This window comes from Streptomyces flavovariabilis, from assembly GCF_000725785.1.
In the GTDB taxonomy this organism is placed as follows: Bacteria; Actinomycetota; Actinomycetes; order Streptomycetales; family Streptomycetaceae; genus Streptomyces; species Streptomyces hawaiiensis.
In genome coordinates this window covers 172,148-222,502 of the sequence record NZ_JNXD01000015.1, presented here as the reverse complement: position 1 = coordinate 222,502, position 50,355 = coordinate 172,148, and the positions used below count along the sequence as shown (strand labels likewise).

The window sequence follows — 50,355 nt, the reverse complement described above, 5'->3', positions numbered from 1 at the left end:
GGCACCAACCAGAAGTGGACCGGCCTGTCCGGGACGGGCAACTCGTGTGCCCTTCCGTCGACCTACCGCTGGACCTCGACCGGCCCGCTGGCGCAGCCGAAGGCGGGGTGGGCCTCGCTCAAGGACTTCACCAGCGTCGTCCACAACGGCAAGCACGTCGTCTATGCCACGACGCACGACACTGTCGCCGGTGAGGATGGGCGCTGGGGATTGACGACCTTCAGCCCCTTCACGAACTGGTCCGACATGGCCACCGCCACCCAGAACAAGATTCCCTTCGATGGCATCGCGCCGACGCTCTTCTACTTCGCCCCGAAGAACATCTGGGTGCTCGCCTACAACGGGGGTTGGCCATACAGCTTCTCCTACCGCACCTCGAGCGACCCCACCGACCCCAACGGCTGGTCCGCGCAGCAGGAGCTGTGGACGGGCACCCTCCCGAAGGGGGGCCCCCTCGACGTGACCCTCATCGGCGACGACACGAACATGTACATGTTCTTCGCCAACGACAAGGGCGACATCTACCGGTCCAGCATGCCCATCGGCAACTTCCCGGGCACCTTCGGTTCGGTCACGACGGTCATGAGCGACACGGAGCTCAACCTGTTCGAGGCGCCGGAGGTCTACAAGATCCAGGGTCAGAACCAGTACCTCATGATCGTCGAGGCCCAGAATTACACAGGGTATGGTCGCTACTTCCGCTCGTTCACGGCCACCAGCCTCGGCGGCACGTGGACACCGCAGCCGCAGGCCGAGACCGTGACCAGCCCCTTCGCCGGCAGTGCCAACAGCGGCGCGACCTGGACCAGGGACATCAGCCACGGCGACGTGGTTCGCACCAACCCCGACCAGACCAAGACCGTTGACCCCTGCAATCTGCAGTTCCTCTACCAGGGGCGCGACCCCAGCACCGACGGCGGGGACTACGGCACCCTGCCGTACCGGCCGGGGCTACTGACACTGCAGCGCTAGCCAGTGGCGTGACACAGGTCCTGGTGTTCCTGACATTCGCGGGCAACGGCGTACGCCGAACCGGGTGGGCGTCACAGCGAGCGATCAGGAACGGGTGGAGTGGGAGCGGCGGGCTCGGTGCAAGGCCGAGCCCGCCCGTGCACGCGGAGAATCCGGATGGTGGCGGCCTCGTCCTGGTCGACCACGAGACGCGGAACGTGTCAAGCCTGGTGAGTCGGTCGGTTTCAGGGTTTGTCGAGTGAGCCGGGGTCGCCGGCGTCCGAGGTGATCACTGGGCGGCGGCGAGGTCGTCCGGCTGGTTGATCCACACGTTGGTGGGGATGATCGGAGAGGTGGGTGGCTTGTTGACGAACCGTTCGGGGTCGCGCTGGTAGACGGCGGTCAGGACGTCGGCACGGACGGCGACCATCCAGACGACGGTGTAGCGGCTGTACATGTCGATGATCGAGTACAGGTGACAGAAGACCCGTTTGCCGTCGTGCTCGCGCAGGATGCGGTACATGGTGGACACACAGTCCTCGGCGGTGACGCGTGAGAGGCTGGCGACCGCCGTCTCCGGCAATGCCGCGGCGGGCGCTCCCATGCTGCAGACATCTCCAAAGGCGTTGAGATTTGGAGGGCTGAAGGATACGGCCTGGTTGGTCGAGAAAGTTCCCGGGCCGCATGCTGCGCATCGGCCATAGCACGCGCGTCTCCGTGGCCTTGCTTCAGGTGCTCGAGAGAGGAGGACCCGAGTGCAACGGTGCTCACGGCGGACACGGAAACCCACCTACTCAGAAGCCCCGCCGGGCCGCACCTGCGGGGCTTCCCGTCGCGCACTCCGCTCTCACACGCCTATCACCGACTGGGTCGACTCCACCGGACCGGAATGCCCTGACCTGGCATTACGCGCTCATCTTGGACTGGCCTGGACGCCCACCGGACGGTCTCTACAACCTGTGCCATGTGGTACCGCGGCCCACTCGCTAGCACCACGTACCACTCATCAAGATCCGGACCAGGTGCGGACCGAATCAGCCTGGCACTCGACGTTTCCACTCTTTGTCGCAGGTCAGGAGCGAGGTCAGGCGTGTACCACCAGCAGACGAAGAATCTGCTGGGACGAACGCGTACCACACCGCAGCGCTTTGTCCGTGCCCGCAGAGCCGAGCGGCAAAGCCGGGTCGGCCTATCAGTCAGGTCGCCTACCGCGCGACGGCCCTGAGCCGATCAGCCCCAAGATGTCCGAGTTCAACGGAGCGTAGTCAGCACCAAGTCAGCACGGGACAGGTGAAGGCGGGTGATGACGTGGGCTTTTAGTCAGCACCAAACCAGCACGGGAGTCAGCACCGCACCGTCAAATCACCCTGAACTACGCGTCCCGGACGACACTCGTTTCGACCGCCACCGATCCCCTGAACCGCCTTTCCACGAGCCGGCATGGTGGCCGCACGCATAGCCAACCCTCGAACTATGTTGCCCCGCCACATGTGCGCCTGACCTGCGGATTCCTACGGTGTGGCGACACCAAACGTCCCCGTCACACCCCAGGAAGTGGTGCCGATGTCCTCCCCCGCGACCGCTCCCCCACCCCCCGCCAGCCTCAAGCGCATCGTCGCCGCCAGCCTCATCGGCACCACCATCGAGTGGTACGACTTCTTCCTCTACGGCTCTGCCGCCGCGCTCGTGTTCAACAAGCTGTTCTTCCCGGACTCCGACCCGCTCATGGGCACCCTGCTGTCGTTCCTGACGTACGCGGTCGGGTTCGCCGCCCGGCCACTGGGCGCCCTGGTGTTCGGGCACTACGGCGACCGGCTCGGGCGCAAGAAACTGCTGGTGCTGAGTCTGCTGCTGATGGGCGGGGCGACCTTCGCCATCGGGCTGCTGCCGACGCACGCCTCCATCGGCACGGCCGCGCCGGTGCTGCTCACCGTGCTGCGCCTGGTCCAGGGGTTCGCGCTCGGCGGTGAGTGGGGCGGCGCCGTGCTGCTGGTGTCGGAGCACGGGGACGCGCGGCGGCGGGGGTTCTGGGCGTCGTGGCCGCAGACCGGAGCGCCGGCGGGGCAACTCCTGGCCACCGGCGTGCTGTCGCTGCTCACGGCCCTGCTGTCGGACGCCGCGTTCGGCAGCTGGGGCTGGCGGGTGCCGTTCCTGCTTTCCGGGGTGCTGGTGATCGTCGGTTTGTGGATTCGTCTGTCTGTCGATGAATCCCCGGTCTTCAAGCAGGCGTTGGCGCAGGCCGAGGCCCGCCAGGCGGACGTCGCGGCGGAGGCCGAGAAACTGCCGCTCGTCTCCGTCCTGCGGCACCACTGGCGTGACGTCCTGGTCGCCATGGGGGCCCGCATGGCGGAGAACATCAGCTACTACGTCATCACCGCGTTCATCCTCGTCTACGCCACCACCTCGGCCGGGGTCTCCAAGCAGACCGCGCTCAACGCGGTACTCATCGCCTCGGCGGTGCACTTCGCCGTCATCCCGGCGTGGGGCGCGCTGTCCGACCGGATCGGTCGCCGGCCCGTGTATCTGATGGGTGCGGTCGGTGTAGGGCTGTGGATGTTCCCGTTCTTCTCGCTGATCGACACCGGCGGCTTCGGCAACCTGATCCTCGCCGTCACCGTCGGGCTGGTCCTGCACGGGGCGATGTACGCGCCCCAGGCCGCGTTCTTCTCCGAGATGTTCGCGACACGTATGCGCTACTCCGGGGCGTCGATCGGCGCCCAGTTCGCCTCGGTCGCGGCGGGCGCGCCCGCTCCGCTGATCGCCACCGCGCTGCTGTCCGACTACGGCAGCTCCACACCGATCGCGCTGTACGTCATCGCCGCCGCCGTGCTCACCGTCATCGCGGTGGCGGCGGCCAAGGAAACGCGCCACCGGGACCTGGCCGACGTCGCTCTTCCCTCCAGCCCGGGAGCGGACCGGACGACCGCCGCCGCGGAGGACGCCCGCACCGTCTGACCCGCCAAGGACGCGTGACCCCTGGCCCCCGTACCTGCCCGCGTACGGGGGTCAGCGCTGTGCCGGAGCCGACAACTGATGCAGGCGCAGAGCGAGTTGGATCTCCAGCGCCCGCGCCGGGCTCTGCCAGTCGTCGCCGAGGAGGCGGCCGACGCGCTCCAGGCGCTGGGCGACGGTGTTGACATGGACGTGCAGTCGGTCCTTGGTGCGGGCGGGGCTCATGCCGCAGGCGAAGTACGCGTCGAGGGTGCGCAGCAGTTCCGTGCCACGTCGCCGGTCGTAGGCGACGACCTGGCCGATGGTGCGGTCGACGAAACCCGGGATGTCCCGGTCGCCGGCCAGCAGCAGTCCCAGGAAGCCGAAGTCCTCGGCGGCTGCCCCGTCCCCACAGCGGCCGAGGACGCGCAGGGCCTCCAGGCAGCGGCGGGCCTCCGCGTAGGCCGTGGCCACGGTCTCGGGACGGGTGGCAAGGTCCTCGGCGGGTGCGGAAGCGCCGACCGTGACCGGTGCGTGGACCGCGGTGCCCAGGTGCCGGGCGGCGCGGCGGGCCAGGCCGGTGGCCGTGTCGCCGGGGCGGAGGGGCAGCAGCAGGACGGTGCCGCCATCGCGCGCGGCGGCCAAACCGTGTCGGGTCGCCGCCAGGTGGGACGCCGCCGCTGCCAGGCGTCTGCGGGCGTCCGCCTCCTGGTCGGCGTCGGCCGCGGCGCCCTCCAGCCGCGCGGCCAGTACCACATGGAGAGCGTCGAGGTCGGCGTGCAGCCGGGTCGCGCGCTCCCTCAGCAGGCGCGGGTCGCGGTCGCGGGCGTCCAGCAGGTCGTCCAGCAGCTCACCGCGTACGCGCTGTTCGGCCTCGGCGGCGGATCTGCGGGCCAGGAGCAGCAGGGAGGTGACCATGGCGGCGCGCTCCAGGGTGCGCTGGTCGACGGGGTCGAGCCCGGGGTGCCCGCGCAGCACCAGCGCGCCGAGCAGTTCGCCGCCGGCGGCGACGGCGGCGATCCAGTCGTCCTCGTGCAGCACCGCATGCCCCTCCGCGCCGGACTTCTCCAGGGCCCCGGCGGGTGCGGCGCCGGCCTCGGCGAACTCGACGGTGCCGTCGAGGATCTCGGAGACGGCGGCGGCCACGTCGTGCACCCCGCCGCCGCGCAGGACGAGCTCGGCGAGCCGGTCGTGCACGTCGGAGGCGCGCTCGATGACGCCGCTGCGGTCTCGGATGATCTCGTTCGCCCGCTCCAGGCCGGCGAGGGCCGACCGGGTCTCGGCGAGCAGGTTGGCCGTGTCGATGGCGGCCGCGGCGAGGGCGGCGAAGGAGCCGAGCAAGGCGATCTGCTCCCGCTCGAAGACCCGGGCACGGCGGTCCGCGGCGAACAGCACGCCGATGACATGGTGCCCGAGTGTCAGCGGCACCCCGAGGATGGCCACCAGCCCCTCGTCCCGCACGCCCGCGTCGATGGTGAGGGTGTGCTGGAAACGGTCGTCCTTGAAGTAGTCGTCGGTGACATAGGGGCGCGCGGTCTGCGCGACGAGGCCGCCGAGCCCCTCCCCCATGCCGAGCCGCAGCTGCTGGAACCGGGCCGCGACCGAGCCCTCGGTGACCCGCATGTAGGTGTCGCCGCGCTCCGTGTCGTTCAGGCTGAGATAGGCGACGTCCGTGCCCAGCAGCGAGCGGGCACGCTGCACGATCGCCTGGAGTACCGCGTCGAGGTCGCGCAGTCCGGCGAGGTCGTGGGCGGTCTCGAACAGTGCGGACAACTCGGCCTCGCGCCGCCGTCGTCCCTCCAGCTCGGCGCGCACGCGCAGGGCGAGCGGCTTGGCCTGCCGGAGCGCGGCGATCCACTGCGCCGAGCGCCCTTCGGCACGCGCGAGCAGCTCCGGCTGCTCATAGGCGTCGGCCGACGCGCCCCGGGCCAGGAGCTCGAGGAACGGCATCTCGGTGGACTGCACGTGATCGCTGGACATGCTCACAGGATTCACCATGACCGGCCCGTCCCGTCAGGCCTGTGGACAACTGCCCCGGCCGGCGGGACCGGCTGTTCAGTGGGCGGTCCAGCCACCGTCGAGCACCAGCGAGGTACCGGTCACGAAGGACGCCGGCGGACTGCAGAGGTACGCCACCGCCTCGGCGACCTCCTCCGGTTCGATCAGCCGCTTGACAGCGCTGTCCTTGAGCAGCACCTCCGTCAGGACGCGCTCCTCGGGGATGCCGTGCGCCTGCGCCTGGTCGGCGAGCTGCTTCTCGACCAGTGGGGTGCGCACATAGGCGGGGTTCACACAGTTCGAGGTGACACCGTGGGACGCGCCTTCGAGGGCGGTGGTCTTGGACAGTCCCTCCAGACCGTGTTTGGCGGCCACATAGGCCGACTTGTAGGCCGAGGCTCGCAACCCATGGACGGAGGACACGTTCACGACGCGGCCCCATCCCTGCCCGTACATGTGGGGCAGGGCCCCGCGGATGAGCCGGAACGGTGCCTCCAGCATGACGGTGAGCACCGTGTGGAACACGTCGGGCGGGAACTCCTCGATGGGGCGCACGAGTTGGATCCCGGCGTTGTTGACGAGGACGTCGGTGCCCGCAGCGGCGAGTTCGGCGGCGTCGAGGTCGGTGAGGTCGAGGAGGTGCGGCTCCACCGTGCCGGCGAGGCCGCGCGCCTGGTCGGCCAGTTCCTCCAGGCCCGCGGCGTCCCGGTCGACGGCTCTCACCTTGGCCCCGGCGGCCGCGAGCCGCAGCGCGCAGGCACGGCCGATGCCGCCGGCGGCGCCGGTGACGAGCGCGGTGCGGCCGCCCAGGTCGGGCGGGGAGGCGTGGGGGGCCGGGAGGGCACGGGACGCGGTCATGCTTCGACCCTAGGCAGCGCCGCTACCCCACCCCATGTGTTCACACCCCATAGTTCAGCCGGAGGCAGTGGGGTCGAACCATGTGGGGGCTTCCGACAGGGCCTGCTTGATCCGGAACAGGCCGAACTCGTCCAGCTCGGGCAGCGCGTCGACATCGAACCAGGCCACGTCCAGCGACTCGTCGTCGTTGACCCGCGCCTCGCCGCCGACGGCCCGGCAGCGGAAGGTGATGTCCATGTACTGGCAGATGTCGCCGTTCCCGTACGTGACGGGCTCCAGGGCCTGGACGACGACGACCCGTTCGACGACGCAGCGCACGGCCGTCTCCTCGTGGACCTCCCGCACCGCGCAGGCCGCGGGTTGCTCCCCCGGGTCCGGGATGCCGCCGATCACGGACCACTTGCGGGTGTCGGCCCGGCGATTGAGCAGCACTCTGCCCTCGTCGTCGAAGACGAGGGCGGTCACCCCGGGAAGCCAGAGCAGCTGATGACCGGCCGAGGCACGGAGTGTGCGGATGAAGTCGGGAGTAGCCATGCCGTCGACCCTAAGGGGCCGATTCCGGCGCCCCGGCACGATTCAGGCCGCGGGCGACCGGCGTACGGCTACACGTCACCGGCGCGTCGCCCGCGCAGCCCGGCGCCGACGGCCCAGCCGAGTCCTCCGGCCGCGACCAGCACGAGGGCGATCTCCGGCAGGATGCCGAGGCGGGTCGCGGGGGTCTGCGAGGACCGCAGCGGCACCTTCTGCACCAGCGAGTCGGCCACGAACATGCCGGTCTTCTGCGTGATCCTGCCGTCCGGCATGATGATCGCGCTGACGCCGCTGGTCACCGGCACCGTCACCGTCCGGCTGTGCTCGACCGCCCGCACCCGGGACATGGCGAGCTGCTGGTAGGTCATCTCGCTGCGGTCGAAGGTGGCGTTGTTGCTGGGCACGGAGATCATCTGAGCCCCGTCGGTGACCTCGGAGCGCACCGTCCAGTCGAAGGCGGCCTCGTAGCAGGTCACGAGGCCGACCTTGGCGCCGTCCATGGTGAACACGCCCGGCTCGGTGCCCCGGCTGAAGTCCTGGCGCACCATGGCCGTCCAGTTCTCGTTGATCGCGCCGATGAGCGAACGCAGCGGCAGGTACTCGCCGAACGGCTGGATCTGGCGCTTGTCGTAGGTGTCGACGGGGCCCTTCGCCGGGTCCCACAGGATCTGCTCGTTGTACAGCTTGCCGTCCCGCTCGACGACGCCGCCGACCGAGATGGGCACGCCGATGGACGTCGCCGCCGCGTCGATGACGGCGCGGGCGTCGGGGTTGGCGAAGGGATCGATGTCGGAGGAGTTCTCCGGCCACAGCACGAAGTCGGGCCGCGCGACCTTGCCCGCCTTGACCTCGGCGGCCAGGCGTTCCGTCTCGCGCGCGTGGTAGTCGAGCACGGCCCGCCGCTGGGAGTTGAAGTCGAGGCCGGCGCGGGGCACGTTCCCCTGGACCACCGCGACGGTCACGCTGCTGTCCTCGGCCTTGTCGCTGACCAGCGCCCGGGCGGCGACCGCCCCCAGGACCGGGACGCCCATGCTCAACACGGCGACGGCCGCCGCCGTATGCCGCACGACCCCGGTGGCCCGCCGCTCCAGGCCGAGACGGACGACCTCGTACAGTCCGAAGCCGCACAGGACCACGGCGAAGCCGAGCAGCGGGGTGCCGCCCACCGCGGCGAGCGGCAGGAACACACCGTCCGCCTGACCGAACGCGACCTTCCCCCAGGGGAAGCCGTTGAAGGGCGCACGCGCGCGTGCCGCCTCGCCGGCGATCCACACGGCGGCGGCCCACACCGGCCAGCCGGGCAGCTTGGACACGGCCGCGACCCCCGCGCCGACCAGGGCGACGAAGAGCGCCTCGATCGCCACCAGGGCGAGCCAGGGGCCCGGCCCCACCTCCACTCCGGTCCACACCAGCAGCGGCAGCAGGAAGCCGAGGCCGAAGAGGTAGCCGAGGCCGAGGGCCGCCCTCCAGCCGCGGCCGCGCAGCACCCAGCCGAAGACGGCGAAGGCCGGCAGGGCCAGCCACCACAGGGTGCGGGGCGGGAAGGAGACATACAGGAGCAGCCCGGAGAGCGCGGCTGCGGCGGCCGGAACGAGACGTACGAGCCGCCGGGCCCACGTCCGCGCCCCGGGCGCGATCCGCGGCTCCAGCTGGTCCGATTCGCCGACGGAGGTTGCGGTGACGGTCACTCCCGGAGTCTAAGGCGCGTGCCCTTCAGGCCGACAGCGCGGTCGGTGTGACGGAGCCCCTGTTCATTTCGTCACGACACATCCCCAAACCCTCCACCAGCCGTTACGGTGTGCCAAGCCTCAGTCGTACGGCCCGTGGCGGCCCGTGGCGGCCGGGGTCTTCACAAGTCGGGGGCGATGGTGCGCCGGGGGGCGGGCGGGGTGGGTTCCAGTGGGGTGACGTCTGCGTCCGGGCCGGACGCGGACGGTGAGAGACGAATCGTTTCTGACGCGGCGGGTGTCGTGGTGCTGGGCGCCTGCGCCGTCTGGTCCCTGATCACGGCGGCCGTGCAGGCCGGCAGGCCCGAGGGGGTTCTCCTGGCAGTGCTGGCCGTGGCCGCCGGGTACGCCGCCGGCCGGATCAGCGGGGCTCTGCTGCCGGTCGGCGCGCCCTTCGCCGGTGCGCTGGCCGGCATCGCGCTGACGGTGGCCGTTCCCCACCTCGCTCCGGGCCCGCAGATCGCCGCGCCGCTGGGGCATGCCGGGGCCACCGCCGCCGTGCTGACGCTGTCGGCCGGTGCCGCGTGCTGTGCGGCCTGGGCCGCGCGGGTGCCGGCCGTTCGGTTCGCCCTGCGTCTGCTGGCCGCGGGCACCGCGGTGCTGGCGGCCGTGCTCGGCTCGACCAGCGGCTTCGTGACCTGCCTCGCGGTGCTGGTGTGCTCTCTGGCCGCCGGCCGCATCCGTCACCGCGGCGCCGGCATGGTGGTACTGGCCGCGGTCGCCGCTGTGGTGACCGGCCTGGTCTGGGCGGTCGCCGCACGGGCCGTGCCGGGCGGGTTCGTGGCCGCTCTGGAGGGCCGGCTGACGCCGCACCGCGTGCGGCTGTGGCAGGACGCATGGCATCTGCTGGGCGACGACGCCGCGCTGGGGGCCGGCCCGGGCCGGTTCGGGGAGCTGAGCCCGACGTCCGCCCAGTCCCTGCTGTCCGACGGCAAGCCCCACTCGGCGCCTCTGCAGCAGGCGGCGGAACAGGGGATCGTCGGCCTGGTCCTGCTGGCGGCGGCGTTCGGCTGGGTCCTGTACGCACTGTGGCGCGGCCCGCGACCGACGCCGGTGGCGCTCACCGCCGGCGCTGCCCTGACGGCGCTCGCCGCCATCGCCGCGGTCGGCAACGCGTTGAGCTTCACGGCGGTGTCGGTGGGGGCGGGTCTGCTGGCGGGCATGGCCACGGCGCGTCCCCTGGAACCGTCGAGCCGTACTCCGGATGCGCAGGTGCGGGGAGCGGGACGCACTCCTGCGTGGTGACAGCCGGTGATCACTGCCGTCGCTCATGACCGGTGACGAGCGCCCGGCGGCTCAGTGCGCGGGAGCGCCCGGTTTGGTGGGCCGCAGCCGTGCCTCGATCACCCGTACGGCCGCCTCCGCGTCGTCCACGGTGATCGTGAAGGTGTGACCGTCCCACAGTTGCAGCTCGACGCCCTCACCGCGTCGTACGACCACCGCGGTGCCCTTCTCGGGCCGCCATCGGTAACCCCAGCCGCCCCAGTGGCGGGGGGTGACGTGGGAGATGTACGTGGCGCCGACCACGTCGGAGAGCGGGATCCGGCGGCGGGGCACGCCGATGTGGCCGCAGCGGACTTCGAGGTGCTCCTCGTCGACCCGCAGGGCGACGTGCACGAAGGCGAGGGTGCCGAAGAGGACCAGGAGCCCGGCGGCGATGCACCCGACGACGGCCATGACCAGCGGGGCGATGCCGGACTTCCATGCCGAGTCGACGGCCAGCTCGATGCCGAGCGCCATGCAGGCGGCGCCCACGAGCGCCAGCAGCCACTGCACCCGGTTGGTGGCTCGGCCGGTCCAGACGTCCGGGTGCGGGCTGGGGGCGTTCTCGCCGTGGCGGTGGTCCCTCATGTCTATGAGGGTACTCAGGTTTCGCTCCGCTGGTACCTCGTGGCGGAGCGTGACTGCGCCGGGCGGGCGTCGCCCTGATCCGGCTCGCCGATGGGCCCGGTGGCCGGTTGCGGTCAGCCGGCGGGCGTGACCGCCTGCAGCAGACGTCCTTCGGCGTACGCCAGGGCGGCGGCGGGCAGCGTGCCCTCGCGCCCGCTGAGCAGCACGGTGAGCGTGCCGTGCGGGGTGGCTCCCGGCGCGGGCTGTTCGCCGAGCCGGCGCAAGGCCTGGGCGGCCACGGCGCCGGCGGAGCCGTGCAGCACGAGGGGCGGGCGGCCGGGGCGCTGGACGGCGGTCCGGATGCGCTCGGCGACCAGTTCGTAGTGGGTGCAGCCCAGGACGACGGTGGTCACGTCGTCCGGGGTGAGGGCGGCGGCCGCGGACACGGCCGCGTCGATCGCCGTCTCGTCCGCGTGTTCCACGGCCTCGGCGAGGCCCCAGCAGGGCACCTCGGTGACGGGCACGCCGCCGGCGAAGTCCCGGATCAGGGCTTGCTGGTAGGGGCTGCCGGTGGTGGCCGGGGTGGCCCAGATGGCGAGGTGCCCGCCGCCGGCCGCGGCCGGCTTGATCGCGGGGACGGTGCCGATGACCGGCAGTGCCGGTTCGAGGCGGGCGCGCAGGGCGGTGAGCGCGTGCACGGTCGCGGTGTTGCAGCCGACGATGAGGGCGTCGGGGCGGCGCGCTGCGGCCGCCTCGGCGACGGCCAGGGCACGCTCGGTGAGGTCCTGGGTGGTGCGCGGGCCCCACGGCATGCCCTCGGGGTCCAGGGAGAGCACGAGATCGGCATCGGGGCGCAGCCGCCGTACCGCCGCGGTGGCCGCCAGCAGACCGATTCCGGAGTCCATGAGCGCGATCTTCACCCGATCACGATAGACGATGAGCCGTCTCGGGCAGCCGCGGTGGGGCAGACTGCGCGCGTGAGCGCCGTTGTGTGGACTGCCGCTGGATCACTGCTCGCCTGGCTGTGGCTGCTGCTCTGCCAGGGCTTCTTCTGGCGCACCGATGTGCGACTCCCGCCGCGCGCGGAGCCGGACGCCTGGCCGTCCGTGTGCGTCGTCGTCCCCGCCCGCGACGAGGCGGCCGTACTGCCGTCCGCACTGCCGTCGCTGCTCACGCAGGACTATCCGGGGCGGGCGGAGGTCTTCCTCGTCGACGACGGCAGCGTGGACGGCACCGGCGATGTGGCGCGTGAGCTGGCGCTCCGGCACGGCGGGCTGCCGCTGACCGTGGGCTCGCCCGGTGAGCCGCCGAAGGGCTGGACCGGCAAGCTGTGGGCGGTGCGCCACGGCATCGGGCTGGCACGCGCGCGTGAGCCCGAGTACCTCCTCCTGACGGACGCCGACATCGCGCACGCGCCGGACAGCCTGCGGGAGCTGGTGGCGGCGGCCCGATCCGGTGGCTTCGACGTGGTCTCCCAGATGGCCCGGCTGCGGGTGGAGAGCGTGTGGGAACGGCTCGTCGTGCCGGCGTTCGTCTACTTCTTCGCGCAGCTCTACCCCTTCCGAAGGATCACCGGGAAGGGCCGGACGGCGGCCGCGGCCGGGGGTTGCGTCCTGCTGCGGGCGGAGGCGGCCGAGCGGGCGCGGATCCCGGACGCGATCCGGCAGGCGGTGATCGACGACGTGGCGCTCGCCCGGGCCGTCAAGCGCGGCGGCGGCCGCGTCTGGCTGGGGCTCGCCGAGCGGGTGGACAGCGTGCGGCCGTATCCGCGGCTGCACGACCTGTGGCGCATGGTGTCGCGCAGCGCGTACGCCCAGCTGCGGCACAACCCTGTGCTGCTGGCCGGGACGGTCGCCGGGCTGGCTCTGGTGTATCTGGTCCCGCCCCTGGCGGTCCTGGCCGGCCTCGCCGCCGGCCGTACGCCGGCGGTGGTCGCCGGCGGTCTCGCGTGGCTCGTCATGGCGGGGACGTACGTTCCGATGCTCCGCTACTACCGGCAGCCGCTGTGGCTCGCTCCCCTGCTGCCGTTCACCGCGTTCCTCTATCTCCTCATGACGGTCGATTCGGCGGTGCAGCACTACCGGGGGCGGGGTGCGGCCTGGAAGGGCCGCACCTACGCCCGTCCGGACGTCGTGCCCGACGAGGGCTGACGCCGCCGGGAGGAGTCACTTGCGGCCGGGGGTCCAGTTCATGCCCCACCCGTAGGCGTGGTCGACGGTCCGCTGCGGGCTGACTCCGCGCTCGGGGACCAGGTAGCGCGCCTCGCGCTGGACGATCAGATCGCCGCCGGTGTTGGTGATCAGGGCGAGCGCGCACACGCGTGAGGGGACGGTGCACTCGTCGAGCGAGAAATCGATCGGTGCCCCGTGCTGCGGCTGGAGCGTGACCGAGGCGTGCAGGTCGGCGAAGGAGCGGGCGCCTTCGTAGATGGTGACGAAGACGAGGATGCGCCGGAAGGCGTTCTTGTGGTCGAGGTTGACGGTGAGGTTCTCACCCGTCGACACGGCGCCGGTGCGGTCGTCGCCGTCGAGGTGGATGTACGGCGGCTGGTGCAGCGCCCCGAAGCTGTTGCCGAGGGCCTGTACGACGCCCTTGCTGCCGTCGTCGAGTTCGTACAGCGCGCACAGGTCGAGGTCGAGGTCGGAGTGCATCGCGGCCGGGCGCCCGAACTTGCCGCTCCACCCCGAGAACTGCTTGCGGACCTCCCAGTTGAGGTTCACGTGCAGCGCGCCGGAGGTGCCGCCCTGCTTGGTGAGGGAGACGGAGGGTGCCGCCTTGGTGAGCGTCACCTTGGTGAGGCGGACGGGCGCGGGCGGCGCGGCCGCGGGGGGCGCGGGTGCGACGGACGGGGCCGGTGCGGCCTGCTGGGGCTCGTCCACCGTGATGCCGTAGTCCGTGGCGAGCCCCTCGAGTCCGCTGCTGTAGCCCTGGCCGACGGCGCGGAACTTCCAGGCGCCCTGGCGGCGGTAGAACTCGCCCAGCACGAAAGCGGTTTCGGTGGTGGCGCCCGGGTTGTCGAAGCGGGCCAGCGGCGTGCCCTGGGCCGCATCCTGGACCTCGATGTACAGGCCGGGGACCTGGCCGAATTGGCCGCCGTCGGAGGAGGCGGCGAGGACGACCGTCTCGATCGCGGGTTCCACGCGCGCGAGGTCGACGAGGAGCGCGTCGGTGACTCGGCCGTCGGTGGTGCGCTTTCCCTCGTGCCGGATCGCGCCGGAGGAGTGCGCGGGCTGGTTGTAGAAGACGAAGTCCGCGTCCGAGCGGACCTTTCCGCCGACCAGCAGCAAGGCGGAGGCGTCGGCGTCGGGCACGCCCGCTCCGGCCCGCCACCCCAATTCCACCCGCAACGCCGCGGTGGGCACCGGAGTATTTGAACCTTTCAGCATTTGCATGCCCGCCCCCATTGCGTGTCACCGCGTCCGGGCCCGTCCCGGCCGTCCGTCGAGTTCTGTGCGCACAACCTATTCCTTGCCGGGGCGAAGTCCCATGCGCTGCCGCGCGGAAGACCGGCGGCCAACCCCTGGTAACCCGCCCGGAGCTTGGCCTTTACACGATCAGGTCCCCGTTTGGCGCCCCATTTTGCCGAGTTCGCTCGCATTGGGGATCCCGGGTCACCGCGGACACGGAAAACAACCCTCTTATCGGTCTCCCCAACCAGCACATCGTGGGCTTAACTTATGTGCCATGACCTCCCCCCGCTCCACCTATGGCGGCGGCTACTACTCCGCCTCCTTCCCGGACACCCCGATCTACGACAGGCTCGTCGCCGAGCGGGGCACCCCGCAGATCGCCCCGATCCGGGTCCCCGCTCAGTACGACATGCCGGGCGGCAACCTGCCCGCCCTCCCGTCGGCGCTGCCCGCCCTGCCGGCAGCCCCCTCCCAGCCCGCCTACGGCTATCCGCAGGCGCAGCAACCCGCCCCGCTGCAGCAAGCGCCCGCGGCGTACATCCCGCAGCAGGCGACCGCTCCGCGCGGCTACCCCGGACCCCAGCCGCAGCAGCCGCGTCCGGCGGCCCCCGCGGGCTACGAGGCGATGCGCCCCGCGGCTCCCCGGCCGGCCCCGGCTCCCTATCAGGACCCGTACAACAACCAGCAGTACCGCGGGTACTGAGTCGGCCTCCGGGGGCTGTCGGTGCCGGCTGGCACGATGGCCCCATGGGGAACGCTCACCTGCACTCGATTCACGTATATCCGGTCAAGGCGGTCCGGGGCCTCGCGCCCCGGGAGGCCGTCGTGGAGCCCTGGGGGCTGGCCGGAGACCGGCGCTGGGTGCTGATCGACGACGGGGGAAAGGTCGTCACGCAACGCCGGCAGCCCCGCCTCGCACTCGCCGCCGCCGAGCTTCAGCCCGGTGGCGACGTCCGTCTGTCCGCGCCCGGCATGCCGCCGTTGACGGTGCCCGTTCCCCGGCCCCTCGGCACCGTGCCGGTGGAGATCTTCCGCGACAAGGTCGAGGCGGTCCCGGCCGAGGACGAGGCCGCGCACGCCTGGTTCAGCTCCTACCTCGGCATCGATGCGCGCCTGGCGTACCTGGACGCCCCGGCCACGCGCCGGCCTCTCGCCCCGGAGTACGCGCTGCCCGGTGAGACCGTCTCCTTCGCCGACGGCTTTCCGCTGCTGCTCACCACGACCGCCTCGCTGGATGCCCTCAACTCCCTTGTCGCGCAGGGCGAGCACGCCGGTGAGGGCCCCCTGCCCATGAACCGCTTCCGGCCGAACGTGGTCGTGGCGGGCACCCCCGCCTGGGCCGAGGACGACTGGTCGCGCCTCGCCGTCGGGGAGGTGCTCTTCCGCGTGGCCAAGACCTGCGGCCGGTGTGTGGTGACCACCACCGACCAGGGCACCGGCGAGCGCGGCCACGAACCCCTGTCCAGCCTGGGGCGGCATCGCCGGCTCGGCGGCAAGCTGGTCTTCGGGCAGAACCTGGTGCCGCTGTCCCGCGGCACGATCCGCGTCGGGGACCCGGTCAGGATCCTCGGACAGCTCTCCGACCACCGCGGGAACCGCGCCGCCGGCCACGGCGTTGGGCTTGTATGAGAAATTCGTGAGAGGCCCTGGGGAGAGGTGATGTCGCTCTCTCTTCGACGGGTCCGTGCGGGGACGGCTCCGCCGGGGGAGTATCACGGAGCGGGAAGGGGGTGCAGGCGGTGCGAGCGATCAGCGGACTGTGGCGCTGGCGGCGCAATCCACTGTGCCGCGCGACCGACCTGGCCGAGGCCTGGGTGGCACTGGCCGCCCTGATGCTGATCCTGCTGGCCGCCCCGCTGACCGGCTCGCTTGTCGGGGGTACGGCCGAGGACGCGCTGCAGCGCTCCGTCCGGGCGCAGCACGAGGCGCGGCATCGGGTGACGGCCACCGTGGTCCGCAAGCTGGACCGCTCCCCGCTGGACGCCGACCCGGAGACCTCGTCGGGCAGGGATCTGCGCAACCGCGTCCTCGCCGACTGGACCGCACCGGACGGCACCCCGCACCGGGGCCCCGTGCTGGCGAGCCTCAAGGACCCGCGGCAGGGCGACGAGTTCCGGATATGGACCGACCGGCACGGCCGGATGGTGGCCCGCCCGCTCGACTCCGCGACGGCCTCGACGCACGCGGTCCTCGCCGGTTTCGGCGCGGCCCTGGCGACGGGCGGTCTCATAGAGGGCGGCAGGCGGCTGATCGTCTGGCGCATGGTCCGCCGCCGGTACGCCCGTTGGGACCAGGCATGGGACAAGGCGGGCCCGGACTGGGGCAGGACGGGCGCCGGCAGCTGACGGCCTTCCGGCTCTGGTCAACCCACCCCCCGCGCGCACGCTACGGTGGTCCGGCCGAACCGTTCGGCACAACCCGCGCGCGAGCGAGCCTCAGGGACGCGCCCCGAGGGTGGACGAGCCATCAGTACGACCGAGGTGGGGGCACAGCTACACCATGGCACAGGGCACGGTCCAGGTGACGCACACCGGCACGTCGCGGTGGCGGCGCCGCACGGGTGAGTATGCATCGCTCGCCGCCGCCCTGGAGGCCGCGGCCGACGGAGACGTCCTCACCGTCGCGCCCGGCACCTACCGGGAGAACCTCGTCCTGCAGCGCGCCGTGACCCTGCGCGGTCCCGAGAACTCCCCCGGCTCGGTGCGGATCGCCCCCGTGGACGGGGTGCCGCTGACCGTGCGTGCCTCGGCGGTGGTGCAGGACCTGCACGTGGAGGGCCAGGACGCGGCCGCCCCGGCCGTCCTGGTGGAGGAGGGCACCCCGGAGCTGCGCGACCTGCGGGTCGTGACGCGGTCGGCGGCCGGGATCGAGGTGCGCGGCAGCGCCCGGCCCACCGTGCGGCGCTGCGCGGTCGACAACCCGGCGGGCATCGGCATCGCCGTACTCGACGGCGCGGGCGGGGTGTTCGAGGAGTGCGAGGTCGTCGCGGCCGGCCAGGCGGGCGTGGCGGTGCGCGGCGGCGCCCACCCCCGCCTGGAGCGCTGCCGTATCCACCACACCTCGGGCTCGGGCCTGTCGGCGACCGGGGAGAACTCGGCGCTGGAGGCGGTGGGCTGCGAGATCTACGAAGTCCGGGGCAGCGGTGTGCAGATCACCGGCCGGGCCACCGCGCACCTCACCGACTGCGATGTGCACCGCACCACGGCCGACGGGGTCACCCTCGACACGGACGCGGTGCTGACCCTCGCCGACTGCCGTATCCACGACATCCCGGAGAACGCGGTCGACCTGCGTTCCCGTTCCGTTCTCACGCTGACCCGCACCAGCGTGCGGCAGTTCGGGCGCAACGGCCTGTCGGTGTGGGACCCGGGCACCCGCGTGGACGCCAACCAGTGCGAGATCTTCGACAGCACGGGCGACTACCCGGCGGTCTGGGTGAGCGACGGCGCCACCGCCGTACTGGACTCCTGCCGGGTGCACGACGTGCCGGACGCGCTGTTCGTCCTCGACCGCGGCTCGCGCGCGGACGTCGTCGACAGCGACCTGTCGCAGGTGCGCAACACGGCCGTGTCGGTGAGCGACGGCGCGACCGCGCAGCTCGACGACTGCCGGATCCGGGACGCGGCGACGGGCGCCTGGTTCCGCGACCACGGCAGCGGCGGCACGCTCGCCAACTGCACGGTGGACGGCACCCAGACCGGCGTGATCGTCACCAAGGGCGCCGACCCCACCGTGGAGCGCTGCACGATCGACTCCCCTGCGGAGGCCGGCGTCTACGTCTCGGCCGGCGGCCGGGGCAGCTTCCTGAACTGCCGGGTCACGGGCAGCGGCGGCTACGGCTTCCATGTGATCGACGGCAGCCGTACGACGCTGCGGAAGTGCCGCACGGAGCGGTGCGCGCGCGGGGGCTACGAGTTCGCGGACAGCGGCGCGGACCCGGCGTCCGGAACGGGCCCGCTCGTCGAGGACTGCACGAGCGACGAGAGCGGCGGTCTGCGCGCGCCCGCGGCGCCGGCGACGGCCGTGCAGACGGTGAGCCACTCCCCCGGCGTGCTGGGCGCGGTGCCGGGACAGCGCACCGAGACGGAGCCCCCGGTGCCGGTCGCGGAGCCCGAGCGGTCGGCCCGCACCTCCAAGGACGTCCTCGGTGAACTCGACGCGCTGGTGGGCCTGGAGAGCGTCAAGCGCGAGGTGCGCGCCCTCACCGACATGATCGAGGTCGGCCGGCGCCGGCAGCAGGCGGGCCTGAAGGCGGCGTCGGTCAAGCGGCACCTGGTCTTCACCGGCTCCCCCGGCACCGGCAAGACGACGGTCGCGCGGCTCTACGGCGAGATCCTCGCCTCCCTCGGCGTACTGGAGAAGGGCCACCTGGTCGAGGTGTCCCGGGTCGACCTGGTCGGCGAGCACATCGGCTCGACCGCGATCCGCACTCAGGAGGCCTTCGAGAAGGCGCGCGGCGGCGTGCTGTTCATCGACGAGGCGTACGCGCTGTCCCCGGAGGACGCGGGCCGCGACTTCGGCAAGGAGGCCATCGACACGCTGGTGAAGCTGATGGAGGACCACCGGGACGCTGTCGTGGTGATCGTCGCGGGCTACACGGCCGAGATGGAGCGCTTCCTGTCGGTCAACCCGGGTGTGGCGTCCCGCTTCTCGCGGACCATCACCTTCAGCGACTACGGCCCCGAGGACCTGCTGCGGATCGTGGAGCAGCAGGCCGAGGAGCACGAGTACCGGCTGGCGGCGGGCGCGGCGGAGGCCCTGGGAAAGTACTTCACGGTGCTCCCCAAAGGACCGGCGTTCGGCAACGGCCGCACCGCGCGGCAGACCTTCGAGGCGATGGTGGAGCGGCACGCGAGCCGGGTCGCCCAGCTCCCGGAGCCCAGCAAGGACGACCTCACGCTGCTCTACGCCGAGGATCTGCCCGAGCTGCTCTGAGGACCCCCTCAAGCGGCGGGCGGCTCGGGCTGGTGGCGCGGCGAGGGCACCTCCGGCGTCTCCGGCCGCAGCCGGGCCAGCAGCTTGCGGCGCTCCTCGGCGAAGGCCGGGTCGGCCTGGTAGTCGGAGTGGCCGAGGATCGGCGCGGGCAGCGGCAGGAGATCGGTGCGGCCGTAGGCGAGCGGGTCCGTCAGAGGGGTGTGGTCGACCTGCGGGCCGCGGTCGCCGGGCAGGCGCACCGGGCCGCCGATGGGGTCGGTGAGCCGGTAGAGGTTGCGCCAGCAGTCGACGTCACGGTGCAGGGAGCTGAGCGCGGCGGGTCCGAAGTGCGCCGGGAACCAGCGGCCGTAGAGGCGCTCCAGCGGCGAGCCGTAGGTCAGCAGGGCGACCCGTTTGCGGGCGGACGGGGCGAGTTGCCAGGCCGCGGCGGCGGCGAGCACGCTGCCCTGCGAGTGCCCGGAGATGACCAGCCGGCCACCGGTGGCACGGGTCCAGGTGGCCATCCGCCAGGTCAGGTCGGGCACCGCGCGCTCGGCGTAGCAGGGCGGGGCGAACGGGTGGGAGGCGCGCGGCCAGAAGGTGCCGACGTCCCACAGGATGCCGATGGTGCGGCGGGCCGCGGCGTCCTTGTAGGCGCGTCGGCCCCAGGTGACGAAGAGTATGAACCCCAGGCCGATCAGCCAGGAGCCGAGGGCCTGGGCGGTCTCGGCGGCGCCGTGGACGACGGGGTAGGCACCCTGCGCGGCCTCGCCCGGCGTCTCGTCGGTGGCGAGGGCCCCCACGAGGGCTCCGGCGCCCAGCAGCAGGGTGACGCCGGAGGTGACGGCGACGACGCGGGGTCCCCGGTCGGTGAGCGCGGCCATCGCCCGGGTGTAGGCGATACGGCGGGTGCGGGCGCGGTCGAGGTCCTCGTCCGGGTAGTCGAGTGCCACGGCGGCGCGCTCGGCGCGGGCGAGCTGCAAGGCACGACGGGCCAGCCAGCCGATGAGCCCCAGCAGTACGACGAGCAGCGGCGGGATCACGGACGCCTGCCAGGTCAGCAGGACCGGCGGGCCCTCGATCGACGCCCCGGTGCCGTCCAGCCAGTCGGACACGCGCTGCGACACGCCGCCGGACATCACCCCGCCCAGCGCGCAGGCCAGCATCGCCACGGCCGGTCCGCCCAGGCCTCGCAGCACCGCCCGCCGGTCGGGGTCGGTGCGGTGCAGGACGTGGGCGACGACACCGAGGACGATCACGAGCAGGCCCTGGACCAGGGCGATCCCGCCGAAGGTCGTGTCACCGGGCAGCCGGCCTTGCGACGTCCACCCCGGGCGCTCCCAACCGGCGTACAGCAGGGTGAGGGCGAGCAGGACGAGCGCGGCCGGCGGCAGGCGTCGTACGAAACGCTCGTCGAGTTTCCGGTCCAGCCGTCTCTCGCTGCGGCCGCGGCGGCACACCACCCACACCACGGCGACCGCGCAGGCCGCGAGGGCCGCCTCCAGGATCAGGCCCAGGGTGTCGAGTACGGCCGGGCCGCCGGGGCGGCGGTCGTGGCGGGCGGCGGCACTGCCGACCGCGGCGGCGACCGTGATCAGGCCGGCGGCGGTGTGCGCGGCGCGCAGCCTGGCCACCAGCCGGCGCCCGTACCAGAAACCGGGCCGGCCGAGTGCGGTCGGGCCGCCGTTCCCTTCGGGCTCGGGGGGCCGTTCGACGGGCTGCTGGGACTCGTAGTCGCTCCACGTGCGCCGGGACAGGTACCACAGCAGGACGGTCAGGGCGGTGGGCACGACGGCGGCGAGGGCGAGTCTGCGGCCGGGTGCGCTCCACCAGCCGCCGTCCGAGACGGTGGGTGAGAGGAAACCCAGCCAGGAGTGGCGGTCGGCGCACGCGGCGGTGCCCGCGCACTGCCAGGCCGCCAGATCGAGGGCGACCTCGCAGGCCGCCGCGACGAGCAGCACCGTCAGCGTGAGTGCCGCGAGCCGCACCAGGAGGCCGTACAGGCGCACGGTGCGGCGGCGGCCGTGGGCCGTGGGGCGCATCCAGTGGGCGAGGTTGACGACCATGAACGGCAGCAGCAACAGCCACAGTGCGCGGGTGCCGTTGCCGGAGGTGAGGTTGCACCAGACGTAGGCCTCGGGCACCGGGCCGTCGCGGCGCCGGTCGTCGGCACTGTGCTCGGCGCCGACGTCGTCGGCGCGCCGGAAGACGGCCGCCGTGTCGTCGCCGGTGACGCGCACCGTCCGCGGATCGTTGAGCATCTCCTGCGGCGTGGTACCGCCCACGCCGTGGACCAGGAGTTCCAGGGCGGCGGTTCCGGTCTCGCCGGGCCGCGTGGCGGGGCCGTCCGGTCCGCCGGTCGACGCATGTTCCTGCGCGCGTTCCACTGATTCGCACTTCCCCCGTGACACGCCGTCGGCTCTGTCCGTGCGGGCACAAGGATCTCCACTTCCGCGGCGCCGCACACCTCCTGTCACGGAATCTCCCCGATCCGTGATGAACCACGGCGCGTCGGTCGGGTCACCGGTGGCCCGCGCGCGACGGGTGGGCGTGGTGGCGCTCTCCGCTCCGCGACATGCGAGGATGGGACGTCCTCGCACCGGAGCCAGGAAGAATGTCCTAGTCGGAGCCGGTGCAAGGGGTGTCGGACGGCATTGAGGCGAAAGGACCGGAGCGTACGTGAGCGAGAATCAGAACCTCCTCGCGGAGCAGCGGCGATCCCTGATCCTCGACGAGGTTCGCCGCCGGGGCGGTGTCCGGGTCAACGAGCTGACCCGCAAGCTCGGCGTGTCGGACATGACGGTCCGCCGCGACCTCGACGCGCTCGCCCGCCAGGGCGTGCTGGAGAAGGTGCACGGCGGCGCGGTCCCGGTGGTCGAGGCGAGTACGCACGAACCGGGCTTCGAGGCCAAGTCGGGCCTGGAGCTGACCGCCAAGGAGGACATCGCACGCGCCGCGGCCAAGCTGGTCACGCCGGGCGCTGCGATCGCCCTGTCGGGTGGTACGACGACCTTCGCGCTGGCGCACCAGCTGCTGGACGTGCCGGACCTCACGGTGGTCACCAACTCGGTGCGGGTCGCCGACGTGTTCCACGCGGCGCAGCGCACCTCGGGTCCGCGGCAGGGCGCGGCCACGGTCGTCCTGACGGGCGGGGTGCGCACGCCCTCCGACTCGCTGGTGGGGCCGGTGGCCGACCAGGCGATCGCCGCCCTCCACTTCGACCTGCTGTTCCTCGGGGTGCACGGCATATCGGTCGAGGCCGGCCTGTCGACGCCGAACCTCGCGGAGGCCGAGACGAACCGGCGGCTCGTCCAGTCGGCCCGCCGCGTGGTCGTGGTCGCGGACCACACCAAGTGGGGCAAGGTGGGGCTGAGTTCATTCGCCTCGCTGGAGCGCATCGACACACTCGTGACGGACGCCGGCCTGCCGGACGAGGCGCGCGGGGTGGTCGCGGAGCATCTGCGGCGGCTGGTGGTGGCCGGAGAGCCCGAGGACGACGCTGACATCTGACGGGTCGCCAGCTAGGGTGGCGCTTCCGGTCACCGCCCGCTCCCTTCCAGGAGGGCTCCGTCCATGGCTCGTCGACTGCGCCCGGTGGGGCTCGACTTCGTCGGGACCGCGCCCGTTCGGCACGTCTTCGTACGGGAGGTCGCCGCTCCGGTGGCGGCGGTCTACGGCGCGCTCGAGGACGTGCCCGGCTGGGCCGAGTGGTTCCCGCAGGTGACGGCCGCCCGCCCGGTGGACGCCGGCGCGGGGCGCGATGTCACGCTCACCGGCGGCATCCGGTTCCGCGAGTCGATCATCGCGGCGGACGAACCCGGGGTGTACGCCTATCGCGTCGACGTCACCAATCTGCCGGGCGTGCGGGCGATGGCCGAGGAGTGGTGGCTATCGCCGGCCGGCACCGGCACCCGGGTGCGGTGGACCTTCGCCACCGACGGGACGGCTGCCTACCGGCTGGCCATGAAGGTGGCGCGCGGGGGCCAGGCGCGCGCGTTCCGCGACGCCCTGACGGCGCTGGACCGGCGGCTGAGGGCCTGAGGTCCCGTACTCAGCCGGGCCAGACGCCCGTCTTCAGGAGCGAGTCGATCGCGGCCGTGTACGGCTCGATGTCCAGCCCCTGGGCGGCCAGCCAGGCGTCCGAGTAGTACTTGTCGAGATACCGGTCCCCCGGGTCGCACAGCAGGGTCACGACGCTGCCCTGCCGGCCCTCGGTCACCATCTCGGCGACGATCTTCAGTGCGCTCCACAGCCCCGTGCCGGTCGAGCCGCCCGCCTTGCGGCCGATGGCGCGTTCCAGCGCGCGTACGGCGGCGACGCTGGCCGCGTCGGGCACCTTCATCATCCGGTCGATCGCGCCGGGCACGAAGCTCGGTTCCATCCGGGGCCGCCCGATGCCCTCGATACGGGAGCCGCAGTCGCAGGTGACGTCCGGATCACCGGTGGTCCAGCCCTCGAAGAAGCACGAGTTCTCGGGGTCGGCCACGCAGACGCGGGTGTCGTACTGCATGTAGTGGACGTAGCGCGCGAGGGTCGCGGAGGTGCCGCCGGTGCCCGCCGTGGCGACGATCCACGCCGGCTCGGGAAAGCGCTCCAGGCGCAGCTGGCGGAAGATGGACTCGGCGATGTTGTTGTTTCCGCGCCAGTCCGTGGCCCGTTCGGCGTAGGTGAACTGGTCCATGTAGTGGCCGCCGGTCTCGGCCGCGAGGCGGGCGGACTCCTGGTACATCGTGCGGGGGTCGTCCACGAAGTGGCATCGGCCGGAGTGGAACTCGATGAGGCGGATCTTCTCGGCGCTCGTCGTGCGCGGCATGACGGCGATGAAGGGCACGCCGATCAGCTTCGCGAAGTACGCCTCGGAGACGGCCGTCGAGCCGCTGGAGGCCTCGATGACGGGTCGGTCGGGCCGGATCCATCCGTTGCACAGGCCGTACAGGAAGAGGGAGCGGGCGAGGCGGTGCTTGAGGCTTCCGGTGGGGTGGGTCGACTCGTCCTTCAGATACAGGTCGATGCCCCACCGCTCCGGCAGGGGGAACTGCAGCAGATGGGTGTCGGCCGAGCGGTTGGCATCCGCCTGGACTCTGCGGACGGCTTCTTTGAGCCACGCCCGGTAGGCGGCGTCGCTGTGGTCGACGTCGAGTGTCACGCCGGTCCGGGTCTGCTGGGGGGTACTCACGGGGGGCTCCTAACGCTGTGCGCCGGCGAGGGGGCGCACGGCCGACACCCCGATCATAGGCACCTTCTGCACGCTTCTCACCTGCATAAACGCAGCTTTGAGCCCCCCAAAGCGCCCCCAGGGGCAGAGCCCGGGGCAAGGGGGCGCGCGGTCCCGGGGGCGCATGGGCGAGTGTGCTGCGGGCGCCCCCCGGCGAGGGGGTCGCGGGCACTGGTGCTCGACGCCGGGCAGGGGCAGACTTCACGGCGGGACCAAGGCCCCGGACGGGGTGACCGCAGGGTACGACCGCCTTCCGGGGCAGGCTTGCGGGCACGGGCGGCACGCCCCGGTGACGGCCGGCGGGGCACACCGCACGGCCGGACCGGGCGGGACGCACCAACCCGGAGGGGACCGTGCGTCCGGACGGGGCACACTGGATCAGGACACGAGCCCGAACCGGGCCTCGCGCGGAGCGGGCCGGTACACACCGAGGCGCACTAGGGGGCGGGTGGCATGGGAGAGCCGGAGTTCAGGGCCACGGGCGTGCGGATCGGGAAGCGGCTGCGTTCGCTCACCCGGGCCGGGCAGGTCAGGATCAGCGACGGCCGGCTCGAGTTGCTGACCAGCTACGGCAGTGAGATCGACAGTGCGCCGGTGCAGGCCGTGCGCGCCTCCAAGCCCTGGTTCGGCCCCGATGACCGGGCCACGGCGGATCTCAACGGCAAGCGGTACCTGCTCACCCTGGGCGATCACGACCCCGCCCCGGGGGAGCCGGGGCCGCCGGCCGCGCGGCGCTTCATCGAAGCCGTGCGCAGGGCAGCGGGGCGTGGCGACTGAGATGTCCGCGAGTTGCGGTACCTCATCCCCTGCGCCACCCTGGTCTCACGTCACTCTGGGTTTACCGGCGATAACGCTGCGAACCAGCCCGCCGGCCACGACAGCAGGCGGCAGTGTCATGCAGGCGCCCTGCTGGATCCGAACTCCGTGTTCTTCCGGACCTCACGTCGGGGAGTCGCAGCCGTGATCAGCTACCCAAGCAGGCACTGCACGGTGGAGCTCCAAGCCCTGCCGTCGCGGATCGGCCAGGTCCGCAGAATCGTCTCTGCGCAGTTGCGCTACTGGCATCTGGATCCCCTGATCGACCGGGCCTCGCTCGGCGTGACGGAGCTGTTGTCCAACGTCCACCGGCACGCCCAGCCGGACAAGACGTGCACGGTGGAGATAGAGCTGCTGCTCGACCGGCTCACGGTCTCGGTGCGCGACGGCGACCCGCGGATGCCCGTGGTCGACGACGCCGAGCCGCTGGCGACCTGCGGGCGCGGGCTCGCGATGGTGGCCGCCATGAGCGAGAGCTGGGGCGTCCGGCCGGACGGCGAGTCCGGCAAGGTCGTGTGGTTCACCCTGCCGACGTCCGCCCCCGCGGTGACGGCGCCCTCGCTCCGGTCGCGGCACACGATCCAGGAGAAGCCCGCGCGCAGGTTCGCCGAGGTCGGGGCCTCCACCGACGGGCTCCGGCCCGGCCATGCTCCCGCCCGGTCCGCCGTTGCCGGTTGACCGGGCGGTGACCACCGTCCCCTCGGGGGCGTACGCCGCCGGGTGCACCCCGGGGGCGTACGCCACTCCGTGGTGATGACGGCCTCGCAGCGCCGGTGTGGCGGTTACCGTCATGCCGCTCCGGACCTGCGGCCGAACTCCTCGTTCAGTACGGACAGTCGGCGCCAGTACTCGTCCTCGTCGATCTCGCCGGAGGCGAAACGGTGACCTAGTACGGTGATGGGTGAGTCGTTCCCGGCGGCGGGCTGCCGCCAGGGGGCGCCGCGACGTCCACGCCACACGGTGCGGCGCAGCAGCGCGATGCCGCCGCCGACCGCCAGCACCCAGAGCACCGGGAAGAGCAGGATCCACGGGCCGGGCCCGCCGCCGTCGCCGAAGTTCGCCAGGGTCTGCATGTCGTCCACTCCTTGATGGTTCGGTGTCCTGTGTCGCTTTCGAGAGTCGTCGCGCGAGGGGCCCCCGTCGTCGTACGGCCGGCGGCACCGCCGGTACCTCTTGGGGAGTAGAGGAGTCGGTCGGTCCGCTCCGCGCGGGCCTCGACTTCTGTAACTACTGGTATGTACAGTGAGGGGGTGAGCACCCCGGAACGACTGATCGAGTCCACCCGCGAGCTGCTGTGGGAGCGCGGCTACGTGGGCACCAGCCCCAAAGCGATCCTGGAACGCGCGGACGCCGGCCAGGGCAGCATGTATCACCACTTCAAGGGCAAGCCCGATCTCGCGCTGGCCGCGATCCGGCGGACCGCCGAGGAGACGCGCGCCGCCGCCGCGGCGGTACTCGACGGCCCGGGCTCGCCGTACGAGCGGATCGAGGCGTATCTGCGGCGCGAGCGGGACGTGCTGCGGGGCTGCCCGGTCGGCCGCCTGACGATGGATCCGGACGTGATCGCGAGCGCCGAGCTGCGCGCGCCGGTCGACGAGACGCTCGAATGGCTGCGTGGGCGAATCGCCGGGATCGTCGAAGAGGGCACGGCCCAGGGCCAGTTCGCGCCCGGCCTGGACGGCGGGGAGATCGCGGCGGCGGTCGTCGCGACCGTCCAGGGCGGATACGTCCTGGCCCGCGCCTCCGGCTCCCCCGCCGCGTTCGACGCGGGGGTCCGGGGACTGCTCTCCCTGCTGGCGCCCCGGACCTCCTGAGGAGACTTCCATGCACGCCATGCAGTACGAGCTCACCTTGCCCGCCGACTACCCCATGGGCGTCATCCGCGACCGCGTCGCCCGCCGCGGGCACCTGCTCGACGACTGGGACGGGCTCGGCCTCAAGGCCTACCTGATCCGCGAGCGCGGCCTGCGCGGCTCTCCGGTCAACCAGTACGCGCCGTTCTACCTCTGGAACACCGTGGACGGCATGAACGCCTTCCTGTGGGGCGGTGGGTTCCAGGGGGTCGGTGACGACTTCGGGCGGCCGTCGGCGCGGCAGTGGACGGGGCTCACGTACGAAGAGGGGAAGGGTTCGCACGCGCGGTTCGCCCTGCGGCGGCGCCAACCGATGCCGGACGGCGGGCCGTTGGCCGACGCCGTGGAGGACGCGGTGGGCGAGGCCCGGCGGCTGGCGGTGGCGGACGGGGCGCTGCTCGCCGCCGCGGCCGTCGACACCAGCCGCTGGGAGCTGGTGCACTTCTCCCTCTGGGAGCAGGACCCGCCTCGGGCCGGCGGTGAGGTGTTCGAGGTGCTGCACCTGTCCGCGCCGGGCCGGGACCTGCTGCCGCGGGGACGCCAGTGGTGAGCGCGGTCCGCACGGTGCTGGGGGACGTGCCTCCCGGAGACCTGGGTGTGTGCGACGCCCACGACCATCTGTTCTTCGGCAGTCCCCGGCTGCCCGGCCAGGAGCTGCGCAGCGTGGCGGACGCGCGGGCGGAGCTGGTCGCGTTCCGGGAGCAGGGCGGTGGGGCCGTCGTGCAGTGGACGCCGTACGGGCTCGGACGGCGGGCTGCCGATCTGCCGCCGCTGTCCCGGGAGACCGGTGTGCACGTGGTGGCCGCGACGGGTCTGCACCAGGCCGTGCACTACGACGACGACACACTCGCCGGGCTGCGCAGCCGGCTCGCCGGACTCTTCGTCTCCGAACTCACCGAGGGCATCGGGACGTCGGGGGTGCGGGCGGGGCTCGTCAAGGTCGCGGGCGGCTTCCACGCCCTGGACGCGCACGCCCGCTGGGCCATGACGGCGGCGGCCGAGGCGCAGCACGCCACGGGCGCGACGATCGCCGTACACCTGGAGCGGGGGACCGGTGCGCTGGACGTACTGGACCTGCTGTGCGGGGAGTTGGGGGTGCCGCCGCACCGGGTGGTGCTGGGGCACCTCAACCGCTCCCCCGACCTCGTGGTGCACCGGCAGGCGGCGCGGTCCGGCTGCTATCTGGCCTTCGACGGGCCGTCACTCGCCCACCACGCCACGGACTGGCGGATGCCGGACGCCGTACGGGCCCTCGCCGACGCCGGGTTCGGCGACCGGCTGCTGCTGGGCGCGGACACCACGACGGCCGCCGCCCGCTCGGTGAGCGGCGGCCCCGGGATGCCGTATCTGCTGCGCCGGGTGCGGCCCCGGCTCGTGCACGCCGTGGGCGAGGAGCTGGTGGCGCGCGTCCTCACGGAGAACCCGGGCCGGGCGTTCGGGACCGAGTGGCGCTGACCGGCCCGGGTCACCCGCCTCAGCCGCCTGCCTGGTCGCTGTCCTTCATCGACCCCCAGCCGTGCCAGCGGTCGACCTCGATCCAGGCGCTGACGCGGGGGCGGACGCGGTCCGGGTAGGGCTTGCCGGTGTAGTGCCGGGCGAGGAGGTCGATGTCGGCCAGGTCCTCGTCGTCGTACATCTCGGTGACGCGGCCGATGAGGGTGACGTGGGTGTACCAGTCGTCGCCGGCGAGGACGGTGAGGGTGACCCGCGGGTCGCGGCGCAGATGCTTCAGGCGGATCCGGCCCTCGTCGAGGTTGATCAGCACACGGCCGTCCTTCCACACGTACCAGGTGGCGGTGGAGACGGGTGTGCCGTCCGAGCGCAGCGTCGCCATGACGCACGGGTTGGGCCGGCTCAGCAGGGCGTCGGCCTCGGGCGGCAGGGGCGGCTTGGACATGGGGGGCCTCCTAGGAGTCGGGCTTGTCGTCGAAGCTGGCGAAGTAGGCGGCGACCATGTCCTCGTCGGCGTGGCCCTGTGCGGCGGCGCGCTCCATGCGGGCGGCGGCCGCTTCGGCGACGTCCAGCCGGACGCCGTTGTCCGCGCCGGCCCGGACGATCAGGCGGGCGTCCTTGGCGGCGGTGCTCACCGCGAACTGGGGCGGCGTGAGCCTGCCTTCGAGAACGAGATCGGACTTGGCTCGCAGGTAGCCCATGTCGAGCGGGCCGCCGGCGACGAGGTCGAAGAAGCCGTGCGGGTCGACACCGAGGGCCTTGGACAGGGCGAGGGCCTCGCCGGCGGCGGCCGTGACGGCGAGGACCCAGCTGTTGGCGACGAGCTTGAGGCGGGTGGCCCCGCCCTCCGCTCCGTCCTCGCCGGACCAGACGGTACGGGCACCGACCGCCTCGAAGACCGGCGTCACCTTCTCGCGCCCCTCGGTGGGGCCGGCCGCGAGCACGGTCAGCTTCCCGGCCTCTGCGGGCTGGCGGGTGCCCAGGACGGGGGCGTCGTAGAAGACCAGGCCGTGCTCGCGGGCGAAGGCGGCCAGCTCGGCGACGCCCTCGAGGCCCGCGGTGGTGGACTGCACCCAGGCGGTTCCGGGGCGCAGGGCGGGGACGGCCTCGCGCATCGTGTCCAGCGCCGCGGGACCGTCGTAGAGCATGGTCAGGACGACGTCGGCGTCCCGCACGGCCTGCGCTGGGGTGTCGGCGATCCGCACGCCGTCGGCGGCCAGCGGCTCGGCCTTGGCCCGCGTGCGGTTCCAGGCGTGGACCGTGTGACCGGCCCGGGCGAGGTTGCGGGCCATCGCGGCGCCCATGATGCCGGTGCCCAGGACGCTCACGGTGAGCTTGTCGGTCATTGCGTCAACTTCCTCGGTGGTGCGGTGCGGGGTGGTGCGGTGCGGGCGGACTGCCCGCGACCCAGCCTGCCCGCTCAGCGGCGCGCCTTCCCGGAAGCGGCGCGGACACGCCTGCCCGGGCTCACCTGACGCCGGCCGCGCCGGGGTGTGGCGCGGGTGTGGTGCCCCACGATCGGGCTGTGCGTACGCCGGGCCGACCTGCGGCGGCCGCTGGTGGCGGCGCTGCGGAGCCGGGCGCAGGGGTGAGCGGGCCCGGGCCCGCTCACCCCTGTGCGGACAGCGCTCCCAGCGGATCGTCCAGGACCGGCTGCCAGGCCAGTTCCGCCGCGCCGACCAGGCTGTTGTGGTCGAGGGTGCAGGGCAGGATGGGGACGCCGCCGCTCTGGCCCCACAGGCTGCGGTCGGCCACGACCGCGCGGAGGCGGCCGGGGTCGGCGTCAAGGAGGGTGCGGTGCAGGCCGCCGAGGATGATCCGGTCAGGGTTGAGGATGTTGACGAGGCCCGCGAGGCCGAGGCCGAGGCGGTCGATGAGGGCCTCGGTGGCGGTGCGGACGCCCGGGTCGTCGTACTGGTGGCGGATCAGGTCGATGGACTGCTGGAGCAGGGACACCTCGGGGCCCGGTTCGCGTCCGGCCTCCGTGAGGAAGGCGAGCGGGTCGGTCTCCACGTCGAGGCAGCCGCGGCTGCCGCAGTGGCAGGGGCGGCCCTCGGGGTGCACGGTGAGGTGTCCGACCTCCAGTGCGAGGCCCGAACTGCCCCGGTGCAGGCGGCCGTCGAGGACGAGCGCGCCGCCGACGCCGCGGTGGCCGGTGGCCACGCACAGCAGGTCGCGGGCGCCGCGGCCGGCGCCGTGCCGGTGCTCGGCCAGCGCGGCGAGGTTGACGTCGTTGGCGGCGAACGCGGGTCCGTCGAGGCCGGCCGCGCGTACCTGCTCGGCGAAGATGTCCCGCACGGGCGCGCCCGCGGGCCAGGCCAGGTGCAGGGGGTTGAGGGCCAGGCCCTCGGGTTCGGCGACGGCGGAGGGGACGGCGAGGCCCGCGCCCACACAGCGCAGTCCGGTCTCGCGCAGCAGCTCGGCGCCGGCGGTGACGACGGAGGCGAGCACCTTGGCCGGGTCGGCTTCGACGACCTCGCAGCCGGGCGCGGTGGCGACGATCCGGCCGCCCAGTCCGACCAGCGCCGCCCGGAAGCCGTCGGCGTGCACCTGCGCGGCGAGCGCGACGGGCCCGTCGTCGGCGACGGCCAGTCGGTGGGAGGGCCTGCCCTGCGAGCCGGCCGCCGCGCCGGGCCGGGCGTCGACCCGGATCAGCCCGAGCGCTTCCAGCTCGGCGGCGACCGCGCCGGCCGTCGCCCGCGTCACCCCGAGCTCGGCGGTGAGCACGGCCCGGGTCGGCGCGCGTCCGGTGTGCACGAGCTCCAGCGCGGGTCCGAGCGCTCCGCGCCCCCGGTCCAGCCGCGTTCTCGTCGAGGTGGTCCCATCCCCCGCCGGCCGGGGGTCCGCCTTCCCGCTCATGAGGGCGAGTCTCCCATGATCCGTAGGGCCCGCGGTCTTACAGGCCGCTGACCCGGAGCGTGATGTTGAGCCGGCCGGTCAGGCCCAGCCCGGGCGGTGCCGTGCCCGCGTGGACCCGGGGGACGCCGTGGTAGGCGAGCCGGGACGGGCCGCCGAAGACGAACAGGTCGCCGCTGCGCAGCTCGATGTCGGTGTGGGGCCGGGTGCGGGTCTCGGTGTTGCCGAAGCGGAAGACGCAGGTGTCGCCGAGGCTCAGCGACACCACCGGCGCGTCGGACTTCTCGTCACTGTCGCGGTGCATGCCCATGCGGGCGTCGGCGTCGTAGAAGTTGATCAGCGCGATGTCGTAGTCCGCCGCGGGCCCTGCGAGGGTGTCGCGGACCGCCCGGCGGCCCAGTTCGCCGAGCCATCGCGGGAAGGGCTTCACCGGGGCGCCGTCCCCGTCGGCGACCGTGCGGGCGTAGGCATAGGGGTACCAGTGCCAGCCGAGGCAGACCTGGCGGGCGGTCATGGTGCCGCCGCCCGGGGTGCGGACCGCGCGCAGGCCGGCGGGCGGGCGGGCCCACTCGCGGCAGGCGTCGAGCAGAGCCCGCTGGCGGTCCTCGTCCAGCCAGCCGGGCAGGTGCACGGCACCGGGCGCGACCTGCGTACGGGGTCTGGGGAACAGCTCGGCGTCCATGCCTTCCATGGTGCCCGACACTCCCTGAGCTGCGGCTCGGCTAGCCTGGTCGCACGATGAACGACCGTATGACGACGCCGTGGGGCGAGCCGGCGCTGACCCGTTTCCCCGAGGATCCGCGCGACAGGCTGCGCGCGTGGGACGCCTCGGACGAGTACCTGCTGAGGCATCTGGCCCAGGAGCGGGTGCCGCTGGACGGCACGGTCGTGGTCCTCGGGGACCGCTGGGGTGCCCTGGCCACGGTGCTCGCGGCGCACCGGCCGGTGCAGATCACCGACTCCCACCTCGCGCAGGAGGCGACCCGCGCCAACCTCGCGCGGGCCGGTGCCGAGCCGGGCGCGGTGCGGCTGCTCACCACGCAGGATCCGCCGCCGGAGCGGATCGACGTGCTGCTGGTACGGGTGCCGAAGAGCCTGGCGCTCCTGGAGGACCAGTTGCTGCGGCTGGCGCCGGCCGTGCACGCCGGGACGGTCGTCGTCGGTGCGGGCATGGTGAAGGAGATCCACACCTCGACGCTCCGGCTGTTCGAGCGGATCCTCGGCCCGACCCGCACCTCGCTCGCCGAGAAGAAGGCCCGGCTGATCTTCTGCACGCCGGATCCCGCGCTGGAGCGGCCCGCCAACCCGTGGCCGTACGTCTACACGCTGCCGGACGGGATCGGCCCCGCCGCGCGAGGCACCGTCGTCAACCACGCGGGGGTCTTCTGCGCCGACCGGCTCGACATCGGGACGCGGTTCCTGCTCCGGCATCTGCCGGAGGGCCGGGGCGGCCGGGTGGTGGATCTGGGGTGCGGCAACGGCGTGGTGGGTACGTCGGTGGCACTGGCCGACCCGGACGCCGAGGTGCTGTTCGTGGACGAGTCGTTCCAGGCAGTGGCCTCGGCGGAGGCGACGTTCAAGGCCAACGGCGTGCCGGGGCATGCCGAGTTCCGGGTCGGGGACGGGCTGGCGGGCGTGCCGTCCGGCAGTGTCGATCTGGTGCTCAACAACCCGCCGTTCCACTCCCATCAGGCGATGACGGACGCCACGGCCTGGCGGATGTTCACCGGGGCGCGGCGCACGCTGCGGCCGGGCGGGGAGCTCTGGGTGGTCGGCAACCGGCATCTGGGCTACCACGTCAAGCTGCGGAAGCTGTTCGGCAACTGCCGACTCGTCGCGAGCGACCCGAAGTTCGTGGTGCTGAAGGCCGTCAAGCGGTAGCGGAACCCAGGGTCCGGAGGGCCCTCACCACCGCCCGTGTCATCGCCTCCCGCGCGAGGGTCAGGTAGCTGCGCGGGTCGACCGCCTCGGGCCGGTCGGTGAGGAAGTCCCGGATCGCTCCGGTCAGCGCGATGTTCAGGGCCGTGCCGATGTTGACCTTCGTGATGCCTTCCGCGACGGCCTTCGTGAGTTCGTCGTCCGGGACGCCGGAGGAGCCGTGCAGGACGAGCGGGACGTCCAGTGCGGCCGACAGGCGGGTGAGCAGGGCGTGGTCGAGGGCGGCGGTGCGGGTGGTCATGGCGTGGGAGCTGCCGATGGCGACGGCCAGGGCGTCCACGCCCGAGTCGGTGACGAAGGCCCGCGCTTCGTCGGGGTCGGTGCGGGCGCCGGGGGCGTGCGCGTCCAGCGGGGGTCTGCCGTTCTTGCCGCCGATCTGGCCCAGCTCGGCCTCGATCCACAGTCCCTGGGCGTGTGCGCGGTCGACCGCCGCCCGGGTCGCGGCGAGGTTCTCCGCGTAGGGCAGCCGGGCGGCGTCGTACATCACGGAGCTGAAGCCGGCGTCCGCGGCCTGGTGGAGCAGGGCGTCGCTCTGCACGTGGTCGAGGTGCAACGCGACGGGTACGGAGGCATGTTCGGCCGCGGCGACGGCCGCCCGGGCCAGCGGGAGCAGCCGTCCGCCCCGGAACCTGACCGCGTTCTCGCTGACCTGGAGGACAACGGGGGCGGGTACGGACTCGGCGCCCGCGATGACGGCCTCGACATGTTCCAGGGTGATGACGTTGAAGGAGGCGACGGCCGAGCGGGTCGTGGCGGCGCGGGTGACGAGGTCACCGGTGGTGGTGAGGGGCACGGGGTCTCCACATCGTCAGTGCTGGTCTGCGGGGAGGATCACGGAGCGCGTCAGGTGGCGCGGACGGTCGGGGTCCAGCCCGCGGGATGCGGCGACGGCGACCGCGAGCCGGTGGACGCGGACCAGTTCGGCGAGCGGGTCGAGGCGCCCGGCGATCCACAGGGCGCCCGTGTCGCGCACCTGTCCGGCGAGGCCGTCCGGCGCGTCGCCCAGCATCCAGGTCGCCGTGGACCGGGCGCTGACGCTGATGGGGCCGTGCCGGTACTCCATCGCCGGGTAGGCCTCCGCCCAGGCCAGCGCCGCCTCGCGCATCTTCAGCCCGGCCTCGTTGGCCACACCGACCGTCCAGCCGCGTCCCAGGAAGGTGAACTGCCCGCATTCCACCAGCCCTTCGGGCAGCGGCTCCGTCAGGGCGGTGCGCGCGTCGGTGACGGCGGCGTCGGGGTGCAGGCCGAGGTGGGCGCGGAGCAGGGTGAGGGCCGTGGTCGCGAACCGGGTCTGGACGACGGAGCGTTCGTCCGCGAAGTCCAGGACCGCGAGTTCGTCGGCGGCCGTCGTCACGGGCGTGTCCGGGTCGGCGGTGATCGCGGTGGTACGGGTGCCGCCCCTCAACCGGCTGAGCAGCTCCCGCACTTCGGTCGTGGTGCCGGAGCGGGTGAGGGCGACGACGTGGTCGTAGCGCCGGCCGTAGGGGAACTCCGAGGCGGCGAAGGCGTCGGTCTCGCCCCGGCCCGCGCCCTCGCGCAGGGCCGCCGCGGCCTGCGCCATGAAGTACGAGGTGCCGCAGCCGACGATCGCGACCCGCTCCCCCGGCGCCGGCAGCACGCCGGCGAACCGGGGCGCCTCGGCCGCGGCGCGGGCCCAGCACTCGGGCTGGCTGGTCAGCTCGTCCTCGACATGCGTCATGCCGCACCCTCCACTCTGATTGTTCCTGCAAGATATAGCCATCTTTCGAGCATCATCAAGCATGCGGCCGGAAGCGGGTGCGCTAGGGTCGCCCGGAGATCGAGGACGTGGAGGTGCGGATGTCGCGCGACGCCCGCTGGAAGGCGCTGCTGGAACTGCTCGTGGAGCGCGGCCGGCTGGACGTCGAGGACGCGGCGGCGGAGCTCGGGGTGTCGGCGGCGACGATCCGCCGTGACTTCGACGGACTCGCCGAGCAGCAGATGCTGGTGCGCACCCGCGGTGGCGCTGTCGTGCACGGCGTGTCGTACGAGCTGCCGCTGCGCTACAAGACGGCCCGCCACGCCTCCGAGAAGCAGCGCATCGCCAAGGCGGTGGCGGATCTGGTGGCTCCGGGTGAGGCGGTCGGGCTGACCGGGGGAACCACCACGACCGAGGTGGCGCGGGCCCTGGCCGTGCGCGAGGATCTGGCGTCCGGGTCGCCCGCGCTGACCGTGGTGACGAACGCGCTGAACATCGCGGGCGAGCTGGTGGTGCGGCCCCAGTTCAAGATCGTGCTGACCGGCGGGGTGGCGCGCGCCCAGTCGTACGAGCTGGTCGGGCCGCTCGCGGACGGGGTGCTCGGGCAGATCACCGTCGATGTGGCGGTGCTCGGTGTCGTCGCGTTCGACGTGACGCACGGCGCGGCGGCCCACGACGAGGCGGAGGCCGCGATCAACCGGCTGCTGTGCGAGCGGGCGGAGCGGGTGGTGGTCGCCGCCGACTCCAGCAAACTCGGGCAGCGGGCGTTCGCCTGGATCTGTGCGGCCGAGGCGGTGGACACACTGGTCACGGACACCGCGGCCGACGTGGAGACGGTGCAGCGCTTCGAGGAGGCCGGGCTGCGGGTTCTCACGGTCTGACGCCGGTGGGCTGACAACGGCCGGCCGCCGGCGGTTCTAGGCTGGAGCTGAGGCGCCTACCGGGCAGGGAGGCTGTCATGGGCGGAACGGCACAGGACCGGAGCGGGCCGGGCGGCCGGCGGTACGTGCCGATCGCCGAGCACGGGCTGATCGGCGATCTGCGCAGTGTGGCCCTGGTGGGGACCGACGGCACCATCGACTGGTACTGCTGCCCGGCCTTCGACGCGCCGAGCGTGTTCGCCTCGATCCTGGACGCGGAGCGCGGCGGCTGCTTCGAACTGGCGGCCACGGTGCCGGCGCGGACCAAGCAGTTCTACTTCCCCGACACCAACGTCCTGATCACCCGGTTCTTCACCGAGGACGGGGTCGGCGAGGTGCAGGACTTCATGCCGGTCGGCGGCGGGTCGGCCGAGGCCGAGCGGCACCGGCTGATCCGGCGGGTGGTGTGCGTGCGCGGCTCGATCCCGTTCCGCACGCGGGTGGCACCCCGGTTCGACTACGGCTCCCTGCCGCACACCGTCCGGCTGACCGGTGACACCGCGGTGTTCGAGGCGGAGGGGCTGGCGCTGGCGCTGACCGCGACCGTGCCGCTGGAGGCCGACGGGCCGGACGTGCGCGGCGATTTCAAGCTCTCCGAGGGCGAGTCGGCGGTGTTCGCGCTGGACAAGGTCGGCGGCGATGTGACGCCCCGCCGGTGTGCGCGCACCGAGGCGGAGGAGCAGTTCGCGGCGACGGTGGCGTACTGGCGGCACTGGCTGTCGGCGTCCCGCTACAAGGGCCGCTGGCGGGAGATGGTGCACCGCTCGGCCCTGACGCTGAAGCTGCTCACCTACGCGCCCACCGGGGCGATCGTGGCCGCACCCACGACGAGTCTGCCCGAGGAGCTCGGCGGCGAGCGCAACTGGGACTACCGGTACGTGTGGGTGCGCGACGCGGCGTTCTGCGTCTACGCCCTGCTGCGGCTGGGCTTCACCGGCGAGGCCGAGGCGTTCATGGACTTCGTGACCCGGCACGTCAGCCCGGGTGACGGCAAGACCTCCGGTCCGCTGCAGATCATGTACGGCATCGACGGACGCACCGAGTTGCCCGAGCACACCCTGGACCATCTGGAGGGCCACCACGGCTCGGCACCGGTACGGGTCGGCAACGCGGCGGCCGACCAGCTCCAGCTCGACATCTACGGCGCGCTGATCGACTCCATCTACCTCTACGACAAGTGGGCCAAGCCCATCTCCAGCGGCCACTGGGACGACGTGTGCGCCCTGGTGGACTGGGTGTGCACGCACTGGGACCAGCCCGACGAGGGGATCTGGGAGACCCGGGGCGGGCGCAAGAACTTCCTGTACTCGCGGCTGATGTGCTGGGTGGCGATCGAGCGGGCCATCCGGATGGCCAACCGGCGCGGCCTGCCCGCCGAGCTGCCGCGCTGGCGGGAGTGCCGCGACACGATCTACCGGCGGATCATGAGCCGGGGCTGGTGCGCGGAGCGCGGGGCCTTCGTCCAGCACGAGGACGGTGACGTGCTGGACGCCGCCGTGCTGATGATGCCGCTGACGAAGTTCATCGCCCCCACCGATCCGAAGTGGCTGTCGACGCTGGACGTCCTCACCGAGGAGCTGGTGTCCGACTCGCTGGTCTACCGCTACGACTCCCGGTCGAGCCCCGACGGGCTGCGCGGCGACGAGGGCACGTTCTCCATCTGCTCGTTCTGGTACGTCGAGGCGATGGTGCACGCCGGCCGGATCGACGAGGCGCGCCTGGCGTTCGAGAAAATGCTGACGTACGCCAACCATCTCGGTCTGTACGCCGAGGAGATCAGCCACACCGGCGAGCAGCAGGGCAACTTCCCGCAGGCGTTCACGCACCTCGCGCTGATCAGCGCGGCGTTCAACCTGGACCGGGCGCTCGGCTGACGCTCAGTGCCCGTGACCGTCCTCCGCATGCCCCTCGGGGGTATCGGACCCTGCCGCCGCTCCCCCGGCGCGGACGGTGAACGCCGCCGTGTGGACCTTCCCGTCGTGCTTGAAGTCGAGGAACAGGCGGTAGGAGCCGGAGCTGGGCGCCGTGGCCGTGAACGAGATGCCCGGGCCGGGCCTGGTCGTGCCGTCACCGGGTTCGCCGTTCGGGTGGACGTGCAGGTAGGCGAGGTCGCCGGAGCGCAGGGCGACCAGATGGCCGTAGGCGCCGAGGTAGGGCTGGAGGTCGGTGACGGGCTTGCCGCCGCGGGAGACCTTCAGGCTCAGTTCGCTCGCCTTGTCCGGGCGCAGGCCGCCGGACAGCTTCACCTCGTAACCGTCGGCCCGGGCCGTCGTGTTCGCCGGCGGCAGTTGCCGGGCCTCGTACGGGCCGGATGCGGCGAGGTCCGCGCCGAGGGTGAGGTTCGGGGCGTCCTTCCCGGCCGGGGTGAAGTCGGCGAAGACGCGGTAGCCGCCTGCGCGGGGCAGGTCCACGGGGGTGCTCCAGGTGCCGTCGGCGGCCCGGGTGGGGTGCAGATGGCGGTAGGTGACCAGGTCGCGTGAGGCGACGATGAGGTGGAGTTCCTTGTCGTGCTCGCGCTGGTAGGCGGTGAGCGCGCGTCCTTCGGCGTCCCGGACGGTGAAGCGCAGGTCGGCCTGTTCACCCGCGGTGACGCGCGGGGTCTCGAGGTCGAGTGTGTAGCCGCCCTCGGAGATCTGCAGTCCGCCGGCCGCGGGTGTGTCGTGTCCGGCGTGGCCGCCGCCCCGTGCCGTCCCGGGCGCGGGCCGGGTGTGTTCGTCCTCGTGCTTCGGGGGGCTGTCGGCGACGACGGGGCCGACGCCCTGTCCGACGCCGTAGGCCGCGCCGAAGGTCGCTGCCAGGGCGGCGGCGAAGGTCGTGATCCTCAGTCCGGTGTGCATGGCCGTCGGCTCCTTCCGATACCGGGCCTCCCGCTCGAATGCGGTGCCTCCATGCACCTCACCATACCCCTAGGGGGTACCCAGTCAAGTGCTTCTCGCGCTTGCCTCATATACCCCTCGGGGGTATACATGAAGTCGACGGGTCGATACCCCCGCCCCGTATGCTCCGCATCTGTTGGATTCACCCAGAGGAGGCACCCGATGCCCGCCACCACCTACGCCGTCTCCGGAATGTCCTGCGGCCACTGCAAGGCCACGCTGACCAAGGTCATCGGCGAGCTGGACGGCGTCAGCGGCGTCGACGTCGACCTCGGCAGCGGCCTTGTCACCGTCACCGGTGCCGCCGAGCCCGACGACGCCGCGATCGCGGAGGCCGTCGACGAGGCCGGCTACGAGCTGACCGGGAGGGCCTGAGCCATGAGCACCGGTACGACGACCGGCACAGGCGCCGAGGTGGAGCTCGCCATCGGCGGCATGACCTGCGCCTCCTGCGCGGCGCGCATCGAGAAGAAGCTCAACCGCATGGACGGGGTCACCGCCACTGTCAACTACGCGACGGAGAAGGCGAAGGTCAGCTACGCCGGTGACGTCTCCGTCGGCGACCTCATCGCCACCGTCGAGGCCACCGGGTACACGGCGCAGGAGCCCGCGCACCCCACTGAGCAGACCGACGCGGGCGAGGACGCAGACGAACTGCGGCCCCTGCGCGAGCGGTTGGTCACGGCTGTGGTGCTGGCGGTTCCCGTCGTGGCCATGGCGATGATCCCGGCCCTGCAGTTCGAGTACTGGCAGTGGCTGTCGCTCACACTGGCCGCGCCCGTCGTGACGTACGCGGCGTGGCCCTTCCACAAAGCGGCGTTCACCAACGCGCGGCACGGCGCGGCCACCATGGACACGCTGATCTCGGTGGGCACCTCGGCCGCCTTCCTGTGGTCGCTGTGGGCACTGTTCTTCGGAACCGCGGGCACGCCGGGCATGACGCACCCCTTCGAGCTGACCATCGAGCGCACTGACGGCGCCGGGAACATCTACCTGGAGGCCGCCGCGGGCGTGACCGCCTTCATCCTGGCCGGGCGCTACTTCGAGGCCCGCGCCAAGCGGAAGGCGGGCGCGGCGCTGCGGGCGCTGCTGGAACTGGGCGCGAAGGACGTCACGGTGCTGCGGGCCGGCGGCCGTGAGGAGACCGTCGCGGTCGCGGAGTTGAAGGTGGGCGACCGCTTCCTGGTCCGGCCCGGTGAGAAGATCGCGACGGACGGGACGGTCGTCGAAGGGACCTCCGCCGTGGACGCCTCGATGCTCACCGGTGAGTCCGTGCCCGTGGAGGCGGGCGCGGGCGACCCGGTCACCGGCGCCACGATCAACGTCGGCGGGCGGCTCGTCGTGCGTGCCACGCGGGTGGGCGCCGACACCCAGCTGGCCCGGATGGCGAGGCTGGTGGAGGACGCGCAGAACGGCAAGGCCGCCGCGCAGCGGCTCGCGGACCGGATCTCCGCCGTGTTCGTGCCGGTGGTGATCGCGCTCGCGCTGGGCACGCTGGGCTTCTGGCTGGGCAACGGCGCCGGGCTGACGGCCGCCTTCACCGCGGCGGTCGCCGTCCTCGTCATCGCCTGCCCGTGCGCCCTGGGTCTGGCCACGCCGACCGCGCTGATGGTGGGCACCGGGCGCGGCGCCCAGCTCGGCATCCTCATCAAGGGCCCGGAGGTCCTGGAGTCCACGCGCCGGATCGACACCATCGTCCTCGACAAGACCGGCACGGTCACGACCGGCCGTATGACGCTGCTGGCCGTGCACACCGCCGAGGGCACGGACGAGGCCGAGGTGCTGCGGCTGGCCGGGGCGTTGGAGCACTCCTCCGAGCACCCGATCGCCCGGGCCGTGGCCGACGGGGCGCTGGAGAAGCTGGGCGTGCTGCCCACGCCGGAGGATTTCGCCAACGTGCCCGGGCTCGGTGTGCAGGGTGTCGTCGAGGGCCACGCGGTGCTGGTCGGCCGGGAGCGGCTGCTGGCCGACTGGGCGATGGCACTGCCGGAGGGCCTGGCCAGGGCGAGGACGGTGGCCGAGGACGCCGGGCGTACGGCCATCGCGGTCGCGTGGGACGGCGAGGCGCGTGCGGTGCTGGAGGTGGCCGACGCGGTGAAGGACACGAGCGCGGAAGCGGTCGGCCGGCTGCGGGGGCTCGGCCTCACGCCGATCCTGCTGACCGGTGACAACGAGGCGGTGGCCCGTTCCGTCGCCCGCGAAGTGGGCATCGAGGAGGTCATCGCCGAGGTACTCCCTCAGGACAAGGTCGACGTCGTCAAGCGGCTCCAGGCCGAGGGGCGGTCGGTGGCGATGGTCGGCGACGGTGTCAACGACGCGGCGGCCCTCGCCCGGGCCGATCTCGGTCTGGCCATGGGCACCGGCACCGACGCCGCGATCGAGGCCGGCGATCTGACCCTCGTGCGCGGCGATCTGCGGGTCGCGGCGGACGCCATCCGGCTCGCCCGCCGCACACTCGGCACCATCCGCTCCAACCTGTTCTGGGCCTTCGCCTACAACGTGGCGGCCCTGCCGCTGGCCGCGGCCGGCCTGCTCACCCCGATGATCGCCGGGGCGGCGATGGCCTTCTCGTCGGTCTTCGTGGTCGGCAACTCGCTGCGGCTGCGCACGTTCCGGACCGCCGGCTGAAGGGCCGGCGGGTCAGGGCCGGCGGGTCAGGGGTGGCGCCACACCAGCGTGTAGCGCCAGAGCAGACGGCGGCGCAGGCGAACGCCGGGGAGGACCGCCCGGGCCTCGCGCTCGATCTCGGTGAAGGTCAGATCCGCAGGACGGGTGCGGGCGGTCATCGAGACCGGGCGGGGCGCCGGGCCGCCCCGGTTCTTCAGCAGCGCCATGACGATGTTGAGCGGGACCGACGCGATGCCGAGCAGGTGGTCGACGGGCGTACGCTCCCGGGCCACGCCGACGATCACCAGGGTGCCGCCGGGGGCCAGATGGTCGCGGAAGGTCTCGAGCGCCCGGGTGAGGGGCAGATGGTGGACGACGGCGACGCAGGTGATGACGTCGTACGACCGATCACCGAGCCCGGTCAGCGCGTCGGCCGTCGTGTACGTCACCGGGGCCGCCGCCGGGGTCAGTTCCCGCGCCCGTGCCGTGATCTCCGGGTCGGCGTCGATCCCGTGCACGCGCCGCGCCCGGCCGGCCAGCAGCCGGGCCAGGTCACCACTGCCGCAGCCCACGTCCACGGCACTGCCCAGCTCCTCGGGGAACTGCCGCAGGATCCAGCGGTGGAAGTGGGCGTTGTGGTCCCAGGGACGGGTGGCGTGGAAACGCTCCAGTGCGCGCAGGCCCCGGCGGAGCAGAGGTGACATGGGCTCAGTGTCCCGGCTCACCGGGGTGGCCGTCGGCCGTCCGGGCACTCGGGAGGTACCGGCTCGCAGGGGCGCCGAGCGTGCGCCGGGCGTGAGCCGGTACCTTGCTGGGGAAGGCCACTGCGGGGAGAAGCACATGACCGATCCGACGACCACCGACGCGGACGTCCCCCGTCCGCTCCAGAACGCCCGGGACCGCGCGGGTGGACGCGGCCGGCTCCTGGGCGCCGTGTTCGGCGATCTCAGGGCCGTGGACGGCGCCCTGTACGCGGCGGTGGCCGCCACCCCCACGCCGACCCTGGACCGCACGCTGCGCCACCTGTCCCACGCGGCCGATCACTCCAAGATCTCGTTCGCCATCGCCACCGCCCTGGCCCTGGGCGGGAAGCGACCGCGCAAGGCCGCGCTCGTCGGTGTCGGCGCGATCGCCGTGGCATCGGCCTCCGCCAACCTGCTCGGCAAGCGCCTGGTGCGGCGCGCGCGGCCCGACCGGGAGGCGGCCCGGGTGACGGTGGACCGGCACGTCAAGATGCCGACCTCGGCGTCGTTCCCGTCGGGGCACACGGCGTCGGCCGTCGCTTTCGCCACCGCCGTCGGCGTGGTGCTGCCCCCCGCGGCGGTACCGCTCGGGGCGCTGGCGAGTGCCGTCGGCTACTCCCGCGTCCACACGGGCGTGCACTACCCGGGCGACGTGGCGGCCGGCGCGGTCCTCGGCATCGCGAGTGCCGCTGCGGCCCTCGCGGCGGCAGCGGCCACCCCGTCGGCGAGGACACAGGCCCTGCTCACGGCGGCCCGTTCATGGCCGCGGATCGGCATCGGCGGCGCCCTGCGCCGGTGAGTCGTGGGCCGGCCGGGCGCGGGTGCTCACCGCCGCGCCCGGCGCCCCCGCGGTGACGCACCGCCGCACGCGCACACCCCGGCCACGCGCACACCCCGGCTAGGGAAGAACAACGGCAGCGGACCGGCGTACGTCGACGGCGGTCAGTGCCAGGGCCAGTGGCCCGGGGGCGAGGAAGGCCAGCGGCAGCAGCGTCCACGCGCACACCGCGGCCGTCGCCACGGCGAGCAGGACCAGGCCGCTGCCGCCCACGTCCGCGACGGCGTCCCGCCCGGCCCCGCGCACCGCCGCATTCCAGTCGGTGAGGGACTCGGGGCGCCCGCAGGCCCGCAGGCCGATCACCGTCGCGCACGCGCCGATCACCGCGGCGGTCACCGCGAACAGCGGCGCCCCCGGCAGCCCGGCCCCGGCCAGCGCCAGGTCGGCGGCGAACAGCAGCAGACCCGCCAGGGCGACGGCTCCCGCCACCAGGTCACCGGTCCGCAACCGCCGCCGCAGCAGGACGAAGTACCGCCCCGCCGTGACGGGCTCGTCCTGCCCCGCGCCCCGCAGCACGGCACACGCCGTCGACAACGCGGCCGGGACCGTGACCAGGGGCAGACAGGCCGCCGCCGTGGCGAGTCCGACGCTCAGCACGTCGGCGAAGAGGGTCATGCGCGGGCCGAACACCTCGCCCGCCTCGCGTGTGGACATCCCGCTCACCCCTTGAGTCCGGAGCTGGCCATGCCCTCCACCAGGAACCGCTGGAAGGCGAGGAAGAACAGCACGATCGGCAGCAGCGCGATCACCGACAGGGCGAACATCGGGCCGAACGCGGAGGTGCTGGAGGCGTCCACGAAGGAGCGCAGCGCCAGGGTGAGGGTGAACTTGTCCGGGTCGAAGAGGTAGATGAGCTGCGTGAAGAAGTCGTTCCACGTCCAGATGAAGGTGAAGATGGCCGTGGTGATCAGGGCCGGCCGGGTGAGCGGCAGCACGACCTGGAAGAAGCTGCGGAAGGGACCGCAGCCGTCGATCCTGGCCGCCTCCTCCAGTTCGCGCGGCAGGCCGCGCATGAACTGCACGATGAGGAAGACGAAGAACGCCTCGGTGGCGAGGAACTTCGGCAGGATCAACGGCCAGTAGGTGTTCACCAGGCCGAGATGGTTGAAGATGATGTACTGCGGGATCAGCACCGCGTGGTGCGGCAGCATGATCGTGGCGATCATGAAGGCGAACAGCGGCCCGCGCAGCCGGAACCGCAGCCGCGCGAAGGCGTAGGCGGCGAGCGAGCAGCTCATGACGTTGCCGAGGACCGCGCCGCCCGCGATCAGCAGGGAGTTGCCGAGCAGCCGCCAGATGGAGACGTCGTTGACGCCGTCCAGGGCGGTTGTGTAGTTGGACCATTCCAGGTGGCCGGGCAGCAGGTTCAGGCTGGCGATGACCTCGTCGGCGGGCTTGAGCGAGGTTGCCAGCAGCCAGGCCAGTGGGTACAGCATGACCAGCAGGGCGGCCAGGCAGCCCACGTGCAGGGCGACATGGCCCCACCGAACGGGCTTGTGGGTGGCGGTCGTAGAGGTCACCGGTCCCCCTCGGAGGCGTAGAAGACCCAGGAGCGCGAGGTGCGGAACAGCACCGCCGTGACGACACCGATCACGAGGAGCAGCACCCAGGCCATGGCGGAGGCGTAGCCCATGTGGGAGGCGACGAAGCCGCGGTCGTAGAGGTACATGGTGTAGACGAGGGTGGAGTCGGCCGGTCCGCCCTTGCCCGCGCTGACCGCGAAGGCGGGGGTGAACACCTGGAAGGCCTGGATCGTCTGCAGGACCAGGTTGAAGAACAGCACCGGGGACAGCATCGGCACGGTGACGGCCAGGAACTGCCGCCATTTCCCGGCCCCGTCGACCGCCGCCGCCTCGTACAGTTCGGCGGGGATCTGCTGGAGCCCGGCGAGGAAGATGACCATCGGCGCCCCGAACTGCCACACCGTCAGCAGGGCCACGGCCAGCAGTGCCCAGCCGGGCTTGTTGACCCAGCCGCCGGTGCCGAGCAGGTGGTCGACGGTGCCGCCGTCGTTGAAGATCGCCCGCCAGACGAGCGCGATGGACATCGACGCGCCGAGCAGGGACGGTGCGTAGAACGCGGAGCGGTAGAAGCCCTTGCCGCGTTTCATGCCCTTCAGGGCCAGCGCGACGACGAGGGCGAGGGCCAGCTGGAGGGGCACGGCGACGACGACGTAGGTCAGGGTCGTCACGACCGAGCGCCAGTAGCGGGGGTCCTCGGTGAACATCTGCACGTAGTTGCGCAGGCCGACCCATTTCGGGGGGCTGAACAGGTCGTAGTCGGTGAACGACAGGTACAGCGACACGGCCATCGGCAGCAGTGTCAGGACGATCGCGCCGAGCACCCAGGGCGAGAGGAACACCCAGGCGGCGCCCTCGCGTTCGCGCTTGGGGCGGCGCTTCGGGGCGGCGGCGGGGGCGCGCCTCGCCTCCGCGGGGATCGCGGTGGTGGTCATGGCCTCAGCTCCGCCTTCGCCTCGGTGACGTAGTTTGCGGCCGCCTCGCGGGGCGACATGCGCGCGTAGGACACTTGGTCGTAGTCACGCTGGAAGGTGCTCTGCAGGGCGTTGTCGCCCGAGGGCGGCGCCTGGGGCGGGTCCTTGAGCTTGCCCTCCAGGGATGCCTGATAGACGGCGATGGTCTTGTCGAAGTCCTTCAGCCGTGGGCCGATCTCGTCACGGACGGTCTCGTTGACGGGGATGCCGCGGCTCGCGCCGAGGATCTTCGCGGCCTCCCGGTCGTTGATGAGGAAGTCGACGAGCTGCGCCGCCTCCTCGGGATGGCCGGTGTCGGCCGAGACACCGAGGAACATCGACGGCTTGAAGTACTGGCCGGGTGTGCCGTCCTCGCCGGACGGCATGGGCGCGAGGGCGACGCCGGTCGGTACGAGGGCGAGGAATCCGCTGGCCGGGGCGTCCCAGTTGGCGTCGGTGACGGACTTTCCGCGTCCCAGGGGGGTGTTCTCCACGGAGCCGTCGAGCTGGGTGGTCTGCTCGGCGGGCGAGACGGCGCCCTCGCGGCGCAGCTTGTCGGTGAAGGTCCACCAGCGGGTGAGGTCGTCGGTGGTGAAGCCCAGTCCCCCGTCCTCGGTGTAGAGGGCCTTGCCCTGGCCGCGCAGCCAGACCTCGAAGGCGTCCTCGCTCTGGCCGGGGTCGGTCGCCCCCGGCTTGCCGGTCTTCTTCGCGAGGGCGCGCATGGTGTCCGCCCACTGGCTCCAGGTCCAGCTCTCGCCGGGGAGCGGTACGCCCGACTTCTTCCATGTGTGGACGTCATAGGCGACGGTCTCGGTGCCGCGGCCCTGCGGGATCGCGTACTGGACGTCGTCGACACGGCCGGTGGCGAGCAGGCCCTGGTCGATCTCGGAGGTGCGCAGGACGGCCTTCTGTTTCGCCAGGTCGAGCAGGACGCCGCCGGAGGCGTACTGGTCGATCTGGCGGTAGTCCAGCTGCATCACGTCCGGGGCGTCACCGCCGGCGGCCTGGGTGGCCAGCTTCTGCTTGTAGGCGTCGTAGCCGGAGAACGACGTCGTCACATCGACGTCCGGGTGCTGTTTCTCGAACAGCGCGACGGCCTGCTCGGTGCGTTCCGCGCGGTCGGGGTTGCCCCACCACGTGTAGCGCAGCACGACCTTGCCGCCGCCGGCCGACTCCCCGGTTCCTCCGCAGCCCGCCAGCAGGGCACACAGTGCCAGTGCGGCGGCCGATGCGCAGAACCCCTTTGTCCTGTGTCCGGGCATGCCGAAGTCGCTCCTCTCCGCGTGTTTCGGTTGAGCCCCCCTCAGGCCCCCTGCCGCTACTCCCCCCGGTACGGCAGCGTGGTGCCGGGCAGCGTGTACTCGTCGCGCCGGCCGCACATGCCGAAGCCGCCGAGCCGGGTGGGCGCGGCCTCGTGCGCGGTGGCTTCGCCGAGGTAGGCGGGATCTCCGTCGGCCAGGGCGGCGAGCTGGGCGCCGGTGCGCTGCGCGGTGGCCAGGGCGCCCTCCCGCCACAGGGTCTGCCAGGTGGGCACCTTGTCGCGCACGATCCGGGCGGCGGCCCGCTGGAACTCCAGGTACGGGCCGTTGTCGCCGGCGACGAGCGCCTCGCGCAGGGTGAGGTAGCCCTCCACGGCGAGGTCGCGGCGGCGCCGGGCGGCCGCCGCCGTCTCCGCTCCGGTGCCGGGCGGCAGGGCCGCGGCGGCGGCGTACCGGTCGGGGTCGGCGAGCACCTCGGGCGGGAAAGTGAACACGGCGTCCCCGGCCTCGGGCAGGCCGCTGTTCTGCATCAGGACGGTGATGCGCAGGTCACCGCCCTGCACCATGCGGTGGACGGTGCCCGGGGTGAACCAGGCGAGGGATCCGGCTTCGAGGGGGATGTCCCGGTAGCCGTCGGGGCTCAGCGTCTGGACCGCGCCCCGGCCGCCGGTGACGACGTACGCCTCCGTGCACACCAGGTGCAGATGCGGGCTGCCGCCGCAGACGCCGTCGGCGGCCTCCCAGTCGTAGGCGCTCAGGTGGGACAGGCCGATCGCGCCGGGCAGCGGGTACGGAAGGCCCGCCGGTTTCGGCTCGCTCACCACGCCAGACCCTCCAGGTGCGCACCGACCCGGTCGCGGTCCCAGGCACCGTCGGCTACGACGACGCGGTACCGGTACCCGAAGGACTCGCCCGGCGGCAGCTCGAACTCCTCGAAGAACGCCCAGGAGAAGGCGACCGTCGGGAAGGGCTCGGAGCGGACGAACCAGTGCGATTCGTGGACCGGGGAGTTCTCGTCGAGGTTCTCGGGCGCGTGCGCGAACACCAGGGTGGAGTGGCCGTCGATGTCGTCGTGCTCGGTGGTGAAGGCGAGCCACGGGCCCTGGGAGCCCATCAGCTTGCCCGCGTCGGCGTCGGTGTCCGGGGCGAAGACCGTGCCGCCGGTGAAGTCGCGCGGGCCTCGCCACTGGAGTCCGGTGTAGCCGGCCATCTCGCGGCCCGCGGTGGTCGGGGAGCCGAAGGCCAGCGGTGCGGAGCGGGTGTTGGTGAGGCGGATCGACCAGTCCAGGGCCCACGAGCCGGCCTCCTCGTCCACCGAGTGGACGGTCAGGCCGCGCACCTCGCGCGCCCACTCCTCGCCCCCGTTCTCGATCCAGGTGAGGTGTTCGGTGAGGGCGAGGCGGTCGTCGTCGACGGTGAAGTCCGCGAAGCCGTCGTGCCGCATCGAGCCGACACGCTCGGGCAGAGGGAGGTAGCCCTGGCCGTGGACGTAGCAGTTGCCGCCCCAGAAGTTCTGGCCGGACAGATGGCTCGCGGTCATCTGCAGGCCCTTGTGCCAGCGGTGGTCGTTGGGACGGTAGCCGGTGACCGTGCGGCCCGAGAGCGTGCGCACGGGGTGGGCGTAGGGCTTGCGCGACTCGAAGGGGTCCGGGTCGGGGCGGTACACGTAGCGGAGGATCTCCGTGCCGTTCGCCGCAGTGACGGCGATGTCCTCGCCGTGCGTGTGGGTGACGCGGATGGTCATGCGCGCTCCTTGGGGGCCCAGTCGGGGTACTCGCCGTGCATGGCCTCGTAGAAGGGATCGCCGGGGGCGATCTCCCCGGCCTGCACCGAGCGGCCGGTGAACGCCGCCTTGTACAGCGCGGCGGCGAACTCCAGGGTGGCGCGGGCGTCGCGGCCGCTGCCCGGGGGCCGGGTTCCGGTGTCGTAGGCGTCGAGGAGGGCGCCCAGCTGGGCGGTGTGCGAGCTGGGCACGTCGGCCGCGGGGGTGCGCCAGGCGGTGGCCCGCTCGGAGGCGACGTGCGGGGCCGGGGTGTAGGCCCAGCTGTCGTTGCTGTGGCCGTACAGGTGGGTGAGCTCGACCGTGGCGTCCGCGCAGTCGATGCGGATGCGGCTCACCTCGTCCGGGGACAGCACGCTGTTGACGACGGTGGCGAGAGCGCCGCTCCTGAAACGCACCAGGGCGGTGGAGACGTCCTCGCTCTCGGTGTCGTGGACCAGCCGCGCGGCCATGGCCCGGATCTCCTCCCACTCCCCGAGCAGATGCAGCAGCAGGTCGTACTGGTGGATGCCGTGGCCCATGGTGGGGCCGCCGCCCTCGCTGGCCCACTTCCCGCGCCACGGCACCGCGTAGTACGCGGCGTCCCGGTGCCAGGTCGTCTGGCAGTGCGCGACCAGCGGGGCTCCCAGCTCGCCACTCGTGATCAGCTCGCGGGCGTGCACGGCGCCCGACCCGTAGCGGTGCTGGAAGACGACCGCGGCGTACGCGCCGGAGGCCTCCTCGGCGGCGGCGATCTCGTCGTACTCGGCGAGCGACAGGGTCAGCGGTTTCTCGCACAGCACCCAGGCGCCCGCCTTCAGCGCGGCCACCGTCTGGTCGCGGTGCAGGGAGGGCGGGGTGCCGATGAGGACCAGGTCGGGGCGTTCGGCGTCCAGCATCGCGTCCACGGAGGTGTACCCGGCGACCTGCTCACCGGCCGACTCGCGGAAGGCGTCCAGGCGCTCCTGGTCCACGTCGACGGCGGCCACCAGCTCCACCCGGTCGGAGTGGGCCCGCAGCGCGGGCAGATGACTCCCGCCGACGATGGCTCCGGTGCCGACGACGGCCACACGGCGGCGGGTGGGGGACAAGGACATGCGGCGCTCCTCGGACAACCGGCGGACACGCGCTTGGAAAGCGCTTGCACTCGAAGGGACCCTAGGCGCGAGAGAATGTCTGGACAACCCCCCTGCCGCGACCTGCACAAGGTCTGCCCGAGCATCGCCCCAGCTCGGGACAGAGATCCGGGTTGTTGCCCCGGCCATGGAAACGGGATTCCCGCGCCTCTTCACCGGAGCTGACCCCACCACGAACCGCACAACAACAACCGGCCCTGATGGTCACCGCCCGCGGGCGGTGACCATCAGGGCCGGCATGGTCGAGTCAGGACTCGACGATCTTGCGTACGTTCTCCACGGAGCCGCAGCCGGACTTCAGCTGACGCTCACGCTCCCGCGCGAACGCCAGGCCGAGCTCTTCGCGCCGGTCCATCGCCACGTTCTCCCGCGCGCCGTTGAGGATGGTGCGCTCCTCCTCGTCGGCATGGTGGGTGACGGCCTCCACCAGTTCCTCGAGCTTCGAGTCCCACTCCTCGGAGCCGACCTCCTCGACCTGGAGGAGCTCAAGGAGGGCCTCGTTGCCCTCGTCGTGCTCGTGCTCGCCGTGTTCGACCTCTTCGTCGTCAATGTTCTTGTACCGCTTCAGCGCCGGGTAGACCTTGGCCTCCTCGGCCTGCGCGTGCGCGATCAGCAGGTCCGCGAACTCCTTCAGCGCACCCGCCCGGTCGTCCTCGACGCTCCGCATCCGGCGGAAGAGGTCTTCCATGCGCCGGTGGTCCAGAAGAATGAGTTCTACGACGTCTTTCGTTTCGGCCATGGAAAAGG

The 50,355-nt window shown here is 72.6% G+C and carries 48 protein-coding genes; 21 read left to right on the top strand and 27 right to left on the bottom strand.

The features are described 5' to 3' along the window. Nucleotides 1-972, top strand: a 972-nt coding sequence (locus tag IO24_RS0126070) for a non-reducing end alpha-L-arabinofuranosidase family hydrolase (RefSeq protein WP_031139491.1), incomplete at its 5' end; no start/stop codon positions are given. Nucleotides 973-1,240: 268 nt separating this feature from the next. Here the strand turns inward: IO24_RS0126070 and IO24_RS41000 are convergent. Continuing rightward, complete coding sequence (locus IO24_RS41000) at nt 1,241-1,555, bottom strand: hypothetical protein (protein ID WP_045296520.1); 315 nt, start codon at nt 1,553-1,555, stop codon at nt 1,241-1,243. A gap of 959 nt (nt 1,556-2,514) precedes the next feature. Between IO24_RS41000 and IO24_RS0126060 the strand changes: the two genes are divergently transcribed. After that, complete coding sequence (locus tag IO24_RS0126060; RefSeq protein ID WP_031139489.1) at nt 2,515-3,906, top strand: MFS transporter; 1,392 nt, start codon at nt 2,515-2,517, stop codon at nt 3,904-3,906. Between the two features lie 51 nt (nt 3,907-3,957). Here the strand turns inward: IO24_RS0126060 and IO24_RS0126055 are convergent, their stop codons facing one another. From IO24_RS0126055 to lnt, 4 genes are all read right to left on the bottom strand, one after another. Further along, a complete protein-coding gene (locus IO24_RS0126055) occupies nt 3,958-5,862 on the bottom strand; it encodes a helix-turn-helix domain-containing protein (protein ID WP_031139487.1) in 1,905 nt (634 codons plus the stop codon). A gap of 75 nt (nt 5,863-5,937) precedes the next feature. Next, on the bottom strand, nt 5,938-6,738 hold the full coding sequence (locus IO24_RS0126050) for a 3-hydroxybutyrate dehydrogenase (RefSeq protein ID WP_031139485.1): 801 nt from the start codon (nt 6,736-6,738) through the stop codon (nt 5,938-5,940). Between the two features lie 54 nt (nt 6,739-6,792). After that, nucleotides 6,793-7,272 carry an NUDIX hydrolase gene (locus tag IO24_RS0126045; RefSeq protein ID WP_031139483.1) on the bottom strand — a complete coding sequence of 160 codons (480 nt, stop codon included), beginning with the start codon at nt 7,270-7,272 and terminating at the stop codon, nt 6,793-6,795. Between the two features lie 68 nt (nt 7,273-7,340). Next, nucleotides 7,341-8,957 (bottom strand): apolipoprotein N-acyltransferase, encoded by a 1,617-nt coding sequence (lnt, locus tag IO24_RS0126040; protein ID WP_031139481.1) that lies wholly within the window; start codon nt 8,955-8,957, stop codon nt 7,341-7,343. A gap of 216 nt (nt 8,958-9,173) precedes the next feature. Here lnt and IO24_RS0126035 point away from each other — a divergent pair, with 216 nt between their 5' ends. Next, nucleotides 9,174-10,241: an O-antigen ligase family protein gene (locus tag IO24_RS0126035; protein WP_234335275.1), complete on the top strand. Its 1,068-nt coding sequence runs from the start codon at nt 9,174-9,176 to the stop codon at nt 10,239-10,241. A gap of 51 nt (nt 10,242-10,292) precedes the next feature. On the opposite strand, the gene IO24_RS0126030 is transcribed toward IO24_RS0126035, so the two are convergent. Both IO24_RS0126030 and IO24_RS0126025 read right to left on the bottom strand, forming a co-directional pair. Beyond that, nucleotides 10,293-10,847: a hypothetical protein gene (locus tag IO24_RS0126030; protein ID WP_031139477.1), complete on the bottom strand. Its 555-nt coding sequence runs from the start codon at nt 10,845-10,847 to the stop codon at nt 10,293-10,295. A 113-nt stretch (nt 10,848-10,960) separates the two neighbouring features. Further along, the gene (locus IO24_RS0126025; protein ID WP_031139475.1) at nt 10,961-11,746 is read right to left on the bottom strand and encodes a glutamate racemase; all 786 of its coding nucleotides are present in this window, start codon (nt 11,744-11,746) and stop codon (nt 10,961-10,963) included. 39 nt (nt 11,747-11,785) lie between these two features. Here IO24_RS0126025 and IO24_RS0126020 point away from each other — a divergent pair, with 39 nt between their 5' ends. Further along, nucleotides 11,786-12,976, top strand: a complete 1,191-nt coding sequence (locus IO24_RS0126020) for a glycosyltransferase (RefSeq protein ID WP_031139473.1) — start codon at nt 11,786-11,788, stop codon at nt 12,974-12,976. A gap of 15 nt (nt 12,977-12,991) precedes the next feature. Here the strand turns inward: IO24_RS0126020 and IO24_RS0126015 are convergent, their stop codons facing one another. Then, nucleotides 12,992-14,212: a TerD family protein gene (locus tag IO24_RS0126015; protein WP_078899380.1), complete on the bottom strand. Its 1,221-nt coding sequence runs from the start codon at nt 14,210-14,212 to the stop codon at nt 12,992-12,994. 298 nt (nt 14,213-14,510) lie between these two features. On the opposite strand from IO24_RS0126015, the gene IO24_RS0126010 reads away from it, so the two are divergent. The 4 genes from IO24_RS0126010 (at nt 14,511) to IO24_RS0125995 (ending at nt 19,171) form a co-directional block, all read left to right on the top strand. After that, on the top strand, nt 14,511-14,939 hold the full coding sequence (locus IO24_RS0126010; protein WP_031139469.1) for a DUF6643 family protein: 429 nt from the start codon (nt 14,511-14,513) through the stop codon (nt 14,937-14,939). 44 nt (nt 14,940-14,983) lie between these two features. Then, a complete protein-coding gene (locus IO24_RS0126005) occupies nt 14,984-15,865 on the top strand; it encodes an MOSC domain-containing protein (RefSeq protein ID WP_045296522.1) in 882 nt (293 codons plus the stop codon). 110 nt (nt 15,866-15,975) lie between these two features. Then, nucleotides 15,976-16,581: an Rv1733c family protein gene (locus tag IO24_RS0126000; RefSeq protein ID WP_031139464.1), complete on the top strand. Its 606-nt coding sequence runs from the start codon at nt 15,976-15,978 to the stop codon at nt 16,579-16,581. 154 nt (nt 16,582-16,735) lie between these two features. Then, entirely contained in the window at nt 16,736-19,171 is a 2,436-nt protein-coding gene (locus tag IO24_RS0125995; RefSeq protein WP_031139462.1) for a right-handed parallel beta-helix repeat-containing protein, read from the top strand. Nucleotides 19,172-19,179: 8 nt separating this feature from the next. Here the strand turns inward: IO24_RS0125995 and IO24_RS0125990 are convergent, their stop codons facing one another. Beyond that, nucleotides 19,180-21,537 carry a hypothetical protein gene (locus tag IO24_RS0125990; RefSeq protein WP_037668424.1) on the bottom strand — a complete coding sequence of 786 codons (2,358 nt, stop codon included), beginning with the start codon at nt 21,535-21,537 and terminating at the stop codon, nt 19,180-19,182. 292 nt (nt 21,538-21,829) lie between these two features. On the opposite strand from IO24_RS0125990, the gene IO24_RS0125985 reads away from it, so the two are divergent. Next, a complete protein-coding gene (locus IO24_RS0125985) occupies nt 21,830-22,660 on the top strand; it encodes a DeoR/GlpR family DNA-binding transcription regulator (protein WP_031139458.1) in 831 nt (276 codons plus the stop codon). 63 nt (nt 22,661-22,723) lie between these two features. Continuing rightward, nucleotides 22,724-23,191 (top strand): SRPBCC family protein, encoded by a 468-nt coding sequence (locus IO24_RS0125980; RefSeq protein WP_031139456.1) that lies wholly within the window; start codon nt 22,724-22,726, stop codon nt 23,189-23,191. Nucleotides 23,192-23,201: 10 nt separating this feature from the next. On the opposite strand, the gene cds1 is transcribed toward IO24_RS0125980, so the two are convergent. Beyond that, nucleotides 23,202-24,326 (bottom strand): L-cysteine desulfhydrase Cds1, encoded by a 1,125-nt coding sequence (gene cds1 / locus IO24_RS0125975; RefSeq protein ID WP_031139454.1) that lies wholly within the window; start codon nt 24,324-24,326, stop codon nt 23,202-23,204. Between the two features lie 492 nt (nt 24,327-24,818). Here cds1 and IO24_RS0125970 point away from each other — a divergent pair, with 492 nt between their 5' ends. Next, a complete protein-coding gene (locus IO24_RS0125970; protein WP_031139452.1) occupies nt 24,819-25,142 on the top strand; it encodes a hypothetical protein in 324 nt (107 codons plus the stop codon). Nucleotides 25,143-25,325: 183 nt separating this feature from the next. Continuing rightward, entirely contained in the window at nt 25,326-25,859 is a 534-nt protein-coding gene (locus IO24_RS0125965) for an ATP-binding protein (protein ID WP_031139450.1), read from the top strand. Nucleotides 25,860-25,969: 110 nt separating this feature from the next. Here IO24_RS0125965 and IO24_RS0125960 read toward each other — a convergent pair whose 3' ends face one another. Beyond that, a complete protein-coding gene (locus IO24_RS0125960; protein WP_031139448.1) occupies nt 25,970-26,254 on the bottom strand; it encodes an SHOCT domain-containing protein in 285 nt (94 codons plus the stop codon). Between the two features lie 162 nt (nt 26,255-26,416). Here IO24_RS0125960 and IO24_RS0125955 point away from each other — a divergent pair, with 162 nt between their 5' ends. Genes IO24_RS0125955 through IO24_RS0125945 form a run of 3 tightly spaced genes read left to right on the top strand, consistent with a single transcriptional unit; the run spans nt 26,417 to nt 28,489 of the window. Continuing rightward, complete coding sequence (locus tag IO24_RS0125955; RefSeq protein WP_031139446.1) at nt 26,417-26,995, top strand: TetR/AcrR family transcriptional regulator; 579 nt, start codon at nt 26,417-26,419, stop codon at nt 26,993-26,995. 10 nt (nt 26,996-27,005) lie between these two features. Then, nucleotides 27,006-27,584 carry a DUF4865 family protein gene (locus tag IO24_RS0125950; protein ID WP_031139444.1) on the top strand — a complete coding sequence of 193 codons (579 nt, stop codon included), beginning with the start codon at nt 27,006-27,008 and terminating at the stop codon, nt 27,582-27,584. Further along, nucleotides 27,581-28,489 (top strand): phosphotriesterase family protein, encoded by a 909-nt coding sequence (locus IO24_RS0125945; protein WP_031139442.1) that lies wholly within the window; start codon nt 27,581-27,583, stop codon nt 28,487-28,489. Before IO24_RS0125950 ends, IO24_RS0125945 begins: the two co-directional genes overlap by 4 nt. 19 nt (nt 28,490-28,508) lie before the next feature. On the opposite strand, the gene IO24_RS0125940 is transcribed toward IO24_RS0125945, so the two are convergent. The 4 genes from IO24_RS0125940 to IO24_RS0125925 form a co-directional block, all read right to left on the bottom strand. Further along, complete coding sequence (locus IO24_RS0125940) at nt 28,509-28,931, bottom strand: PPOX class F420-dependent oxidoreductase (protein ID WP_031139440.1); 423 nt, start codon at nt 28,929-28,931, stop codon at nt 28,509-28,511. 10 nt (nt 28,932-28,941) lie between these two features. Next, nucleotides 28,942-29,832 carry an NAD(P)-dependent oxidoreductase gene (locus IO24_RS0125935; RefSeq protein WP_031139438.1) on the bottom strand — a complete coding sequence of 297 codons (891 nt, stop codon included), beginning with the start codon at nt 29,830-29,832 and terminating at the stop codon, nt 28,942-28,944. Between the two features lie 262 nt (nt 29,833-30,094). Further along, nucleotides 30,095-31,345, bottom strand: coding sequence for an ROK family protein (locus IO24_RS0125930; protein ID WP_031139436.1), 1,251 nt, complete (start codon nt 31,343-31,345; stop codon nt 30,095-30,097). A gap of 37 nt (nt 31,346-31,382) precedes the next feature. After that, nucleotides 31,383-32,024, bottom strand: coding sequence for an alpha-ketoglutarate-dependent dioxygenase AlkB family protein (locus IO24_RS0125925; protein ID WP_031139434.1), 642 nt, complete (start codon nt 32,022-32,024; stop codon nt 31,383-31,385). Nucleotides 32,025-32,092: 68 nt separating this feature from the next. Here IO24_RS0125925 and IO24_RS0125920 point away from each other — a divergent pair, with 68 nt between their 5' ends. Beyond that, nucleotides 32,093-33,223: a methyltransferase gene (locus IO24_RS0125920; protein ID WP_031139432.1), complete on the top strand. Its 1,131-nt coding sequence runs from the start codon at nt 32,093-32,095 to the stop codon at nt 33,221-33,223. Here IO24_RS0125920 and IO24_RS0125915 read toward each other — a convergent pair. After that, nucleotides 33,213-34,073 (bottom strand): class II fructose-bisphosphate aldolase, encoded by an 861-nt coding sequence (locus tag IO24_RS0125915; protein WP_031139431.1) that lies wholly within the window; start codon nt 34,071-34,073, stop codon nt 33,213-33,215. The two genes, IO24_RS0125920 and IO24_RS0125915, sit on opposite strands and share 11 nt — an antisense overlap. Nucleotides 34,074-34,088: 15 nt before the next feature. Further along, nucleotides 34,089-34,979, bottom strand: coding sequence for an SIS domain-containing protein (locus IO24_RS0125910; RefSeq protein WP_031139428.1), 891 nt, complete (start codon nt 34,977-34,979; stop codon nt 34,089-34,091). A 119-nt stretch (nt 34,980-35,098) separates the two neighbouring features. Between IO24_RS0125910 and IO24_RS0125905 the strand changes: the two genes are divergently transcribed. Further along, nucleotides 35,099-35,878, top strand: a complete 780-nt coding sequence (locus tag IO24_RS0125905) for a DeoR/GlpR family DNA-binding transcription regulator (protein ID WP_031139426.1) — start codon at nt 35,099-35,101, stop codon at nt 35,876-35,878. Between the two features lie 77 nt (nt 35,879-35,955). Continuing rightward, on the top strand, nt 35,956-37,791 hold the full coding sequence (locus IO24_RS0125900; protein ID WP_031139424.1) for a glycoside hydrolase family 15 protein: 1,836 nt from the start codon (nt 35,956-35,958) through the stop codon (nt 37,789-37,791). Nucleotides 37,792-37,794: 3 nt separating this feature from the next. Here the strand turns inward: IO24_RS0125900 and IO24_RS0125895 are convergent, their stop codons facing one another. Beyond that, on the bottom strand, nt 37,795-38,754 hold the full coding sequence (locus tag IO24_RS0125895; RefSeq protein WP_031139422.1) for a hypothetical protein: 960 nt from the start codon (nt 38,752-38,754) through the stop codon (nt 37,795-37,797). A gap of 201 nt (nt 38,755-38,955) precedes the next feature. Here IO24_RS0125895 and IO24_RS0125890 point away from each other — a divergent pair, with 201 nt between their 5' ends. Beyond that, nucleotides 38,956-39,168, top strand: a complete 213-nt coding sequence (locus IO24_RS0125890; protein ID WP_031139419.1) for a heavy-metal-associated domain-containing protein — start codon at nt 38,956-38,958, stop codon at nt 39,166-39,168. 3 nt (nt 39,169-39,171) lie between these two features. Beyond that, a complete protein-coding gene (locus tag IO24_RS0125885) occupies nt 39,172-41,421 on the top strand; it encodes a heavy metal translocating P-type ATPase (protein WP_031139417.1) in 2,250 nt (749 codons plus the stop codon). Between the two features lie 26 nt (nt 41,422-41,447). Here the strand turns inward: IO24_RS0125885 and IO24_RS0125880 are convergent, their stop codons facing one another. Beyond that, nucleotides 41,448-42,104, bottom strand: coding sequence for a class I SAM-dependent methyltransferase (locus IO24_RS0125880; protein ID WP_031139415.1), 657 nt, complete (start codon nt 42,102-42,104; stop codon nt 41,448-41,450). Nucleotides 42,105-42,240: 136 nt separating this feature from the next. Between IO24_RS0125880 and IO24_RS0125875 the strand changes: the two genes are divergently transcribed. After that, complete coding sequence (locus tag IO24_RS0125875; RefSeq protein ID WP_031139412.1) at nt 42,241-42,942, top strand: phosphatase PAP2 family protein; 702 nt, start codon at nt 42,241-42,243, stop codon at nt 42,940-42,942. A 99-nt stretch (nt 42,943-43,041) separates the two neighbouring features. Here IO24_RS0125875 and IO24_RS0125870 read toward each other — a convergent pair whose 3' ends face one another. From IO24_RS0125870 to IO24_RS0125835, 8 genes are all read right to left on the bottom strand, one after another. Next, nucleotides 43,042-43,635, bottom strand: coding sequence for a hypothetical protein (locus IO24_RS0125870; RefSeq protein ID WP_037668422.1), 594 nt, complete (start codon nt 43,633-43,635; stop codon nt 43,042-43,044). A gap of 5 nt (nt 43,636-43,640) precedes the next feature. Then, nucleotides 43,641-44,501: a carbohydrate ABC transporter permease gene (locus IO24_RS0125865; RefSeq protein ID WP_031139408.1), complete on the bottom strand. Its 861-nt coding sequence runs from the start codon at nt 44,499-44,501 to the stop codon at nt 43,641-43,643. Beyond that, on the bottom strand, nt 44,498-45,436 hold the full coding sequence (locus IO24_RS0125860; protein WP_031139406.1) for a carbohydrate ABC transporter permease: 939 nt from the start codon (nt 45,434-45,436) through the stop codon (nt 44,498-44,500). Before IO24_RS0125860 ends, IO24_RS0125865 begins: the two co-directional genes overlap by 4 nt. Then, nucleotides 45,433-46,716, bottom strand: a complete 1,284-nt coding sequence (locus IO24_RS0125855; protein WP_031139404.1) for an ABC transporter substrate-binding protein — start codon at nt 46,714-46,716, stop codon at nt 45,433-45,435. The genes IO24_RS0125860 and IO24_RS0125855 overlap by 4 nt, the downstream gene beginning before the upstream one ends. A gap of 56 nt (nt 46,717-46,772) precedes the next feature. Then, nucleotides 46,773-47,537 (bottom strand): cupin domain-containing protein, encoded by a 765-nt coding sequence (locus IO24_RS0125850; RefSeq protein ID WP_031139402.1) that lies wholly within the window; start codon nt 47,535-47,537, stop codon nt 46,773-46,775. After that, nucleotides 47,531-48,457, bottom strand: a complete 927-nt coding sequence (locus IO24_RS0125845) for a DUF6807 domain-containing protein (protein ID WP_031139400.1) — start codon at nt 48,455-48,457, stop codon at nt 47,531-47,533. The genes IO24_RS0125850 and IO24_RS0125845 overlap by 7 nt, the downstream gene beginning before the upstream one ends. Further along, nucleotides 48,454-49,569, bottom strand: coding sequence for a Gfo/Idh/MocA family protein (locus IO24_RS0125840; protein WP_031139398.1), 1,116 nt, complete (start codon nt 49,567-49,569; stop codon nt 48,454-48,456). Before IO24_RS0125840 ends, IO24_RS0125845 begins: the two co-directional genes overlap by 4 nt. A gap of 286 nt (nt 49,570-49,855) precedes the next feature. Continuing rightward, nucleotides 49,856-50,347 carry a hemerythrin domain-containing protein gene (locus IO24_RS0125835; protein ID WP_031139396.1) on the bottom strand — a complete coding sequence of 164 codons (492 nt, stop codon included), beginning with the start codon at nt 50,345-50,347 and terminating at the stop codon, nt 49,856-49,858. Nucleotides 50,348-50,355: the final 8 nt, after the last annotated feature.

Coding starts and splice junctions, on each gene's coding strand:
- IO24_RS41000 (WP_045296520.1), bottom strand. CDS start 1,555: ATGGGAGCGCCCGCCGCGGCATTGCCGGAGACGGCGGTCGCCAGCCTC.
- IO24_RS0126060 (WP_031139489.1), top strand. CDS start 2,515: ATGTCCTCCCCCGCGACCGCTCCCCCACCCCCCGCCAGCCTCAAGCGC.
- IO24_RS0126055 (WP_031139487.1), bottom strand. CDS start 5,862: ATGTCCAGCGATCACGTGCAGTCCACCGAGATGCCGTTCCTCGAGCTC.
- IO24_RS0126050 (WP_031139485.1), bottom strand. CDS start 6,738: ATGACCGCGTCCCGTGCCCTCCCGGCCCCCCACGCCTCCCCGCCCGAC.
- IO24_RS0126045 (WP_031139483.1), bottom strand. CDS start 7,272: ATGGCTACTCCCGACTTCATCCGCACACTCCGTGCCTCGGCCGGTCAT.
- IO24_RS0126030 (WP_031139477.1), bottom strand. CDS start 10,847: ATGAGGGACCACCGCCACGGCGAGAACGCCCCCAGCCCGCACCCGGAC.
- IO24_RS0126015 (WP_078899380.1), bottom strand. CDS start 14,212: ATGCTGAAAGGTTCAAATACTCCGGTGCCCACCGCGGCGTTGCGGGTG.
- IO24_RS0126010 (WP_031139469.1), top strand. CDS start 14,511: ATGACCTCCCCCCGCTCCACCTATGGCGGCGGCTACTACTCCGCCTCC.
- IO24_RS0126005 (WP_045296522.1), top strand. CDS start 14,984: ATGGGGAACGCTCACCTGCACTCGATTCACGTATATCCGGTCAAGGCG.
- IO24_RS0125995 (WP_031139462.1), top strand. CDS start 16,736: ATGGCACAGGGCACGGTCCAGGTGACGCACACCGGCACGTCGCGGTGG.
- IO24_RS0125980 (WP_031139456.1), top strand. CDS start 22,724: ATGGCTCGTCGACTGCGCCCGGTGGGGCTCGACTTCGTCGGGACCGCG.
- IO24_RS0125970 (WP_031139452.1), top strand. CDS start 24,819: ATGGGAGAGCCGGAGTTCAGGGCCACGGGCGTGCGGATCGGGAAGCGG.
- IO24_RS0125960 (WP_031139448.1), bottom strand. CDS start 26,254: ATGCAGACCCTGGCGAACTTCGGCGACGGCGGCGGGCCCGGCCCGTGG.
- IO24_RS0125955 (WP_031139446.1), top strand. CDS start 26,417: ATGTACAGTGAGGGGGTGAGCACCCCGGAACGACTGATCGAGTCCACC.
- IO24_RS0125950 (WP_031139444.1), top strand. CDS start 27,006: ATGCACGCCATGCAGTACGAGCTCACCTTGCCCGCCGACTACCCCATG.
- IO24_RS0125940 (WP_031139440.1), bottom strand. CDS start 28,931: ATGTCCAAGCCGCCCCTGCCGCCCGAGGCCGACGCCCTGCTGAGCCGG.
- IO24_RS0125935 (WP_031139438.1), bottom strand. CDS start 29,832: ATGACCGACAAGCTCACCGTGAGCGTCCTGGGCACCGGCATCATGGGC.
- IO24_RS0125930 (WP_031139436.1), bottom strand. CDS start 31,345: ATGAGCGGGAAGGCGGACCCCCGGCCGGCGGGGGATGGGACCACCTCG.
- IO24_RS0125925 (WP_031139434.1), bottom strand. CDS start 32,024: ATGGACGCCGAGCTGTTCCCCAGACCCCGTACGCAGGTCGCGCCCGGT.
- IO24_RS0125920 (WP_031139432.1), top strand. CDS start 32,093: ATGACGACGCCGTGGGGCGAGCCGGCGCTGACCCGTTTCCCCGAGGAT.
- IO24_RS0125910 (WP_031139428.1), bottom strand. CDS start 34,979: ATGACGCATGTCGAGGACGAGCTGACCAGCCAGCCCGAGTGCTGGGCC.
- IO24_RS0125905 (WP_031139426.1), top strand. CDS start 35,099: ATGTCGCGCGACGCCCGCTGGAAGGCGCTGCTGGAACTGCTCGTGGAG.
- IO24_RS0125900 (WP_031139424.1), top strand. CDS start 35,956: ATGGGCGGAACGGCACAGGACCGGAGCGGGCCGGGCGGCCGGCGGTAC.
- IO24_RS0125895 (WP_031139422.1), bottom strand. CDS start 38,754: ATGCACACCGGACTGAGGATCACGACCTTCGCCGCCGCCCTGGCAGCG.
- IO24_RS0125890 (WP_031139419.1), top strand. CDS start 38,956: ATGCCCGCCACCACCTACGCCGTCTCCGGAATGTCCTGCGGCCACTGC.
- IO24_RS0125885 (WP_031139417.1), top strand. CDS start 39,172: ATGAGCACCGGTACGACGACCGGCACAGGCGCCGAGGTGGAGCTCGCC.
- IO24_RS0125880 (WP_031139415.1), bottom strand. CDS start 42,104: ATGTCACCTCTGCTCCGCCGGGGCCTGCGCGCACTGGAGCGTTTCCAC.
- IO24_RS0125875 (WP_031139412.1), top strand. CDS start 42,241: ATGACCGATCCGACGACCACCGACGCGGACGTCCCCCGTCCGCTCCAG.
- IO24_RS0125870 (WP_037668422.1), bottom strand. CDS start 43,635: ATGTCCACACGCGAGGCGGGCGAGGTGTTCGGCCCGCGCATGACCCTC.
- IO24_RS0125860 (WP_031139406.1), bottom strand. CDS start 45,436: ATGACCACCACCGCGATCCCCGCGGAGGCGAGGCGCGCCCCCGCCGCC.
- IO24_RS0125855 (WP_031139404.1), bottom strand. CDS start 46,716: ATGCCCGGACACAGGACAAAGGGGTTCTGCGCATCGGCCGCCGCACTG.
- IO24_RS0125845 (WP_031139400.1), bottom strand. CDS start 48,457: ATGACCATCCGCGTCACCCACACGCACGGCGAGGACATCGCCGTCACT.
- IO24_RS0125840 (WP_031139398.1), bottom strand. CDS start 49,569: ATGTCCTTGTCCCCCACCCGCCGCCGTGTGGCCGTCGTCGGCACCGGA.
- IO24_RS0125835 (WP_031139396.1), bottom strand. CDS start 50,347: ATGGCCGAAACGAAAGACGTCGTAGAACTCATTCTTCTGGACCACCGG.